We start from the raw sequence: 57,671 nt of genomic DNA on the forward strand, positions 1-57,671 counted from the left end.
GCGGACGGAGTGCAGGGGGGCGAGGGGGGCGCGGGGCGAGGGGCGGGGGGGACGGAGGGAGGACGGAGGACGGAACGTGTGGAGAAAGAGAACGAGAAAGATGGGGGGAGGGGATGGGGCTTGGCGAAGGCGACGCGAGGCTGTTTACCAGCGGGGTGAACCTTCGAATTTCGCGGATGCTGGTGGCGGCGGTGCTGATGTTGACGGCGGTGGGGCCATTGCGGGCGGGGAGGGCGGAGGAGCTGATCCGGATTCACGTTGAGGCGCTGGGCGGGCGGGAGCGGATTGCGGCGCTGACGGCGATTCGCGCGACCGGGACGGTCGTCGTGGGCGACAAGCGCACGCGCTTCACGATGCTTGCCGCGCGTCCGAACCGCGTGCGGATCGAGACGGAGAACGCCGGGCGGACGCTGATCCAGGTGAGTGACGGCGTGAATGCGCCCTGGGAGTTCGACACTGGCGATTGGCCGCCGCGCTACCGGGACATGGCGAAGGGAACGGCGGCGACGTTCGCCGCGGACGCGGAGTTCGACGATCCGCTGATCGCGGGGGCGGAGCGGGGCTTCACCTTTGACTACGCCGGCGAAGTGAAGGCCGAGAACAGGACTCTCCTGCGGATCCTGGTCACGCGGCGGCTGACGGAGACGTTCTCGCTGCTACTCGATCCCGACACCTTCTTCATCGTGAGCCGGCTCGAGGAGCGGACGACGCCCTCGGGTGGCAAGACGACCGTGGTGACGCATTTTGCGGACTATCGTCCGGTGAACGGCGTGCTGATGCCGCACCTGATCGCGCTCGTGATCGATGGGAAGCCGCGGCAACAGACGATGGTCGAGTCCATTCAGCCCAATCCGGAGCTGCCGGCGGACGCGTTTGCTCGGCCGGTCGGAATCAAGCTGCCGAAGCGCTGAGGTCGACCGGGTGGAGCTGGGTGGGGAAAACAAAAGGGCCGGGACGAAAGGCCCGGCCCGTGAACGAAGATCGATCTCGTGCAGGAGAACGGCCCTGACGGTCAATCCTGCTGCTGGGCGCCGGGCATGCCTGGCATCTTGCCCTGCATCATCCCCTTCATCATGCCGCCCATGTCGAATTTCTGGTAGTCGGCGGGCGGGACGAACATCGAATCGGCGACGGATTCCTTGCTGACGGCGGTGGCCTCGAGTTTGAAGGCTTCGCCGCCCTTGCGGTCCTTGGTGACGACGCGAAGCGGGAACGCGTTCTTGCCCTGGAAAACCTTTTCCCAGGCCTGCTGCTGACCGTTACCGCGACCGCCCCCGGGGGCGCCGGAGCCCGTGCCGAGGAAGAGTCCGAGCTGATCGGATATCCAGACTTCGGAGACGGAGCCCTTGGACGTCGCGATGTACTTGGTGGTGTCGTACCCGCAGATCTTCTCGTGGATGTTGGTTTTCTCGACGGTGGTGTCGCCCGTGTTGGCGATCTCATTGGACGCGGTGCCCTGGGGGATGGGCTGCACCATGTACATCTTCTGCTGCGGCATGAGGATGACGGCCTCGTGCTTGGCGGGATTGATGATCATGGCGGTGTTCATCTGCTCCATCTGCACCTCGACGCGGGCTTGGCCGCCCTTGAGGTAGTAGGTCATGGGCAGCTTCATTTCCCGGCCATTGGTCATGGTCATGGCGATCTTGCCTTCGAATCCGGCCGCGACGGCGGCGATGGGAGCCAGCAGGAGCAACGCAGCGATGAGGGGACGCAGGTTTTTCATAGGGGTGAGGGCCTATTGATCGCACGTCACGGGCGGGGAGTAAACGGGGTTTTTGTCTACCGATTATGAAACTGCCTTCGCTGCAGGCACTTCACGCGACGATGGCGCGGTCCCGCGGTTCACGGTCGTCCCGACAGCCTGGCGCCGGCGAGCGGCTAGAGCGGGCGCGTGGTGCGGCCGGACGGGAAGGCGGAAGGCGGGGACGGGCCGAACCAGCGCTGGCTTGCCAGCGGTGACGGGGCGGGGTGGATTGGCCGCATGGCACTCTTCGGTTCGGTCAAAACGGTTCGCGCGCAAACTTCGCAGACGCCTGCGTTTGCGACGGCGTGGACCTATGTGGAAGAACTGCTGCGGCCGGGTTCGGTCGCGCACAATCGGTTGTCCCGCCTGGCGCCGGGCAGTTCGGAGAAGCACGAACTCGCGCACGGGGTGATCGCGATCGAGCAGGCCTATGAGACGAAGCCGCGGCCCGAGGGCTTTTTCGAGGCACACCGCAAGTTCATCGACATCCAAGTGCTGCTGGCGGGCGACGAGCTAATGGAGGTCGTCGACGTGGCGTTTGCCAAGGAGCGCGAGGCTTACCAGGAGGCCCGGGACCTGATCGTGTACGAGGACGTGCCGACGGCGTCGCGGCTGCGGCTGCGGGGCGGCGAGGCGGCGGTGTTTTTCCCGCCCGACGTGCACATGCCCTCGCTGCGCAGCGGGACCGCGCCGGTGGTGGTGCGCAAGTCCGTCCTGAAGGTGCCGGTGGCGGGCTGAGCGGGCGGGCGCGGGCGGAGGCGGAATCGCCTCCGCCGATCGCGCGCCTCCTGCGACCCTCGCGGCAGATCCGACTCCCCCCTTGAACTACCGGCACCATTACCACGCGGGCAATTTTGCGGACGTGATGAAGCACGTCCTGCTCGTGCGCCTGTTGCGGGCGCTGCAGCAGAAGCCGAAGCCGTACCTTTATCTGGATACGCATGCCGGCCGCGGGGCGTATGACCTGCGGGCGGCGGCGATCGGCGACACGCTGGCGCGCACCCCGGAGTGGCCGGACGGCATCGGCCGGTTGTGGCATCGGGCGGGACTGCCGGAGCCGGTGGCCGACTACGTGGCGCTGGTGCGGGAGTTCGACCGGGCGCGGGGCAATCTTGAGTCGGAGGTGCGGTACTATCCCGGTTCCCCCGTGCTCGCGAGCCGCGTGCTGCGGGCCGAAGACCGGCTGGCATTGTGCGAGAAACACCCGGCGGAGTGCGACGCGCTGCGGCTGGAATTTGGGCGCCGGCGGACGGGACCGGAGGGCCCGGGAGCGGCGGTGCAGGACATGGATGGCTACACGGCGATCCGGGCGGTGCTGCCGCCGCGAGAGCGCCGGGCGTTGATTCTGGTGGATCCACCCTATGAGGCGCAGGACGAGTTTGCGCAGGTGGCGACGGCGCTGGGCGAGGGGCTGAAACGTTTCCCCAGTGGGGTGTTTGCGCTGTGGTATCCGCTCACGGAGCGGGCGCGCGTGCGGGATTTTCTCTCGGCCATCGTGGCGGGCCGGCCGCCGGCGACGCTCGTCGCGGAGCTGGCGATCGCGGGCGACGAGGCGGCGCGGAAGCTCAAAGGCTGCGGTCTGGTGATCGTCAACCCGCCCTGGCGTTTCGAGGCCGAGGCGCGCGGCACCCTCGGTTTTCTTGCCGACGTCCTGGCCCAGGAGCCGGGCGCGGCCGGGCGCGTGGACTGGCTCGTGCCGGAGCAATAAAAAGGCGCGAACCGGGAAGGTTCGCGCCGCGAGCGGATCAGGGGCTCAACGGCCGGTCTGGAGTCCGCGCCGCACTTCCTCCGCGACGGTGCGCGGGTCGAACTTCAGCGACGACAGAACCAGCGGCGGTGCCTTGAACACGGGCCGATTCCACGTCACGTCCGACTGCGACGCCACGCGCACCATGGCCGGAGGCTCGGGCAGGCGTTGGGGGTGGTAATCGGGCAGGGCGTGCATGACTGAAGATCGAAGACCCAGGTCGGACTGGATTGTGCCGTCGAAAATCCGGAAATTCTCGGCGCGCGGCCGGTCAGCGCCGCTTGCTGATGCGAGGACGGAGTCCGGCGGTGAACGGCAGCTCCGAATTGAACTGGAGCGGCGTGGGCAGCGAGGGCGCGCGAAACACAGGCGAGCCCCACTGGACGTCACTGCGCGTCACGACGTGGACGCTTTCGGCTATCTGCGGGGAGGGACCGACGACGAGACGGAGCCAATGCTGGGGAAACTTCATGGGGAATGGGGAATAACAAGGATTGAATCGGCACACCCGTGGAACGGGTTGAGGGGAAAGGTTAAGGCGGGCGGGGAAAGCTGGCGGAAAGACCGCGGAGGCCGCGGACGCTGGAGCGCGGAATGTTCGACAGGCGGGCGACGCGCGGGTGCCGTGCTGACGCACAAACGTCACGCGCGATTCTCCGAGGGCCGCGGGGCGATGGCGGGCGGGGCCAGAAGGCGCCGCCGACCACGCGTTCCGCGGCCGTCGGAGGAAAGCTAGGCGACGCGGGCGAGTCCGATACGGGCGAAGGCCTGCTTCGGCAGCGTCACGGTGAGGACGCCGTTGCTGACCTCGGCCTGCATCGCGGTGTAGTCGAAACCATGGCCGAGCCGGAGCTTCAGCCGGTAGTCGCGCTGGACGCTCTCCAGATGCAGGGCCTGCCAGTTGACGCGGACGACCTGCGGCTTGCGCGCCGTGATCGTCAGGTCGGCGCCGGAGCCTTCGATGTCGATGCCCGCGGCAGTCACGCCTGGCAGATACACGACGAGCTTCAACGCGTCGGCCTGCTCGTCGCAGTCATAGTGCGGCTGGCGGAACGTCTCGGAGGACGCCGGAGTCGCAGTACGCTTGCGGCTGCTGGAAACGAACGGGTGGATGATCGTGTGCATGGGAGGAAATGAATGGAAGCATTCCTCGGGGGCTTGGGGCCGCCGGGCTCTTGGAGAACCAAAATGCTTCCGAGTGGAAGTTTTAGTTCTGGTGGCCCGCGACGGTGTTTTTATTCCAAGCGGAAATAACGACCGGTCGCATCGTGACACAGCGCTGCTGGACGCGGGCCTTCGTAAACGAAGTGCCAGCGGACAGGCTGTGGCGATGATGGAGGGACGCGGTCATTAAGAAGAGACGTTGGCGAAGCTGCAGATTGCAGGAGGCGTGCCAAGCACGATTTTTTCCGCAGCGTGTCAGCAGACCCTGTGAAAGGGGCGGTACAGTCGGAGTGGCGGGAGTTGGGCGGGGGGAGTGGAGAGACGGAGGGAACGGAGCTGGAACGGAGGGATGGAGACGGGGAGGCGGAGGACAGATGGAGACTGAGACGGGGGGAGAACGAGAAAGATTGCCAGGCCCTCAATCCCTCAATCCCTCAATCCCTCAATCCCTCAATCCCTCAATCCCTCAATCCCTCAATCCCTCAATCCCTCAATCCCTCAATCCCTCAATCCCTCGAGAGTAAGAGGAAGAGGAAGAGAAAGAGTGAGACCGGGACCCGGGGGTTGCGCCGGGGCTGGGGAGGTGATGAGGTCCACGGGCAATGACCGCGTTCGCCGACTCCGTTACCACTGTGGAAGAGATCAAGCAGCACGTGCTCGCGTTTGCGCGGGAGCGTGAATGGCTGCAGTTCCACACGCCGAAGAACCTCAGCATGGCGCTGGCCGCCGAGGCCGGGGAGTTGATGGAGCACTTCCTTTGGACGACCCCCGAGCAGTCGCAGGCGGTCGCGCAGGACCCGCTGAAACGCGGCAAGATCGCCGACGAACTTGCCGACGTGGTGATCTACGCCATCGAGTTTGCGAACGCGACGGGCATGGACCTCTCGGCGGCCATCGAGGCCAAGATGATCGCCAACGGGAAGAAGTACCCGGTCGAGAAGGCGCGCGGACGCGCCGACAAGTACACGGAACTCTGAGGCGCGTTCGCTCGCGGCAGTCCTTCCGCCCCAGTCGCGCCGGTGGTGATGGTTAGTTGTTCTCGCAACAGCAGCCGCAGTCACCCCCGCAGGACGGCGCGGGCGGCGCCGCGTGCTGCGTGATGACGCCGTAGCCGCCGGAGATGAGCCGCCGCACCGATTCCCCGGTGGCGGGATCCTTCGTCAAAGGCGCGTCGTGCATCGACTGCTGCAACTCGAACTGGCGCGGCTTGCGACCGGGCTTTTGCGGGATGGTTTCGTAGATGTACGTGGGCATGAGGAAAGCGCCGGAAGCTAAGCGGTGACGCTTCCGGATCAAGCGGATCAAGCGCGTGCTGCCCCGTGGCGGCGCCGGCTCAGAACGTGTCGCCCTTCCAACCCCACATCCCGCGCTTCACGTCGATGAACTTGACGTAGATGCGGTCGCACGGGACGCCGAGGTGTCCCTCGATCATCTGGCACAGCGCCTCCGACAGGTCCTTGGTGCGCTGCGCAGGCAGCCCGATGCTCTTCAACTCGAGGAACGCGAGCGGATCGTCGCTGCCGGCAAAGAGCATGGGGGTGTCGGCCTGCAGCGCGACCATCACGAAGCTCTCCGGTTTGCCGAGCAGCTCCGCGATCAACTGGGAGGCGTTCTTGAGGACAGCGCGTTCGGCTTTCTTGGACAGGGGAAGGTTGGTCTGGATTTTGAGGTACGGCATGGCAGTCCTGGGTTGACGGCTGGGGAGGCGTGATGAACCGAATGGTAGTTTCGCCGCCGAACGACGTTCCCGCAACTGCTCGAAATGAAAAGCGCCCAAGTCGTCAGAAACTACTATGTGCTGCCTTGCTGCCTGCTCCTGCTGAATCTCTGCATCGAGCTGGTGAGCTATAAGGCGAAGATGATCTATGACGTGATGCTCCGCACCGCGGCGATCATGGGCATGGTGTTGTTTGGGGGCGCGATCGTGGGGTTTCTGGTGGCGCCGGCGATCACGTCGGCGGTGGTGGCGCTGCAACGGAACAGCCGGGCGCGGTTTGGCGCGCTGGGCGAGGCGTTCTTCCTGCTGGTGCTCGGCTTGATCGTATTCTGGCTGTACTATCGCGTCTACATCGTCGGGCCGGAGTCGGTGCTGCCTCGCAGTTGGCACAATCCGGCTTGAGGCGGGCGGTCAGGCCTTTGGGCGAAAGGCGGGCATGCTTGGCGCGGTCTCAAGGCGGGGCCCGCCGATCAGGTCGATGCAGTAGGGAATCGCGGGAAAGACGGCCTCGAGGTTCTCGCGGATCGCCTTGGGACGGCCGGGCAGGTTGACGATCAGGCACCGGCCGCGGATGCCGGCGGTCTGCCGCGAAAGGATCGCGGTGGGCACGTAGCGCAGCGAGGTGGCCCGCATAAGTTCGCCAAACCCCGGCAGCATCTTCTGGCAGACGGCGGCGGTCGCCTCGGGCGTGACGTCGCGCGGGGCCGGGCCGGTGCCGCCCGTGGTGACGATGAGGCAGCAGCCGGCGACGTCGGCCATGCGCTGGAGCTCGGCCTCGATCACGGGCTGCTCGTCGGGCACGACCTGATAATCGACCTCGAACGGTGAGGTGAGCCATTCGCGCAGGAGGGCGACGCAGGCCTGGCCGGGGATGTCGGCGTAGACGCCGGCGCTGGCGCGGTCGGAAACGTTGATGACGCCGAGACTGATCATGGAAGGGGGCGGGAGACGAGCGGGGTTAGTTCGCGGGAGAATTGTTCGCGGAGGGCGGCGGGGGAGACACCCTGTTCGCGCAGCGTGCGGAGCGCGAGCGCATCGTGGCGTTTGGCCAGCCTGTGACCCGCGGCGTCGAGGACGAGGGGAGTGTGGAAGAACGCGGGCGCGGGCAGGCCCAGGGCGCGAAACAGCAGGAGCTGGCGAAAGGTGCTGCGGATGAGGTCTTCGCCCCGCACGACCTCAGTGACGCCGAACTCGCCGTCGTCGACCGTCGTGGCGAGCTGATAACTCGGGGTGTCGTCGCGGCGCCAGACGATGAAATCGCCAAAGTCGCGTCCGGCGATCGCCCGCTGTTCGCCGGCGGCGCCGTCGGTGAAGCGCAGTGGCTCGCCATCGGGGACGCGGAAGCGCCAGTTCACGCCGGGGGTGTCCAGCGGAGGGAGCGGAGTGTCGACGCGCGGGCGGAACTCGCGGGGGTAGACGGGCTCGTCGTCGACTCCGCCCTCGTGGGGAGCGCCGGCGGCCTCGAGGACATCGCGGCGGGAGCGGGTGCAGGCGAAGAGGGCCCCGGCGGCGTGCAGTTGGCGCAACGCGGCGCGGTACCGGTCGAAACGCGTACTCTGGGCGAGCATCGCGCCATCCCAGTCGAGCCCGAGCCAGCGAAGGTCCTCTTGCATGGCGCTGACGAACTCGGAGCGGCAGCGGGCGCGGTCGAGGTCGTCGTTGCGCAGGAGCAACCGGCCGCCGGCCGCGCGAGCGCGCTCGGCGGCCACCCAGAATGTGCGAGCGTGCCCGAGGTGGAGGAGCCCGGTGGGGGATGGCGCGAGCCGGCCGATGTAGGGAGTGGACAAGGAAGAGACTTGGTTGGGCGCCGGCCGGGTGAGCGGCGGGCGCGGGCGGGGCGGGCGCGGGGTGAGCCGGCGGCTCCGGTGCCAGCGGCTGGCAAAGCCGGAGCGCGGGTCGGCCCCGCGGGTGACCTCGAGGACGTTGAGCTGAGAGCGTGGCGGGCGGAGCGGCAAGCGCTTCCTCGGGCGGGCGGGGACGGGTGAGTTGGTGGTTGAGCGGCGAGGCGGCGGAGCCCAGTTTGGGCGCTTCGTCTCCGTGCTGAACTTGAACACGCCTCTTCCCGCCAAGCCCGCCGTCTCCTCCTCCCGTTTTCTCTGTGTTTACTGTGCGTCCAGCGACCGGCTGGACCCAAAGTATTACGCGGCGGCGGCCGAACTCGGACGCGAGATGGTCCTGCGCGGCTGGGGGCTGGTTTACGGCGGCGGCAAGACCGGGGTGATGGGGGCGGTGGCGCGCGCGGTGAAGCAGTCCGGCGGCAAGGTGGTGGGGGTGATCCCGGAGTTCATGAAGGCGCGGGAGCTGGCCTACAGTGATGCGGACGAGATCGTGACCGTGGTCACGATGCGGGAGCGCAAGCTGCTGATGGAAACGCGGGCCGATGCGTTTGTGACCCTGCCCGGCGGCTGGGGCACGCTCGAGGAAATCATGGAGATTCTCACGCTCCGGCAGTTGGACGTCGTGCGGAAGCCATGTGTGATCTTCAACCAGGACGGGTTCTATGATGACCTCCTGCGGATGTTCGACCGCATGCTGACGGAGCGTTTCTACAAGACTTCGAACCAGGACCTGTACCGCGTCGCGGGCAGCGTGCCGGACGTGTTCACGCACCTCGAGGCCGGCGTAGGACCATTGCGCGAGTCGAAGTGGTTTGAGACGCGCTGAGGCCAGACGTCAGACGTCCGATGTCAGACGTCAGATGTCAGAGGTCTGGGGTGCAGACGTCGGATGTCAGATGTCACCTCTGAGCTCTGACATCCGACATCTGACATCTATCATCTGACCCCTAGCGGCCGCCGGAGTGGTAGCGGTAGCCGGTCTTGGGGATGACCTCGATCCAGTCGCGGACGTTGAGGTCGATGCGCTCGAGGGATTGGCCGAGCTTGCCGAGGAGGACGCGCATGTTGCTCGTGTCGCCGGCGAAACGGCGGCCGAGAAGCTCGGAGTACATCGCGTGGTAGCTGACCACGTCGTCATGGCGCTCCGAAAGCAGCTCGGCGAAGGCGAGTTCGCGCGGCGTGAGCGTCGTCTTGCGGCCGTCGCACTCGATGGTGCGGGTCGAAGGCCGGACGACCGCGCTGGCGAACGGGAAGGTGCGTGTGACGGCGCGGGGCAGCTCGGCCTGGCGATCGGTGCCGGGCGCGGCGCGGTAACGATCGAGGTACTCAACGAGGACGTCGGCCCGGGCGGGATCGCGGTGCACGCAGTCCGCCCCGAGTGCGACCTGGCGGGCCTCCTGGGCGGACGAAGTCCCGGCGGCGAGGAGCACGATGGTCTTGGTCGAGGGCAGGAGGCCGGCGGATTTCAGGGCGGCGAAGACGTCGTCGGAATAGCCATCCTCGAGCCGGTTGCGCACGAGCACGACCCGAGGCAGGGTGTGGCCAAGCAGGGCGCGAAAGGCGCGGACCGACTCACACTCGAGGTGCGGCCAGGAACGGCTCTCGCACAAGGAGCTCAGGGCGAGGCGTTCGGCGGGGTTGCTCGAGACGATCGCGATCACGCGGGGCGGTTAAGTGGGAAGGACCAGAACCAGCTGAAAGACCTCGCCGCTGGATTCGACGGCGATGCCGAGCAAGCCCTTGGCCTTCTGCATGCCGAGCACGAGCCCGCGCGCGGTGATCGCGGGGAGAGGGGTGCTCGCGCCCTTGAGCCAGGCCTCGGCCACGGCGCGGTTCAACGGCGCGGCGCCACAGGTGACCGTGATCGTGACGCCGGCGTGGCTGGTGAGCGCGTTGCGGCGATTGATCCAAAGGTGTTGCCGGTAGCGGGAGTCCCTGGACGCATTTTCGAGGCGGGCCACATGCTCAGTGGTCACACGGACGGTGGTTTCGGGCGCCGTGGTGTAGAGGGCGAGGCCGATCGCGGGCACCATCATGAGCAGAAAATCGATGCCCGAGATCTCGCGCACGATCACCTCGTCGCTCGCGGGCGTGACGTCGACCGTTTTGTGCATCTCCTCGGCATGGCTCATCCGGGTGGCAATGTTGATGGCGTGCCGGAGCCCGGGATTCACCACGGCGGGCGAGGTGTCGCGATTGCCGTAGGCGGAGTCGAAGAAGCTCTCCGTCACGAGGATGGCGGCATCGGCGGTTTTGCGTGCTTCCTCGAGGCTGCGCAGGAGATGGCCGAGCGAGGGATCGGACTTGGCGCGCTGGTTGAGCAGGGTGGAGCTGCTCAGCAGGTGGGCGTGGATCGTGGTGAGGAGGCCGGCAGTCTGGAGCAGGGCGTCGCGGGCGCTCTCGGAGGCGACGAGCTCGACCTCGCGTTCGAGCTGGGCCGACTGGAGGTCCTGCACCATCTCTTTCGAGTGCTGAGCCAGGGCACGCTGGTGGCGCCGGTTGCGGGTTTGCTCAATCCAGCCCGGAATGCGGTCCTCGAAGCCATCGCGGTCGGGCAGGGGCTTGCCGATGAAGTCGAAAACCTGGAGCGGAATGGCGCGCCGGAGGTTCTCGTCGGTGTCGAAGGCGCTGAGAAAGATGAAGCCGAGCTCGGGGTCGGTCTTTTGCGCCTCCTCGACAAAGGTCAGCCCGTCCATTTCCGGCATGTGGATGTCGGCGATGCACAAGTCGAAACGCTCGCGCTCGATGCGATCGAGGGCTTCGCGGGCGCTGAAGCAGAACGCCAGGTCGTAGTCGGACCCGATGCGCAGGCGCAGCGACGCGTGGATCTGGCGTTCGTCATCGACCACCAGGATTCGAGGCATGAGCAGGTCGGCAGACACCCGGTTCATCACCTGGTGTGATGCCGGATCGCCGCGCCGGGCGTCAAGGGTCTGCCTGGCCGCCTCCCGGCGGGTGGGGAAGCAGGGCGGCAAGCGCGCGGCGGCGCTTCTCCTCCTCCTTTTCGCGCACGCGGACCTCCGCAGCGACGGCGAAGACGGTATCCTTGCCGATCACGCACCCGCGCCGGCCGGGAACGCAGTCCGTGTGGAGACGAAGGCAGTACTCGTCGTCGGGCCGGAAATGCGGGCAGGAGAAACTCATCGGGCGGGTGAGGCTCCGATCAAGCGCCGGCGGTGCGGGTGGTCAACGTCGCGGGATGGCGGAATGGGGCGGGGCTTGATCCGGGACAAGGGGGAGTCGGGGGGCGTTTTGGGGAAAAGAGCTTGATGAAATCCCTTTTCAACTTGGTCGCAGGTCGTTAGCTGCTCGCGCCATGAATCGGACGGATCGACTCGTAGCGATGGTGATGCACCTCCAGGGGCGGCGGGTGGTGCGCGCGGAGGAGCTGGCGCGGCGCTTCGAGATCAGCCTCCGGACGGTTTACCGGGACATTTCGGCGCTGGCGGAGGCGGGCGTGCCGATCCTGGGCGAGGCGGGGGTGGGGTACAGCTTGGTGCGCGGCTACAATTTGCCGCCGGTGATGCTGACGGCGGACGAGGCGGCGGCGCTGGCGGTGGGGGCGCAGATGGTGCGGCAGTTTGGCGACGCATCCGTGGCGGAGCCGATGGCCTCGGCGATTGATAAACTGCGGGCGATCCTGCCGCGGGAACGTCAGGAGCAGGTAGACAGGCTGGGCCGGCAGACCGTGATCCGGAACCCCACCTGCCGGCCGGCGGCGGAGCCGCAGACCCAACCCTGGCTGCTGGCGGTGCAGCACGGCGTGGCGCAGCGCCGGGTGTTGCGGTTGCGGTACCGCTCCAGCGCGGTGGGGGAGGAGACGCAGCGCGACGTCGAGCCACTGGGCGTGGTTTTCTATGGCGGAGCCTGGTACCTGGTGGCGTGGTGCCGGTTGCGGGGAGATTTCCGGCACTTTCGGGTGGATCGCGTGCAGGGGTTGGAACTGTTGCCGGAGACCTTCGCGGCGCGGCCGGATTTTTCGCTCACGCGGCACCTGCGCGAGCAGGACAAGCGGGATGAGTCGGAATCGGCGCGCGTGTGGTTCTCCGATCGCGCGATCAAGCGGGCACGCAACGAGAGCCAGGCGACACTGATCGAGGAACGTCGGCGCGACGACGGGGCGGAGTACACGATGTTCACCTTTTCCCTCGAGTGGCTGGCGCGCTGGCTCCTCGGTTTCGGCGCGGACGCGGAAGCCATTGCCCCGATGGAGTTGCGGGAACAGGTCCGCCGGCAGGCCGAGGCGATCGCGGAGCGGCACAGCGACGCCCTGGTGGCGGGCTGAGGCTCCTGACACAAGGTTGTCAGTGCCCGGTGGTAGGATCGCGGTCCTACCATGATCTCGATCAAAGAATTCGCATTCACCGGGTATCCGGTGACGGACATGACCCGCGCACGCGCGTTTTACGAAGGACTCCTGGGGTTGAAGCCGGCCTCGGTGTTTGAGCACGACGGGCGGCATTGGATCGAGTACGAGGCCGCGGGCGGCACGCTGGCCATCACCAACATGGCGGAGCAATGGAAGCCCTCGAGCCAAGGGCCGTCGATTGCGCTGGAGGTCGTGGATTTCGGCGATGCGGTCGCGCAACTGAAGGCGGCGCAGGTGCGGTTCACCTTGGAACCTGTGAGCACCGGTGTGTGCTCGATGGCGGTCGTACTCGATCCGGATGGCAACTGTGTGACGGTGCACAAACGCAACGCTCCGTGAACGCTCCCGTTCCCACGCCCGAAGCAACGGCCCCGTCCGGCCATCGCCAGCCACGCCATAGCCGCAACCCGCGCGAGCGTGAGCGGGCGATCGGCCCGGGGAGCCATGAGCTGCGGGGGCTCTACCTGCGCGGACTTTTCAGCGTCCTGAAAGTCGACCCGGCGGCGCCGGGGTCGCGCCCGCGGTCCTGAACCTCAAACCAAACGTCACATGTACACCGCCAATCGTCTCTTCTATGTCGAATTCTACGCCCGGGATCCGGAGCGCACCAAAGCCTTCTTCGGGGACGTCCTCGGCTGGACGTTCAAGGCGTACGGTCCCGATTACACGGAGTTTTCCGACGGCGCCATGACCGGCGGAATCGTGCGCGGGGATCGTCGCAGTCGGATCGCCGACGGCGGCGTGCTGCTGGTGACGTACACGCCGGAGCTGGAGCGGATGCGCGACCTCGTGGTGAAGCACGGCGGGACGATCACGCAGGACATCTTCGCGTTTCCCGGCGGTCGGCGGTTTCACTACGCCGAGCCGAGTGGCAACGAGCTTTCGATCTGCGCGCTGGACGAGTGAACGGCGCCGCAGGTCGGTTGACGCGGGTGGCGGCGGGCCCTTGATTGCCCGGCGATGCGATACGCACTTCCTCCGCTGGGCATCGCCGTGACGACGCTGCTGCTCTGCTCCTGCGTGGGGCCGACTGGCACGCCGCCTGACACCCGGAAGGTGTACACGGCGGCCGATGCGCGGCCCGATTTCTCCGATCGGCGCACGGCGCTGGTGCCTGATGCCATCCCGCCCGGGGTGCATGTTCGCTATGCCAAGACGGACCAGGTAATCCGCTGTGCGCGCCGGCTCGCCGAGAGCTTGGTCGACGACGAGCTGGATATCTACGCGGATACCGTGCTGGTGCAGCCGGGCGCGTGGCGCGTGGTCCAGGGGCTGCGGCCGATCGGGGACGCGGAGTCCCGGGAATTGAAACTGCTGACGCCGGGCGTTTCCCTCGAGGAGATGACCGAGAGCGCGCTGATTGGCCGGGTGCTCCGCAGCGAGGCGGACAAGACGGCGCTGGCGCAGAGCATCGAGTCGCTCTTGCGGGAGGCGGGACCGTACCAGGTGCGGACGCTCACGGCGGCGGAGATGACGAAGTGGTGGCAGTACACCGGGGCGGAGATCGCCGAGCCGGTGTTTGTCGTCGCCTCGCACTCGGGAACGTACGCGTTCGTCTTCGCCTTCGACGCAGACGATCGGATCCACGTCGTGGACGAGCTCCGCGCGCTGCCTGACCTCGACTGATCTGGCGGGCTGCGGCGACGACGCGGGCCTGCCGAGGACCGGTGGCGTCGGTGCGAGACGGCTTCCTCACGTCCCGCGGCAACCCGCCCGGAGAGGTGGGCGCCACGGGCGCGGAAACAGGATGGACGAGCGTCGGCGGGACACCCGCGGTGCCCGCCGCGTAGCTCAGGGCACGAGGGCGGGATCGAGACCGATCGTGCCGACGAGCTGGTCGAGGTAGCTCGGCGACCGGGCGTTCGCGAGGGACAGCTTGGTGGAGCTGAGACGCTCGCGGACGAGGAGGCCGTCGGCTACATCGGCGTAGTTCTCGTGGCCGAGGAACTTTTCCAGGTACTGGGCCTGCACCTCGTACTGGCGAACGTCCCGCCGCTGCTGCGCCTTGAGTCGGTCGGCGTACCACTCGCTGGCGAGCATCGCTTCGCGGGTGAATAGCTGGCGGAACTTCGGGTCGCTCGGCCCCATATTCTCGTAATGGCCGTCACGCATCACGTGGAGGAGTGCGTACAACGGCGGGATGGCCTGCTCAATTGAGCCATCGCTGAAGTACGAGCATGCGGCGGTGCGCATCGCCTGGATGATGTTCTCCATGCCCTCGGCGAAGACAGCGGCGCCCTGCAGTTCGGGGCGGAGCAACTCCTCGTCGAACAGCGTGCTCGGGTTGCTGAGCACGCGGCCGCAGAACGTCTGGACGAAGCGCGCGGTGATGCGCCAGCCGAGGCGGCTGGCCAGCACGGGATGACCCTTGTGCTCCCAGTCGGTGCAGCGCTCGAGATAGTCGTTTTCGATGAGGAACTTGGGCGTGCGCTCCTCGGGCGACATGCGCGCCCAGATTTCCGGCACCAGGAGGCTGATGTCGTGATCGATGCGGCACTTCGGGCCGATCCAGCCGGCGGCCGACGAGAACACCGCGAGGTCGGTCAGCAGGGCCGACACGAGCGCCGCGTTGAGATCGTGGATCGGGGGCAGGGCGTTGAACGGTCCCTTGGTCAGCGCGCCTTCCGAGCCGGCGCCAGTGGTGGATGGCGACTTGCCGGTGAGGCTGGCGATGTAGTCCATGAACGCCTCGGGGAACTCCTGATAGTGGAGCGGACCGAAGACGCAGAGCGGCTTCACGCCGGGCTCCGGCGGGTTCAGCCGGCGGCCCGACAGCACGGCGGCCACGGGGAAGAGCGCAGGAGCGCTGGTCGGCACGCGCCGGTAGAGCCGAGCCCCCACTTGCGCGAGGTAGGTGGTGCGCGGGTCCTCAAGATCGGGACGCTTCTGCAGGTAACGCGGGTTCTTCGAGGGTTTGCCGTCGATGATGCGCGGGTGCGCGGGCGAGGCCAGGAAGGCCGGGCGGTCGGCCGCGAGGAATTCGCGGAAGATCCGCTGGACGGGCGCAGTGAACGCACCGAAGCCGATGGCGTCGTCGACGACCGCGCGGGCGGCGTCGTGCGTCAGCGGCTCGTAGTTCGACATGAAGTTCCCCGGCTGGGAGAAGTCCCGTTCGGTGCGTTTGTCGTAGCCGCGATGGATGGCGTCATCGGGCCGCTGGAACAGCGAAAACTCGCAATTGTGCACGAACTTCAGCGAGCCGCCGGGAGGCGCCCATTCCGGGAGCCCGGTGAGCGTCCGCGCGGGCACGACGACCGAGGCGGTGATGTCGTCCTCGGCCTGGATCTTGACCGCGGGGAAGAAGTCCTTGCGCAGACTGAACGTGCGCCAGCCGCCGTCGGGAGTGAAACCCACGCGCAGGTAGTGTGTGAGCACCTTCTGGCGGTGGTATTTGATCTCGTTGCCGGGTCGGCCGTTGATCGTATCGACGCTGAAATGCCGGCGCCAGTCCTCGCCCCACTCGGGCTTGTAGTAGCGCTTGATGAGGAGAACCAGGTCGCGGATGTAGTGCGGGATCGTGTCGAGCCACGCGTTGTACTCGTCGGTGTAATCGGGGCTGCGACTGAGCAGCTTCACCACGGAGCCCAGCGAACGCTCGAGGCTGAGGAGCGGCCGGCCGTGCGGGGTGTTCTGGCTCGGATCGCGGAAGCGCATGCCGTACTCGCGCTTCAGGATCTGGTCGATCAGGTCGAAATCGGCGGTGAGGTTGCTGACGAAGTTCGGCCCGATGAATGTCGCGTCGGCGATCGACTTGGAGATCTCGGACTTGCCGCCGCCCGAGACGGTGCAGGGCTTGTGGCACAAGATGCCTTCGGAAGTGGTGCCGCGCAGCCGCCAGCGGCGACCGTCGTCGGGGTTCACCATCTCAACCTTGTAGCCGGAGGGCAGGACGTAGGTGTGCTGCGGCAGCAGCTTGATCGTGTGCGTGCCGGGGCCGTCGCGCCAAGTGATGGTCTGCTCGCGTAACTGGAAATAGGCATCCTGGGGCACGTAGCAGATATCCCGGTACGTGCGATCCACCGCCCAGCCGCCCGGCTTCACCTCGATGCGGTCGCCGAGCTGCGAATACACTTCGGTGAACGAATGGTCGACGCCCGCGAGGCTCTTGCTCAGCCGGAAGTCGTCGCCGAGGTCGTAGCTGGGGAACACGATGGCGCCGCCCGCGTGCTCCTCTTCGCAACGGCCGAGGAGGTTGGCCGCGAAGCTGATCTGGGTCTTAACCTCCTTCTTGCAGTACCCGAAGTAGTTGTCGGCGATTAGCGTGATCATCACGCCGCTCGTGTCGCGGGCGCTGAGCTTGAAGGCGACGCCGTCGTTGTAGAGCTCGTCCGGATTCTGCCAGCACATCTTGTCGCGGCGCTGGCGCTCGGTGGCGTCGGCCCACTTGGGCAGGCCGACTTCGCGCTTGGTGAGCGTGGTCAGGTGCGGGGCGAGGATGACGCAGCCGGTGTGGCCGGTCCAGTGCTCGGGATCGAGGGCGGCGTCGTTCTCCGGCAGGTGTGGGTCGCCGCCGTTACCGAAGATGCGTTCCACGAAGTCGAGGTTGGCGATCAGCGAGCCGGGCGCGAAGAACCGGGTCTCCATCGAGCGCTGCGGCGTGAAGCCGGGGACTTCTGGGCACACCACGGGCCGCAGGTGCAGGGAGACGAAGCACTCCGCCGGGCGCGGCGCGTTGGCGGTGAAGGGCAGGCGCATCAGGTCGCTCGGCGGCGTGAGCGCGGCGCGCAGGAGCCGGCCAAACACGTGCACGGGGACCGCCTTCTTGTCGTCCGGGATCGGCAGGCCGAGCTGGGCGATGTGGAAGGTGCCCTGGGTCGTGCGGCGATCGCTCTTTGGGTTGTGCAGCACGCCCTGGCGCAGCCGGTACGACGACAGGATGTCGCTCTGGTGCTTGTCGGAATCCGGCGGGAGCGACAGCACGCGGGCGAGGCCAGGGCGGTCGAGGACGAGCGTCATCGCCGGCAGGCGCGGCACGTCGCAGTGCGCCTCCAGCTGGTCGTAGAGGAAGTTCTGCAGGCGCTGGTCGATGGGGCAGAGGTGCCGGGCGAGCGCGCGGTCCTTCTCCCGGCTCAGCGCCAGGAAATGGTCCACCAGCGGGGCGAGACCCTCGGCCGACGCATTGGGCAGCGCGGGCTGGCCGATCTCACGCAGCTTCAAGTTGAGGTAGGCGATCAACTGTTCGTCGTTGTCGACCGAACCGGTGCTGGGCTTCTGGGACGGAGCGGAGGGCATGATATGGGTCACGTGATCGGAGCAGAACGGAGACATGCTAACCAAGCCGCGGCAAACCGTCTTTTGCACCGGGGATTGCCGGGTACTACGCATATGTTGCAAGCCGCCGTTCACGGCGTATTTACGTAAACTCAAGCGAGCAGTCACCCGCCCCTGGCAGGTTGGCCCCAAATGAGGGCTTTTTGCCGGGCCGAGCCGGGCGGCGCGCGAGGCCGCGGGGGCGCACATCGCCGCGCTCGTCAGTGCGTCGCCGGCGCCGGGCCGGCTGGACCGACGGCGGAGGGCAGAGTGGCGAACTTGAACGCGAGCTTGGGGCTCAGACAGCGACGTGCGAGGGCGGCGATCTCGGCCCGCGTGATCGCGGCGATGTCGGCGGTGCGGTTGCGCGCCGCGCTTAGGCGGAGCGGACGCTGCTGCGGGTCGCTCAGGACGGTGGCGCCCCAGTAGGCGTTGGTCCGAAGGTCGTCGGCCATCGCCCGGAGGTACGGCAGGCGGGTGCGCTCGAATTCGTCCGCGGTCGGACCCTTGCGGGCGAGACTCGCCGTCTCCTGTTCCAGGAGGCGCAGCACGGCGTTCATCTTGGCCGGCGCAATCTCGGCGTAGAACACGAAGAAGTTGGCGTTGGAGAACCCCAGGATACGGTCAAAGCTCACGGACGGCGCGTAGGTGGCGCCGAGTTCGTCCCGCAGGCGCACGCGCAGCCGCTCGGCGAGGAGCGCCGCGAGAAAATGGCAGCGCCGCTCCTCCTCGACGCTCGCGACCACGGGCATCGGCCAGTACCAGGCCACCGCCACCTGCTTCAGTTCGGGGCTGATGGGGTAGGTCCGAATGCCGTCGGGCACCGGCGCCAAGGAGAGCGGCACATCGGCGGTGCGGGTGGTGACGTCTGGCCGGTTGGGCAGGGCGCCGAGGGTGAGGCTCACCGCCTGCCGCGCATCCTCCCAGCTCACGTCGCCCACGATGCTCAGCTCGACGGGGCCGGAGGTGAGCTGCGGTTCGAGCCACGCGCGCAGTTCGCCCACGTCGGTGCCTGAAGTCTCCTCGAACGTGGGGGTGCTGAAGCGCGGATCGCCGCTGAAGATCTCGCGCATTGCGGCGATGGCGAAGGGCCCGCCCGGGGAGGCGGCGAGTGATCCGTAGACTGTGCCGATCTGGGTCTGCACCTGCCGTTGGATGTTCGGACTGAAGGCCGCGTCGGTCATGTAGGCGGCGATGACGCGCAACGTGAGCTCCAGCTCGCGGCGCGCGCAGCGGGCGGTGAACACACAGGCGTCGGGCTGCACGTGGAAGCTCACCTGCAAGGCGTGGCTGCGCAGAATCCGGGCCAGCTCCTGCTCCGTGTGCCGGCCGAGACCGCCGGCGGCGAAGCCAAGGTCCGCCTGGAGCGCGAGCGCGGGCCGCGAAAGGAGTTGGGACTGCTTGCCGTCGCCCACCCGCACGCGCACCTCGACCGTGTCGGCATCGAAGGCCGTGGTCTTGAAGTTGAGGCGAACGCCGTTGGCGAACGCGGCCAGGCGCACATCGAGGTCGGCCAGGTGCTCGTCGCGCACCAATCTGCCGGCGGGGCCGAAGTCGCGGTAGGCAAATTCCGGAATGGCTCCCTCGGTGGGCGGAAGCACCGGCTGCTCACGGCTGGCGTTCATGGCAGCGGCCACCTCCTGGTCCGTGACCGTGAACTCGGAGTTGGCCGACACGAACACGGAGGCCCCGCCCTGGAGCCATACTGCGCGGAGTGCGCGCAGGCAGTCTTCCGCCTGGACGGCTTTGAGCGCGGGTGCGAGATCGCGCTGGCGTTCCGCCGGCGTGGTGAAAACCGCGCCGTTTAGCAGGGTGCCGAGGAGTTGCTGGCAGAGCCACGGCGACGGTCGGGTGGGTGCGGAGCGGACGTGTTCCTCCAGGCCGGTGATGAACATCGCGCGTGCCTCCTCCATCTCGGCGGTGGTGAAGCCATACGCCACCGCCCGCCGGTGCTCCTGTTCGAGTTCGCAGGCCACCTGGCGCCACTCGGCCATGCGGCCGCCGGCGGAAACGCACGCCACCTCCCAGTCGCGGAGCCCCTCCGACACGTAGGCCGAGGGCACGGCGAGCGCGACCTTGCCGGTGCTGGCGAATTGGCGCAGGCGCAGCTGGAGCATCGCCATCCCCAGGTCGCGATGCAGCTTCGCCACACGGCGCGAGTGGGTGTCGGGCCCGGGCGGCCGCGGCAAGGGCTTCTCGAGGCAGAGCGCCATCCCGACGGTGCCCGGATCGCGGTGCACGCCCACGTTCTTAATCCAGGCAAGGTCGTTGGGGCCCGGTTCGGGCCGCGCCGCCGCGCGGGCGCGCAAGGAGCCAAACTCGGCGGCGATCAGGTCGCGCAGCTGCGCGGCGTCGATGGCGCCGACGGCGATCACCGCCATGCGTTCGGGGCGGTACCAGGCATCGTAGAACGCGACGAACTGCTCGCGCGTGAAGGTGCGAATTTGGCGGGCATCGCCGATGACCTTGCGCTTCACCTCGCGCGAATTCGGCCACAGCAGCCGGGTGTTGAAAAAGGACGCGCGATCGTCCGGCGTGTCGCGCAACGCCATCTCCGCGAGCACCACCCCGCGCTCCTGCTCGATCTGCGCCTGGTCGAAGGTCACGCCGTCGGCGTATTCCCGGAAGGCGTGCAGGCCAGCGCGGATCGTCGCCTCCCGGGCATCGGGAAGTTCGAGGTGGTAGATCGTGTAGTCGAACGTCGTGAAGGCGGTGCTGTCGGGCCCCAGCGCGATCCCGAGCCGCTGCAGCGCCGCCGTCATTTTCCCGTTGGGGTAATCGCGGGTGCCGCGGAAGGCCATATGTTCGACGAAGTGCGCGAGCCCGCGTTCGTCGTCGTTTTCCTGGCGCGACCCGACGCCCACGACGAAACGCAGCGAAATCTGGTCCTTGGGCTCGGCGTTGGGCAGCAGCAGGTAGCGGACGCCGTTCGGCAGGACGCCATCGATGAGGAGCGGATCAGGGGGCAGGTCGCTCTGCACCGGGCGCCATGGCGAAACGGGCGCGCTCGGCTCCGCGCCGGAAACCGGGAAAACGAAGAGGACGAGGACCAGGGCGAGGAGGGTCGCGGCGCGAGACGGCATGCGGAAGAAGGCTGAAAGCTGAACGCTGAAGGCCGAAAGCGGAAAGCTGAAACCGGCGGGGGCGGAAAGGGCGGAGTCAGGAGGCTGGGCCGGCGCGTCGGCGCGTTCTAGCCATCCCGTCCTCCGGCGGTTCACGACGGCTTGCCGGTCTTGGCCGGTCTTTGGTTGGCGTGATATCGGAAAATCCGCGGAGGCGTGCGCAGGGCGTTTTCCCGTCTGTTCGGCATCGATCGATGGGGGCGACAAACCGCGTCGACGATCCACCGGCGCCGCGCGCCACCGATGCCGCGGTCCGCGGTCCATGACCCCGGCCACCTGCTTCGACCGAGGTCCATTCCCGCATGAACGCTCCGCCTTCCTCCATTGTAACTCCCGTCCTCGAGGACGAGCGCTGCCCCACCGGCGTCGCCGGGCTCGACGAAATCCTGCACGGAGGACTTCCGCGCAACTGCTTCTACCTGGTTCAGGGCGACCCTGGCTCGGGCAAAACCACCCTGGCGTTGCAGTTCCTGCTGGAAGGGGTGCGGCGCGGTGAAGCGGGCTTCTACATCACCCTCTCCGAAACGAAGCGGGAGCTGACGAAGGTCGCGGCGTCGCACGGCTGGTCGCTCGAGGGTGTGCCGCTGCTGGAGATGTCCGCCATCGAGGGCCTGTTGCGCGCCGATGCGCAGACCACGGTGTTTGGGCCCTCGGAAGTCGAGTTGGGCCAGGTGTCGGCGCTGCTGCTGGGCGAGCTGCACCGGCTGAAGCCGGTGCGCGTGGTCTTCGATTCGCTCTCGGAATTCCGCCTGATCGCGGAGACGCCGCTGCGCTACCGCCGGCAACTGCTGACGCTGAAGCAGGAGTTTGCGGCCGCCGGCAGCACCGTGTTGCTGCTGGACGACAAGATGGAAACGGAAGGCATCGGGGCCGACCCGCACGTCCTGAGCCTGACCCACGGCGTGATCGACATGGAGCAGTTGTCGCCGGACTACGGCGCATCGCGGCGGCGCCTGCGCGTGCGGAAGCTGCGGGGCGTGAAGTTCCGCGAGGGCTACCACGACTACACGATCGCGCGGGGCGGGGTACGGGTCTTCCCCCGGCTTTCTCCGGCGGAGTTTCGCATTGATCACCGGCCGGAACCGCTCTCGAGCGGCATTCCGGAACTCGACGCCATGCTGGGAGGGGGGCTCGATCGCGGCACCACCACGCTGGTGCTCGGTGCAGCGGGGACCGGCAAGTCGACGGCGGCGATGCAGTACGTGGTGACGCGAGCGGAGGCGGGTGAGCGCGGGCTGATCTTCACCTTTGATGAGACGCGCGGCGTGCTGCTGAACCGCGCGCGCGCGCTGGGGCTCAACTTCGCCGAACAGCTGGAGCAGGGACGCATCGACGTCCAGCAGGTGGATCCCGCCGAGCTTTCACCCGGCGAGTTCGCGATGCGGGTGCGGGAGGGCGTCGAGGCCGGGGCGCAGGTGGTCGTGATCGACAGCCTGAACGGCTACCTCAACGCGATGCCGGGCGAGCGCTTCCTGAACAACCAGCTCCACGAGCTGTGTTCGTACCTGAACCAGAAGCAGGTGCTGACGATCCTGATCCTGGCGCAGCAGGGTCTGGTGGCGGCGGCGGACACGCCGGTGGACGTCAGCTACCTGGCGGACACGGTGTTGACGCTGCGCTATTTCGAGGTCGCGGGGAGCGTGAAGCAGGCGATCGCGGTGGTGAAAAAACGCAGCGGCCGGCACGAGAAAACGATCCGCGAATTCAAGCTCGAGTCCGGGCGCGGGGTGCGGGTTGGCGCGCCCTTGACTGAATTCCAGGGTATCCTGGGCGGCGTGCCGGTCTTCCGCGGCTCGCCGGAGCTGATCCTGCCGCGGCCTGATGAGCGAAACGAACCTTGAGAGCCGGGTCATCGTCTTCGCGCCGGTGGCGAACGACGCGAACGCGATGGCGGGAATGCTCCGCCAGAATGGCGTGAGCGCGGTCATCGCGGGCAGCGCCCCGCAATGTCGCACGCTGATGGAAGGCGGCGCGGGCGCGCTGCTCCTGACGGAGGAGGCGCTGCGGGAGTTGCGGGCGGAGCGCACGATGGAGCTCCTGCGGCGGCAGCCACCCTGGTCCGAACTGCCGCTGCTGATCCTCACCTCCGGCCGCGCGGCGCGATTGGCGGACCTGCTGGAGTCCACGGCGGCGGCGGCCGGCAGCATCACCCTGCTGCAACGGCCGGTCGCCTCGGCGCTGCTGCTACGCTCCGTGCGCGTGGCGTTGAGCGCGCGGGCGCGGCAATACCAGGTGAGGCAGCTGCTGGCCGACCAGGCGGCGCGGCAGCAGGAACTCGAGACGGCGAAGACGACGCTCGAGCGGGAACTGCAGCGGCGACGCGAGGCCGAGGCCGCGCTGGGAAAATGGGCGGAGCAGGACAGCGAACCGGAGCGATTCCCGAGGTGGGTTCGCTATGCCGGCGCCGCCGCGGCCCTGATCTTTGCGGTGGCGGTGCGGCAGGCGTTTCAGGCGGAGGTGCAGAACCGGCTCCCGTTCGTGACCCTCTTCGGGACGGTCGCGATCACGGTCTGGTTTGCCGGCTTCTGGCCCGCCGTCGGCGTTGCGCTGCTCGGGTACGTGGGGTGCGCATGGCTGTTCGTGCCGCATGCGGAGCTGCTGACCGCGACGGACGTCTACGCGTTCGTGCTCTATGCGGTCGGCATCGCGCTGATCCTGGCGATCGGGTTGGCGATGCGGCGCGCGCACGCGCAGGCGCGGGCGAACGCCCGCATGGCGATCGAGCGCCAGCGGCACGCGGAACGCGCGCTCGCGGAGCGCGATCGCGCCGAGGCGCGGGCTCGGGAGCTCGACGAGCGGCTGCGCGTCGCGGTGAAAAATTCGCGCTTCGTGCTGGCCCAGTGTGACGCCGACCTGCGCTACCGCTGGATTCACAACCCGCACCCGGATTTTCCGCAGGCCATCGGCCGCCGGGATGACGAACTGGATCGCGGCCGCGGCGCGCTCGAGTTGATGGCGCTCAAGCGCCGGGTCCTTGACTTCGGCCAGGGCGCAACGGGCGACATCACGATCGAGGGGCCGACCGAGGCGCGCAGCTATGCGGTGGTGGCCGAACCCTTGCGCGACGCCGCAGGGCGGGTGGTGGGCGTCACCACGGCGGCGCTCGACGTGACGGACCGCAAACGCGCGGAGGACGCGCTGCGCGAGAGCGAAGCGCGGGCCCGGGCGCAGGCGGTGGAGCTCGAGGCGGTCTATGAGAGTTCGCCGCTTGGCCTGTCGGTGCTGGATACGGACCTGCGTTTTCGGCGCATCAATCGGCGTCTCGCGGAGCTGAACGGCCGCTCGGTGGCGGAGCACATCGGACGCCGCGTCGAGGAGATCGTGCCCGGCGTGGCGGAGCAGGCGGCGGCCGCGTTGCGGCAGGTCCTGGCGACAGGGCAGGCGGTCCGGGTGGAGCTGCGGGGGGCGACGCCCAGTGTGCCCGGCGAGGAGCGGATCTGGGACGAGCATTGGGCGCCGCTGCGCAACGACAAGGGAGAGATCGTGGGCTGCGTGGTCGTGGTGGAGGAGGTGACCGCACGCCGCCGGTATGAGGAGGCGGTGCGGGAGAGCGAGGAGCGGTTTCGGGCGATGGCGGACAACGTGCCGCAACTGGTCTGGATGGCGCGGCCCGATGGCCGGGTCTTCTGGTTCAACCGCCGCTGGTACGAGTTCACCGGCGCTACACCCGAGGAGATGGGCCGGGAGGAGCAGCTGGATGCATTGATGCACCCGCAGCACCGCGACCGGGTGCGGCATGGCTTCATGGCCGCGGTGGCGCAGGATCGTCCCTGGGAGGAAACGCATCCGATCCTGGGCAAGGATGGCCGTTACCGCTGGTTCCTGTCGCGCGCCGTGCCGATCAAGGACGCGGACGGCAGGACGACCCTGTGGTTTGGCACGAACACGGAGATCACCGTGCTGCGCGAAACGCAGGACGCGTTGCGCGAGGCGCAGCGCCAGGTGCGGCAGTACGCGGCGGGACTGGAGCAGACGGTGGCGGAACGCACGGCCCGGCTGCAGGAGACGGTGCAGGAGCTCGAGGCCTTCTCGTACAGCATTGCGCACGACATGCGCGCGCCGCTGCGTTCGATGATCGGGTACGCGGACATCCTGAACGAGGAGCATGGCGGCAACCTGGACGACACTGCGCGCGACTATCTGCGGCGAATCACAGTGTCCGCCCGGCGGCTCGACCGCTTGATCCAGGACGTGCTGAACTACAGCCGGATTGTCCGCGAGGAACTGCCGCTGGAGCCGGTGGACGCCGGGCAGCTCGTGCGCGAGGTGGTGGAGGGCTATCCGAACCTCGCCGCGGCGCGCGCTGCCATTGCCATTGATCCCGGGCTGCCGGCGGTGCTGGGCAACCGGGCGGCGCTCGGGCAGGTGTATTCGAACCTCCTCGACAACGCGCTGAAGTTCGTGCCCCCGGGCGTCACCCCGGCGGTGCGGGTGTACGCGGAACCGGGCGCGGCGCCGCGGGCCGACGGGCGGGGCGAGTGGGTGCGGCTGTGCGTCGAGGGCAACGGGATCGGCGTCGACCCGAAGGTGCGGGCAAGGATGTTCCAGATGTTCCAGCGGTTCACGCGCGCCGGGCTCTACGAAGGCAACGGCATGGGGCTGGCGATCGCGCGCAAGGCGGTGGACCGGATGGGCGGGGTGATTGGCGTCGAGCCCGCGGCGGAGCGCGGCACCCGGTTCTGGTTCATTCTGCCGATGGCGCCGGCGACGCCAGCGGCAGAATGGGAGTGAGGGAATGAGTGAAAGGGAATGAGGGTGAGAGTGAAAGTAAGGGTGAAAATGGAAGGACGACTGCCGCCCGGTGAAAGTGGTCCTCTGACTTCTGAAATCAGATTTCTGGCTTCTGGCCTCAGGCCTCCGGCTTCTGACCATTCTGCATTCTCCATTAGCCGCGCGCGCGTCGCGCGCGGTGTGAGGCGCGGCGCGCGGCTTGCCAGGAACCAACTGAATCGGATGATCGCGGGCCATGCTTTCACCCCGTGCGCTCCTTGCGATCGCAGTGCTGACGTGGTGCGGCGCCAGCCAGGCGGGCGCTGCGGAGACCGCGGGTGCGGCGCCGCCGAACTTCGCGCTGACGGCGGGAACGTTGCCGAACGGGCTGCGCTATGTGGTGTTGCCGCACCGGCCGCCGACGGGAGGCATCGCGCTGCGGCTGCTGGTGCGCGCGGGTTCGCTGGATGAACGGGACGGCGAGCGGGGCTATGCGCATTTCGTCGAACACATGGCGTTCAACGGCACGAAGCACTTCCCGCCCGGCCGGCTGGTTGCGTTCTTCCAGCGGCTGGGCGCAGGGTTTGGCGCGGACGTGAACGCGGAGACTTCCTTTCGCGGGACGACCTATCGCATCGACCTGCCGCCGGCGCACGTCGCGCAGCTGGCGGAGGCGCTGCAGGTGTTTCGGGACTTTGCGGACGGCGTCGAGTTCGCACCGAAGGAGGTGCAGCGGGAGAAGAGCGTGATCCAGAGCGAGCTCGTGGCACGCAACAATGGCGGCTGGCGCGACGAGGTGGCGCGCATCGGCCATGTCTTCGGTGGAACGCTGGCGCCGCAGCGGATGCCGGCCGGAAGCCCGGAGCTGGTGGCTTCCGCCGATGCCGCGGGACTGAAGGCGTATTATGAGCGCTGTTACCGGCCCGAGCGGATGACGCTGGTGGTCGTGGGCGACGTCGGTCCGGAGCCGGTGGCCGCGCTCATGCGGGAGACCTTTGGCACCCTCGTGCGGGCGGGAGCGGCCAACGTGCCGATCGAGCCCGAGTTGCCGCGGCAAAGCGGAATGCAGGCGCACGTCATCCCGAGTGGCGTGGCCACGGCGGCGGTCGTGACGGTGTCGGCGCTGGCGCAGCCCGGCGCCGATACGCTGGAGCGGCGGGAAGCCTCAATGGCGCGGGAGGCGGTGTTGCGCATGCTGCAGCGCCGCCTCGCGGACCGGCAGCGGCTGGAACGGGATCGCGTCGGCGTGGCGACGGCCGGGGAGGACACGGAGATCAGTGGCGCCTTCGAGTGTTGGCGGCTCGAGGCGCATGCGAAGGCGGAGTTCTGGACCACCGCGGTGACGCTCCTCGAGACCGAGTTGCGGCGGGCGTGCGTGCGCGGCTTCAGCGCGGAGGAATTGCGAGAGGCGACGGGCGCGATGGTGGCGTCGCGCCGCGAAATGATGTCGCTGCTGTCGAGCTTTCCCACCGGTGGTTTTGCCAATCTCCTCGTCGCGCGAGAGCTGGCGCGGATGGACTGGCGGCATCCCAGCCAGGGCATGCGCGAGACCGACGTGTTTGTCGCGCGGTTCACTCTCGACGAGGCGAACGCGACCCTGCGCGCGATGTTTGCGGAACCCCGCCTGCGGCTCGCGTTGCGCACGCGGCTGGCGCCGCCGGGAGGCAGCGAAGAGTTGATGGCGGCCTGGCGGACCAGTGCGGCGAAGCCACTCGCCGAGGAGCAGGCGGCGGGAGCGGCGGCGCTGACGTTTGGCTACGACGATTTTGGCGCGCCCGGGGCGGTGACGAGCCGGCGGCGGGATGAGGAGCTGGGCGTCGAGCAGGTGACGCTGGGCAACGGCGTGCGCCTGAACCTGCGGGCGAGCCGCAGCGAACCCGGGCACTTCCGGCTGGTCGCGCGGCTCGGGCGGGGATTCCTGGACGTGCCGGCCGAGCGGCCGGGGCTGCCGGTGGTCGCCTCGGTGCTCCTGGCGCAGGCGGATCTCGGCCGGAATACCCGGCAGGAAATCAGCCGCCTGTTTGCACTGCACAGTCTCTCGGCTTCCCATCGCTGCGAAGGGGTGCTGAACGAGGTGACGCTGCGGCTGTCGGGCCCGACGGCCGAACTGCCATTCGCGCTGCGGTACGTCACGGCGTTCCTGAGCGATGTGAAGCTGGAGGAGGCGCGGCTGCCGGACGCGTTCGCGTATTACAGCTCGGCCCATGGCCACCTCTTCAAGTCGGCCGCGGACTGGGCGAGCGTGCAGCTGATATTCCGGCTGATGAACGGCGACCGCCGGCTCCAGCGACCGCCCGCGGCCGACGTGATGAAGTATTCCTTTGCCGACGTGGCGGGCTGGGCGCGGGAGCACGTCCTTGAAGGCCCGGTCGAGGTGGGCATCGCGGGCGACTTTGCGGAGGCGGAGGCCGTGGCGGCCGTGGCGGGGACGCTCGGGACGCTGCCGACGCGCCGGCCGGCCGCGGCACCGACCGCGGCCGAGCGGCTGCGGTTTCCGCGGCGGCAGTACCAAGAGGTCCGGCGTGAGGCGCTGACGCAGCAGGCGGGCGCGGTGAGCCTGGGCTGGCCCGTGAAGGCGGCGGAGGATCCGCGGACGGTCCAGGCGTTGCGGATTGGCACGCAGGTGCTCGTGGACCGGCTCCGGCAGAAGTTGCGCGAGGATCGCGGCGAGACCTATGCGCCCTCCGGAGGCGTGGCGCGGTTCACGCTCCAGCGCGACATGATCTTCGCCCGCGTGGACGTCACGGCGTCGCCGGAGAAGACAAAGGACATGGCGCAGCGGGTGTTTCGGATCGCGGACGACCTGGCGTGGGGTGGCGTCACCGAGGACGAGTTTGAGCGGGCGCGGGAGCCGCTGCGGGCGGCCGACGAGCAGCGCTGGCAGAGCAATGCCTGGTGGGTCGAGGCCGTGCTGATGTACGCGCAGTCCGTGCCGGCGGAGCTGGACGATCTGCGGGTGTTGCGGACGGCATCGGCGAAGGTCACGCGCGAGGAGGTGAACCGCGTGATCGCGAAGGTTTTTCACCCCGACAACGCCCACTACTGCGGAGTCGTGCCGCTGGCGCCGGCTGCGCCGCCAACGACGGCGGCAGCGAAGTGAGGGTGAAAGTGAGAGTGAAAGTGAAGGTGGCCAGCGGACCGACCTCTCACGCGGGAACGGCACCGTTCCAGCACTCGCACGCAAATCCGCTCTGAGCCCATCGCCGCCGCTGCACCCGAAACTGACAAAGTGACCGTTGCTGCCCCCCCTCTCGGATGGGGGCAGGGCGTCACTTTGTCAGGTGGTGTTCAGCGCCGGCGCGTGGCGCTGAAGGGCGGGGCTACTCGGGCTTCGGCGCGCCGGGCTGGGCCGCCGGTTTCGCGGCGTCGGGCTTGGGCGCGGTGGCTGTGGCGGCGGGAGCAGGCTCGTCGGGCTGGCGGTGGGGGACGACGATCACGCGGCTGGCGTGCTCGGGGGCCAGGTAGGTTTTCGCCAGCGCATCGATGTCGGACTTGGTGATGGACTCGATGTCGGAGTAACGCGTGCGGCACCAGTCGAGCTGCTGCGGCCGCTCCTGGGCGCGGGCGAGGACGGAGCCTAGCCAGTACTGGTTGGTGCGGGCGGATTCGCGGAGTTGGGTGAGAACCGGCAGCTTGGCGCGGGCGAGTTCGTCGTCGGTCGTGCCCTTGGTGAAGAGGTCGGCGCCCACCGCGATGACGGTGTCGGCGATCAACTGGGCCCGCGGCGGGTCGATGGTGACGTTGGCCGTCATGTAGCCGTAGCCGGGATAGATGTCGCTCGGGTTGTTGCCGGCCCCGGGGCTGTAGGCGTCGCCCAGTTCCTCGCGCACTTTCACGCGGAGCCGGTCGGAGAGGACCAGGCCGAGCAGGGAAAGCCGGCGGGTGCGGTGAATCTCGAGCCCATCGGTGGTGGGCCAGTAGATGGCGACGACGCCTTTCGGGATCTCGGTCGGGACGGAGTAACTGCGGGCGAAGGGCTCGTCGGGGTATTTCACCTTGCGGCGGTCCTCGAGCGCGGCGCGCGGTTCGCGTGGCGGCAGGGCACCGAAAGTCTGGGCGACGGCGGCGATGGTGGCCTCGACGTCGAGGTCACCGACAATCGCGATCTCGGTGTAGCCGTGGGCGAGTTCCGGGGTGACCCAGGCTTTCACCTCGTTGAGGTTGCGCTTGAGCATCTCCTCGCGCGGCGGGAGGCCGAAGCGGGTGTCGCCGCTGGCGAGGATTCGGCTGACCTCGAGCGTGAACGGCCCGCGCGGCGTGTGCTCCAGGCTCAGGTAGAGTTCCTCGATCGCCTTGCGCGCCTGGCGGGCGGCTTCGGGGCGGAAGCCCGGGTCGACGATGCGGGCGGCCATGAGCTGCAACTGGAGCAGGAGGTCCTGCTGGTTGGTGTTGCCGGAGGAAACAAACGCGTCGCCGGCGACGCCGAAGCTGGCGCCGACGGTACGGCCCGCGAGGATGCGGCGGAGTTCGTCGACGCTGTGCTTGCCGAGACCACCCTCGACAAACGTCTGGTTGGCATAGCCGGCAAGGCCGGGCTTGTCGGCAGGCTCGGTGAGCTGCCCGTTGCCGATGCGGACGTTGAGGCGGATGCGGTTGGCCTCGAAGTCGGTCTTCTTGAGATTGAGGCGGACGCCGTTGGCGAAGGTGACGAGCGTGACGTCGAGATCGTCGATGTGCTCACGCTGGGCGACTTTGCCGGCGGGGCCAAAATCGGTGTAGCCCCACTTGGCGTCGGCGAGAACCTCGGGCGGCGCGACTTTCGTGGCGGCGGATTTTTCAAATGCGGCGCGGATGGCGGCGGAGGCATCGCCTTCGATGCGAGCGTTGCCCGTGACCATCACGAGCCGGTGAGGCGCGCTCCATGCGGCCCGCAGGGCGGCGAGGCACTCGGCGGGCGTGACGCGCTCGAGGGCCGGACCGTAGAGGGCCTGGTCGTCGGCGGGCGTGGTGAACACCTCGTCGTCAACGAGCGAGCTGGTGAGCTCGGCGGCGAGGGAGTCGGACCGGCGGGTGGGGGCGGTCTTCACGGCCTGCTCAAGGCTGTTGCGGAAGTTGGCGACGACCTCCTTCAACTCGGCGGGCTGGAAGCCGTGTTCGAGGGCGCGGCGCAGTTCCTGGTCGGCGACGGCGAGGGCGTCGGCCCACTGGTCGGCGCGGCAGGTGAGCGTCATCGCCGACTCGCGGAAGAAGTCGAATTCCTCGCTGACACTCGTGCTGCCGCTGGTGAACGGAGCGCCCTCCTTCTTGGCGAGAATGGAGAGCCGGCGGTTGATCATGTAGTTCGCGAGCGTGCGCGGCAGGTACTTGAGGCGCACGGCGGCGGTGTCGGGTTCGGCGGCGTAGCGCTGGATGGTGCCGATCGAGACGGAGGTCTCGGGGGCTTCGGCTTCCGGATGGTGGAAGACGTGCACGCCGGATTGGTCGGCGAGGGTGAGCTTGCCCAGGTCCGGCGCAGGCCGGGCTTCCGCGCGTAGTTTCAGCGGGGAAAACGTTTCGGTGATCAGCTTCTCGACGGCGGCGACGTCGACGTCACCGACCACGACGACCGACATGAGGTCCGGGCGGTACCAGGTGTTGTAGAAATCGAGAAACTCGTTGCGGCCGGCCTTGGTGATGACCTCGACCTCGCCGATCGGCCAGCGTTGCGGGAAGCGCGAGCCATCGAGCAGGAAGCCGAGTTGGGCGACGATGGTGCGGTAGCCGACGGAGTCGCGCGTGCGTTTCTCGCTGAGGATGATGCCGCGCTCCTTGTCGATTTCATCGGCCAGCAGGAGCAGTCCGCCCGCGTAGTCGGAGAACACGCGGAAGCCCTCGGCGAGGGTGGCGGGCTTGGTGTCGGGCAACTCGAGCATGTAGATCGTGCGGTCGAAGCCCGTGCTCGCATTGGTGTCGTCGCCAAAGTTCATCCCCATGCGCTGGAAGAACTCGATGAGCGTGCCCGGCGCGTAGTGTTCGCTGCCGTTGAACGAAAGGTGCTCCAGGAAGTGTGCGACGCCGCGCTGGTTTTCGTTCTCATTCAGCGCGCCGGCCTTGATGAGGAGCCGCATGGACGCCCGGTTCCGGGGCTCGTGGTTGGGACGGATGACGTAGCGCAGTCCGTTGGGCAAGGTGCCGAAGTGCGCGGCCGGATCGGGCTTCAGGTCGCTGGCCGCCTGCGGGAAAGGCAACGCGGCCTGCGCGAACGTGACGAAGGCGAGGAAGGGTAACAGGAGGGCGAGACGTCGCATAGAGAAGCGCCAAGAAGGCATAAATCGGGGGAAATGAAAACCATCGGGCGGAGATTGGGATCCTTCGGACCACCGACGGTCGGCGAGGCGGGATGAGCGGTCTTTGGTTTTCCGCCTTTTGTTTTTCGCCGGCGGCGAAAAACAAAAGAAGTGGTTGGGGTAGAGGAGGACGGAGGGCGGGACAGTATCTGGACATTATTCCGTAAGTTGCAGGAATGCGGAATTTTATAATTGCAGCCGTCGTGCGCTCGGTATCGCGGACACCTCGATTCTCGTTCGCGTGAAGAGGGGTGGACAGAAGCGCGGCGCGAGAGCGGAGCTTGGGTGTTACGTTCACGCCGAAGCCCCGCTCTGTGGTCCGGCGCGTTTCACCCTCACTCTCACTTTCACTTCCGAAGGTCACTCTCACTTCTCCCGGGCTGCGGAGCAGACCGAGAGAGCGGGCTTTCCAACCAGGGGCCTTTTGCTTTTCACTCATCGCTTCCCTTTTCCCATGCTCTGGCTCTATCGCGTTCTGTTCGTACCTGCGTTGCTGCTGATGGCGCCGCGGTATCTCTGGCGCATGCGCAAGCGGGGTGGCTATGGCGCGAGGTTTGGCGACCGCTTCGGGGCGTTGCCGCCCTTGCCGCCACGGACTGCCGGGGTGCGCCGGATCTGGCTGCAGGCGGTGAGCGTGGGCGAGGTGCTGGCCATCGGGCCGTTGCTGGAGAAGCTGCACGCGCACGGGCTCGAGGTTTACCTCACGACGACGACCAGCACGGGTTTCCGCCTCGCCAACGAGCGTTACCGGGCGCTGACCGTCGGTATTGGCTATTTCCCAATCGACTGGTGGCCGTTCTCGCGCCGCGCCTGGCAGCGGATCGCTCCCGACCTGGCGATCATTGCGGAAGGCGAGCGGTGGCCGGAGCACCTGCGGCAAGCGGCGAAGCGCGGCGTACCGGTGCTCTGCATCAACGCGCGCATGTCGGACCGGAGCTTCCGACGCCTGCGGCGGTTCCCGGGCGCGGCCAAGCTGATGTTCGACGGCGTGACGCGCCTGCTGCCGTGCTCGACGCACGACGAGGGGCGGTTCCGTGAACTGGGCGTGCCGGCGGCGAAGCTGTTCACGACGGGCAACATCAAGCTGGACCTAGTGATCCCGCCGCTGACCCCGGAGCAGCGCGGGCAACTGCGCCAGGAACTCGGGCTGGCTGATGCCGGCTTTGTGCTGCTGGGATCGTCGACCTGGCCGCGCGAGGAGGAGGCGCTGGTCGAGGCGTTGCAGGCGCTGCGGGCCGAGGGCGTAACCTGCTCGCTCCTGCTCGTCCCGCGGCACGCGGAACGCCGGGAGGAAATCGAGCGGCTGCTGGGCCGCACGGGTTTGCGCGCGCATTTCCGTTCGCGCGGGGCGTCGGCCGGGCCCGTCGACGTGGCGGTCGGCGACACGACCGGCGAACTGCGCAAACTCACCCAACTTGCTGATCTGGTGTTCGTCGGGAAGAGCCTGGCGCCGCATACGGAAGGGCAGACTCCGGTCGAGGCGGCGGCGCTCGGGAAGCCGATTCTCCTCGGGCCAGGCATGGCCAACTTCAGAGTGATTTCGCAGGAACTGCTCGCCGGCGGCGCGGCGCGTCAGGTGGCGGATCCCGCCGCGCTGACCCGGGAATGCCTTGCCCTGGCGCGCGACGTGGCCGAGCGAGCGTCTCTGGCGCAGGCGGCCACCGCCTGGCATCGCGCCAACGCCGGTGCCGTCGATCGCACCTGGCAGATCATTCGGGAAACGCTTGGCGCATAGGGCTCTGACCACCGCCCCGGCGGCGAGGGTGGCGGGGTCGTAGGTCTCGTCATGTGCTTGCGGTAAGGAACGGGAGCGGCGGGGGAGGCGTAGAAGACGTCCTTGCTGGTCGTGGCGTTAGTGCTTCCGAACCAAAGAGATCTCAGGTTTGGCAAAATTTGGCCGAAATAGGGGTTGCACCAACCCCTTCGGTTTCTACGGTCGGCCTTTTATTTGTGATGCAGTCGCACGGACCCAAGCGCGTCTACACTCCGCAATCGCTCGAGTTCTGGTTCAACAAGCTGGAGAACGACTGGTCCGAGAGCTTTACCCAGGAACAACTCGATCACGGACGTGAGATCTATCGCGACGGACAAGTTCGCGAGCTGGAACTTACTGACAAAGATGCGATTGTGCATCGCCGGATCGATAAGCGCGACGAGTACGCGGTGATCGAGTGGAACGGCGAGCGGATGACGGTTCGGTCATCGACGGCTGACGAAAAGCTGGCCCGGGCCTTGGCCGTGGCGGGTTTGCACGAGATCGAGGAACTGGTGGCGGACGAGATCTCCCCGTTGCCGGAGGAGCTTCAGCAGGTGGTCCGCAACGGCAATGCCTTGCCTCCGGCAGGCAACGGCGCTGTGCCCGCACCCGTCCTACCCGCGAGTGGCGCGACCGCTGCAGCATCGGGCAAGGCTCCTCCTGCGCCGGCGGCTCCGGTGGCAACGCCCAAGCCTGCGACGAATGCGAACGGCATCGGGCTGGGGGCGGCGCGAACCGCGGCCGTGGCGGCAGCAGCTCCATCCGGGACGACGCCAGTGACGAGTGGGACGGGGCAGACGCCGACGACGGCAACCGCGGCGAGCAATGGGAATGGCGGGACGGCCGCAGCCGCGGCGGCAAATGGCGCGGGGAGAACCTTGCTCCTAGTGTTCAAGGTGAAGGCGGCGGGACTGACTTTTCAGGCGACCTGGTTGGATGCGGACAAGAAGACGAAGCATCCGGCGCTCGGGCCCGATGCGCACGCGAACGGCAACGGCCACGTGTCCACCGGCGAGCGCGCCAAGCTGATCGGTTTGGCGGCGTACGCGCGCAAGGCGCACTTCCAGTATCACCAGGAGACCGGCGTGTACGTGATGGAGTCGCTCGTCGAGATCCCGAATTTTCTCAAGACGGTGCTGCCGGCCTGGAAAAAGCTCTTCGCCGTCGAGCTCGACGAGAAGTCGGCCAACCTGCTCAAGGGCACCCGCACGATCGACATTGAAGCCGTGGCCGAGCGCGCCGGCGCGCCCGGGGCGGCGGCGACCAACGGACGCGCGGGCGCGGGTGGGGCGGCGCTGAACCTGCGCTGGATCTTCCGCGCGGGCGAGCGCCTGCTCACCGACACCGAGGTGCACGCGCTGCTGAAACATGGCGGCCAGCCGGTCATTCTGCCCAACATCGGCATCGTGGCGCTCGCGCCCGAAAAGTGGGACAGCTACAGCACCTGGCAGAAGAACGTGACCGAGGCGCAGGGCCGCGGCGCGACCGAAGGCGGCCCGATCCCGCCGTACCTGATTTTCTCCCTGTTCAACGACGCGCGGATGAAGCTGACGCTGTCACCCGAGATCGAGTCGTGGCGGCAGGCGGTCCTGGCGACGTCCACGACCTCGCCCCAGGTGCCCGAGCTCCTGCGGCCGTACCAGCGCCGCGGCGTCGAATGGCTGCATCACCTCTGCGATGTGGGCTGCCACGGCCTGCTCGCCGACGAAATGGGCCTCGGCAAGACGCTGCAGGTGCTGTCGCTGCTCGCGGTGCGGCCGGTGGCCGACAAGCCGACGTTGATCGTCTGCCCGGCGAGCGTCGTCCCGGTGTGGCGCGAGGAGATTGCCAAGTTTTTCCCGCAGCTCGTCGTCGACGTGCTCAAGACGGGGCACGACTTCACGCACCGCAAGGACCCGGTGGTGTGGCTCGCGAGCTACACGCAGCTCCGGAAGCATCGCGCGCTGCTCGAGAACGTGGAGTTCGGCTACGCGGTGCTCGACGAGGGCCAGTTCATCAAGAACCCCGACGCGAAGATCACGCAGACCTGTTTCGCGGTGCGCGCCGTGCACCGGATCGTGCTCACGGGTACGCCGCTGGAGAACCGGCAACTGGATCTCTGGAGCATCTTCCGGTTCCTCCTGCCCGGGCTCCTGGGCTCCCGCTCCGCCTTCGAGGCGGCGCTCAACACCGACCGCGAAGGCACTCTGACCCGCCTGCGGGCGCAGCTGGCGCCGTTCATCCTCCGCCGCACCAAGGGCGAGGTGGCGCAGGAGTTGCCGCAGAAGGTCGAGATGGAGCTGATTTGTCCGCTGACCGACGTGCAGCGGGCGGAGTACGCGCGCATCTGTTCCGAAGGCCTGGAACGGTTGGGCGACGACGTCGGCGCGGCGATTCGCGAGAAGTCGTTCGGCTTCCTCGCGCTGCTCACGCGCCTGCGGCAGACCTGCTGCGATCCCGACATGCTGCCCTGGCTGAAGGCGCCGCTGAGCGACTCGGGCAAGATCAACCTGCTCGTGGAGAAGCTCACCGAGATCGTGAGCAGCGGCCACAAGGTCGTCATTTTCTCGCAGTTCGTGATGCTGCTCGAGCGCGTGCGCGATGCGCTCTCGAAGCACTTCCCGGATCTGCCGCGGTTCGAGCTCACCGGCATGACGCTGGACCGGCAGAAGCCGGTGCAATCGTTCCAGAACGCGAGCGGGGCGGCGGTGATGCTGGTCTCGCTGAAAGCGGCCGGCACGGGCATCACGCTCCACGCCGCGGACTACGTTTTCCTGCTGGATCCCTGGTGGAACCCAGCGGTGGAGGCGCAGGCGGTGGACCGCGTGCACCGTATCGGCCAAACCAACACGGTCTTCGTGTACCGCATGGTCACGGCCGGCACGATCGAGGAGCGCATCGAGGCGCTGAAGGCTTCCAAGAAGGACCTCTTCGACAAGCTGATCGGCGGCCTCGGCGGCGACTTCGACCTTAGCCAGCACTTCAGCTCGCTGCGCAGCCTCGTGGCCCTGACCACGCCGACCGACGCGGACGAGCCGCAGGAGCCGTACACGGTCGACTGATATGCAACCGGCGAAACGCGTTCGCCGGTTGCATGACAACGGGCTGGCGCCCGTTGGTTACGAGCCGCCAAGCAAGGCGGAGTAGACGGGCGTGAACTCGCGGGCGCCGTTTACTGCGCCGACAGGCGTGGAGGATCCCAGAATGGATGGCTAGCGTCCGCCGCCGCCACCGTTGCCGATCAGCGGAACCGACACGCCGAGATTGGGTTTCCGGCCGGTGGCGACATCGCCCCAGATGCGGGTGCCGCAGCCGGTGAGCAGCAGGAGCAGCGCGGCGAGGAGCGGGAGCAGCCGCCGCAGACATCGATGGGTGGTCATGGCGCTTGGGTGCGTTCTCCCACGGGAGGGAAAGCGTGCTCGGGCTCGCCAGCCGTATGACGCGAACGGCAACCCGTGGGTGAACGCAACGGGTCAGGACGCGGGCGCGGGCGGAATGTTACATGAGCCCACGCCGCGGGCTCACTGCGGTTGCGCTGAGCCCAGCTTCGGCGCCGCGTCGCGGGTGGGGAAACCCTGCAGGGCGGCGGGTTTCAGCAGGAGGGCGTAGATCAGGTACGCCGGTACGATCATGAGGGCCGCGTAGGCCGGGCCGATCACGTTCCTCAGTCCGCCGACGCACGAGAGTCCGGTGAGCAGGAAAAACGCGATGACGGAGGAGTTGGTCGCGAGATTCAGGGCGTGCTGCTGCGTCGGATGCCGCAAGTGGACCATGGCGGCGTGGATCATCACGCCGGCAATCAGAAGTTCGACGAGGACGACCGCGGTGGCGATGACGAGCAACAGTCCGTCCTGATCGGGGCGGAGGCTGCTGACGCAGGTGAAGCACAGGACGACCATGGCGGCGCCGGCGAGAAGGTTCAAAACGGCGAGCCAGCGAAAAACGCGGGAGGGGTTCATGAGGGGGTGCTGGAGGGGAGCTTTCTCTTTCTCTTACTCCTACTCTTACTCTTTCTCCCGAAATCGCGCGGCCCAACGGCCGCGCGATTTCGGAAAAAAGGCTGGAGCAGTCAGAGGGACGGTAGATGGCTCGCGGCGGGGTGGACGAGAGCGAGAGCGAGTGGAGGGGCGAACGGGCGAGACAGACGGGGCGGATGGGGTGACGGAGACAGACGGAGAAAGAGAAAGAGAACGAGAAAGATAAAGAGGGGCTGGGAGCTCCTGCGTGGGCCGAGTTACGGGCCGAAGATCCCCCACTTGAACCACTGGTCGAGGGCCAGGAGCCAGAGAGCGGCGACGTAGAGCCAGACAACGACCAAGGCGGCTTGGGCGATTCTTCGGCGGCGCGGATCGCTGGACTCGAGCCACGAAGAGGCGGCGGTTTCGGCCGTGGCGGCAAAAGCGGCGGCGGCAGGCGCGGGGGCCGCGGTGGGAGTAGGGGTGGGCTTCGGCTCGGACTTCGACTGCGGCGAGGTCTTCTTCGCGCTCATGGATTCTGGCAGCGTGGGAAAAATCTGCTCCGCTGCAAGCACGCGGCGGCCTGGGAACGTCGGCTCGCGTGGATACGCGCCAGGCTCCGGCGGGCGGGACCCCGGGGACTGAACCGGCTTTTCAACGTCAAGTTCTCGAAACTCGGCCTTGTTTCGGAACCCGGCGCGGCTACGGTCAGGGGGAACGTGAATCTGTCGACCGTCTTGATCCCGGGGCCCGAGGTGGTGCTGACATGACGACCGCGACGACCGACAGCGGCAAAAACCTGCCGCATACGTTGATCATCCGGCGGCTGATGCGGCTGCTCCGATTCCGCGTCTGGATTCAGGAGCACCTGCAACCGACGGAATGGCAGGTCACCCTCATCTGGGCCGCCGTGGCGGGCTTCCTCGGTTCGCTGGCCGCCATCCTTTTCGCGGTCCTGACCGAGAACATCTACGACTGGTTCGGCAATCGGCGGCTGGGCATCGTGGGTTCGATCCAGCAACTCCCCTGGTGGGGGTGTCTGCTCGTGCCGGCGGCGGGCGGCGCGCTCGCCGGGCTGGTGCTGACGTTTGGGCAGCGGCTGACGCGCAAGCAGAGTTCGACGGACTACATGGAGGCGATCGTGATCGGCACCGGCCGGATCCCGATTCGGGCGAGCCTCGTGAAGAGCGTTGCCGCGTTGTTCTCCATCGGTTCGGGCGGGTCGATCGGTCGTGAAGGTCCGATGGTGCAGATGGCGGCGGTGCTGGCGTCGCTGGTCGGCCGCTGGCGCAAGTTCTCGCCGCCGCAACAGCGGCTCCTCGTCGCCTGCGGCGCTTCGGCGGGTATCGCGTCCGCGTACAACGCGCCGATCGCGGGGTCCTTCTTCGTGGCGGAAATCATCCTCGGCACGATCGCGATGGAGAGCCTGGGGCCCCTGGTCATTTCCGCCGTGGTCGCCACGCTCACGATCCGCGTCATCACGGCGGCGCACGTGCTCTACAAGGTGCCGGCGTTCCAGCTGAATTCGCCGCTCGAAATGATCCCGTACGTCGCGCTGGGTCTGATCGTGGGCGCGCTCGCGCCGGTGTTTCTCGTTTCGCTGAAGCACGCCGAAAAGTTCTTCGTCTCGCTGAAGCTGCCGCTGGTCCTGCGGCTGGCCCTCGGCGGCCTCGTCGTGGGCGCGATTGCGATCAATGTCCCGGAAGTCTGCGGCAACGGCTACCAGGTGATCGTCGAGATCCTGAACGGTCGGCTGATCTGGACCGCGATCCTGGGCATCTTCGCCTGCAAGTGGCTCGCCACGATGGCTTCGTTTGGCTCCGGTGCACCGGGCGGTGTGTTCACGCCCTCGCTGTTCATGGGCGCGGGCGCCGGCCTGCTGTTCGGCACGGCCGTGCATCAAGTGTGGCCGGCCGCCGCCGAGAATCCGCAGGCGTTCGCCCTCGTCGGCATGGGCGCGTTCCTCTCGGCCGCCAGCCACGCCCCGGTCATGGCGGTGATCATGTTGTTCGAGATGACGCTCAGCTATGACATCATCCTGCCGCTGATGCTGTGCTGTGTGATCGCCTACTTCACGGCCAAGGGCGTGCAGGGCTCGTCGCTCTACAGCGAGGTCCTGAAGCGGAAGGCGGCCGCCGTGCCGGATCCGACCCTCGGCGAGGCGCGCGTCGCCGACATGATGCGGCCCAACCCGCCAATCGTCGCGCCCAACGCCCGGTTCGCCGAGATCGCCCGCATGTTCCTCAACGTGCGCGTCAACAATCTCTACGTCGTCGACGAGACCGGCCGGTTCATCGGCGCCGTGTCGCTCCACGACATCAAGCCGTACCTCGGTGAGCCCGATCTCGCCGAACTCGTGATCGCCCGCGACATCCTGAGGGATGATTTCCCGCATGTGGCGCCCGACCAGTTGCTGCCGGAGGCCCTCGCCGCCTTCCTCGGCATCCAGGCCGAACGCGTGCCCGTGGTCGAAAAGGACGGAACCCTGCGTGGCAGCCTGTCCAAGAGCGACCTGCTGCTAGCCCTGGTCGAACGGCAAAAGAGGCCTGCGCAGGCGGCGTAGCCTGTGGCCAGAGGGCAGATGTCGGAAGCCGGAAGCCGGAAGCCGGAGGCCAGAAGCCCGAGGCCGGAAGCCAGAGGCCGGAGGCCGGAAGCCAGAGGCCGGAGGGCGGAGGCCAGAAGACGGAGGCCCGAGGCCAGAAGCCGGGGCACGGAAGCCAGAAGCAGCCTGACGCCAGAAGCCGGATGTCGGACGTCAGACGTCGGATGCCGGACCCGCCACGACGGCTCCCAGTGCGCGGAGCTAAGGGGTGGCACGTAGGGCTACGAAGTAATGCTTACGCGCCTGCGGAAGCGATGTCCCTCCGCTGGTTCCGAGTGAAAAGCGGCCGCAATGAAATGCTGCAGAGGGGGCTATCCTGAAATTTAGCGAACCGGGCAGAGGATTTTTGGCGGACGCTAAGGTCGGGCGAACCCGTGACGATAAGAGAGGTGCTCAGTCAGAAGTTCATAGCTCGACAGGGCAGCTTGTGTGGTAGCAAGCGAACCGGCGCCCGGTGCGATTATCGCGCCGGGCGCTTTCGTTTAGAAATCGCTGAAGCGATTTCTAGCTGGGTACTTGTGTGGGCCAGATGTCTCCAAATGCGGACCTCCGCCCGCCTGAGCCGGCTCCGAGACCCTGGCTTCTGACTTCCGACGAGGGTAGGATGTCCTGAACCTCCGAAGGATAGCATCTCCTGAACCGACCTCCGGCTTGTCTCTGGCCTCGGGCTTCCGGCTTCAGGCTTCTGGCTTCCGACCTCCGACCTCCGGCCTCCGGCTTCAGGCTTCGGGCCTCCGACCTCCGGCTTCCGGCCTCCGGCCTCCGGCTTCAGGCTTCTGGCTTCCGACTTCCGGCCTCCGACATCAGGCTTCACCGAATCGTAACCGGAACGCCACGGTGTTGGGATCGACGTGTGGTTCACTGGCGGCGAAGCACCGTGAACATCGCGCTCGTCACCGAAACGTTCCCGCCGGAGGTCAATGGCGTGGCCATGACTTTTGGCGTGCTGGCGCGCGAGCTCGCCCGCCGCGGCCATGGCGTCACGGTCTACCGGCCCCGGCGGCCCGACCTGAAGCCGCCGCGCCCGGAGGACGGCTATGCGGAGGTGGCGCTGCCGGGCATGCCGATCCCCGGCTATCCCCAGCTCCGGCTGGGGTTTCCGGCGCGTCGCCGGCTGTGCCGCCGCTGGGCGGCGGATCCGCCGGATCTGGTCCACGTGGTGACGGAGGGCCCGCTCGGGGCCTCGGCGGTGAGCGCCGCGCGCGAGCTGGGCGTGCCGGTCACTTCGAGCTTTCACACCAACTTTCACCGGTACACCGGCAGCTACGGCTTCGGGCTCTTGCACGGGCCGGTGCTGGCCTGGCTCCGCCGGGTGCACAACCGCACCCGCCGCACCTTCGCGCCAACGCCCGCGCTCGCGGCGGAGTTGCGCCGCGAGGGTTTTCGCGACGTCGCGGTGCTGTCGCGGGGCGTCGACACCTGGGACTTCCATCCGGCGCGACGCTCGCCGGAGTTGCGGCTCGAGTGGGGCGTCGAGGCCGACACGCCCGTGGTGCTGCACGTCGGCCGGATGGCGGCGGAGAAGAACTACGACCTGCTCTTTCGCGCGTATGCGGCGATGCGCGCGGCCAACCCGCGGCTGCGTTTCGTGCTCGCGGGCGAGGGGCCGCTCAAGGCCCGGCTCGAGCGCGAACACCCCGAGTGCATCTTCGCGGGCTTCTTTTCGCGCCGCGAAATCGGCCGGTACTACGCGTCCGCCGATATCTACATTCACGCGAGCCGCACCGAGACGTTTGGCAATGTCCTCACCGAGGCGCTGGCCAGCGGGCTGGCGGTGGCCGGTTTCGATTACGCGGCGGCGCAGCAGTTCATCACCAATGGCGAGAACGGCCTCGTCGTGCCGCTGGAGCGGCCTGACGCCCTGATCGACGCGGCGGTGCTGCTGGCCACCGACGATCTGTTGCGTACGCAACTGCGCCGTCGGGCGCGCGCCGCGGTCGAGCCGCAGTCCTGGAAGCGCGTGGTGGCTCGCTTCGAAGCCGACCTTGCGGAGGCGGCGGGCCTCGCGCGGTCGGTCGCGCCGGCTGTTTCCGTTGCCCCATGACCCCACGAATTCTCTACCTCACGGCCGGCTTCGGTGAAGGCCACAACGCGGCGGCGCGGGCGCTGGCTGACGCGACCGCCGAGCGTTTTGGCTCCGGCAGCGCGCCCATCCTGGACGCGTTTGCGGTGGCGCGGCCCCGGCTCAACCAGCACAGCCGGCGGTTCTACCTCCGACTCATCAACCAGGCGCCGCGCGCCTGGAGCGCGTTTTACCGCTGGCTCGATCGCTCGCCGCGCGCCGACCGGTACGTCACGCTGCTCCGGCGCGAACTCGACGTGCTGGCGGAGCGCATCCGCCGGGAGCGGCCGGTCGCACTCTGCAGCACGTATCCGGTGTATGGTTTCATGGTGGCCGAACTCCGACGCCGTGGCCTCGCGCTGCCGCCGCTGTTCACGGTCGTCACCGACTCGATCACCATCAACGGACTGTGGTGGCGCGCGCCAAGCGCCGGCTGGTTCGTGCCGAATGCGGACTCGGCCGTCGTGCTGGCCCGGGCGGGCGTCGGGCCGGTGCACACGCTCGGCTTCCCGGTGTCGCCCGTCTTTGCCGACGACGGCGCGCGCCTCCTGCGGCCAGACCCCGGTCCCGGCGTGCCACCGCGCATCCTCTACCTCGTGCACTCGGGCAACCGCGACGCCTTCGCCACCGCGCGCCGGCTGCTCGCCGAGCCGGGCTGGGACGTCACCTGCGCCGTCGGACGCGACGAGGGCTTGCGCACGGCGCTGATGCGGCTGGCGGATGATCGCGTGCGTTCGACGCCGATCCTCGGGTGGACGCCCGAGGTGCCGCGGCTGCTGATGACGCACCACGTGGTGGTGAGCAAGGCGGGTGGCGCCACGACCCAGGAGGCGCTTGCGGCGGGTTGCCCGATGATCGTGAACCAGGTCGTGCCCGGGCAGGAGGAGGGCAACTCCGAGTTGCTGCGCCGGCACGGGATCGGGGCGTTGGCCACGACGCCCGACGCGGTCCACGCGGCGATTGCGCGGGCCTTTGCCGAGGGCGCGCGTGAGTGGCGTGGCTGGCGCGCGGCCGTCGACCGGCTGGCGCGCCCCGATGCGGCCCGCGCGATCGTAAACGCCATGCTCCTTGAAACCGCGCCGCCCGTGCGCAGCCGGCCCGAGCGCGTCGCCGCCCCGCTTTCATGAGGACACGTTTCATCGTCAACCTGCACTCGGGCAAGAACCGCGGCCGCACCGGGCTGCCGGACACCATTCGCGGCTTCATCCGGCGCCACGCCCTCGACGGCGACGTGGCGATCACCGCCCACCGCGGCCACGCCACCGAGCTCGCGAGCGAGGCGGTCAGCCTGGGGTATGACCTCGTGGTGGCGGTCGGCGGCGACGGCACGATGAACGAAGTTGCGCAGGCCCTTGTGGGCACGCGTACGATCCTCGGCGTGGTGCCCTGCGGCTCCGGCAACGGCCTCGCGCTGCACCTCGGGCTCCCGCGATCGATCTCTGATGCCCTCTGGTTGATCGGCTCCGGCAGCGCCCGGGCGGCCGCGATCGACACCGGGCTGGCGGATGACCACCCGTTCTTCAACGCGGCCGGGGTGGGGTTCGATGCGGAGATCAGCCAGCGCTTCAACGGGCTCAGGCGCCGCGGGCTGCCGGCCTACCTCCGCGTGGGCTGGAACGCGTTGCGGGACCGCGCGGCTGAGCGCTGCACCGTCATCGCGGAGTCCCGCCGCGAGCCGATCGATGCGCTCCTGATCACCGTCGCGAACTCCGACCAGTACGGGAACAACGCCCGCATCGCGCCCGGCGCCCTGGTCGACGACGGCGTGCTCAACCTCGTGGCTGTCCGCCGCACGGGCATCCTCGAACTCGCCTCGCTCCTGCCGCGGCTCTTCCTCGGCACCATCGACCGCAGCCCGCACGTCCGGCACCTCCGCTCCTCCTGGTTCGTAATCGAGCGCGGCGGTCCCGGCGTGCTCCACACCGACGGTGAGACGCACCCCACCGGCCAGACCGTCACGTTCTGCGTAAAACCCCGCAGCCTGCGCGTGCTCGTGCCGGCCGACTCGCCCCTGCCGCCCGCGCCCGCGGAGCCGGCCTGCCCCAACTTTGCCCTGCAATACCCATGAAACTCTCAGTGCGGACCGTCATCTTGTCCGACGTCCACCTCGGCACGCCGGACGCGAAGGTCGCGGAGGTGAATCATTTCCTGCGTCACACCCGCTGCGCGAAACTGATCCTGAACGGCGACATCATCGACGGCTGGCAGCTGCGGCGGGGCGGGCACTGGACGAATGGCCACACGCGCTTCGTGCGACTGGTGCTGAAGAAGATCGAGAAGCAGGGGACGGAGGTCGTGTACCTGCGCGGCAACCACGACGACGTGCTGACCTCGCTGCTGCCGCTGGATTTTGCGGGGTTGCGCATCGTGGAGGAGCACGTGCACGAAGGAGCGGCGGGACGCTTCCTTGTGCTGCACGGGGACGTGTTCGACACCGTGACGAAGAACTTCGTTTTCCTCGCGCACCTGGGCGACTGGGGCTACCGCGCGCTGCTGCAGCTGAACCGGATCTACAACCGCTGGCGGGCGTGGCGCGGGCTCGAGTACTGGTCGCTGAGCCGCGCGATCAAGGCGCGGGTCAAGGAGGCGGTGAATCACGTGTCACGGTTCGAGACGCACATCGCGGAGTTGGCGCGACAGCGCGGCTGCGTTGGCGTGATGTGCGGCCACATCCACACCCCTGCCGACAAGATGATCGGCGAGGTGCGGTATTTGAACTCCGGCGACTGGGTCGAGTCGCTCACGGCCATCGTTGAGCATTGGAATGGCCGTTACGAACTGGTGACGTTCGCCGAGTTTGTCCGGAGTTGGCCGATGCCGGACGAGGGTGAGACTGAGCCTGCCGAACCGGCTGCCGTCGCGGCAATGGAGTAGCGGTGCCGGGGGGCTGCCCGGAAGTCTTTCTCTTACTCTTCCTCTTTCTCTCAATCCGTGAGCGCCGCGCGGGATGCGCGGCGCGAGAACGAGAACGAGAACGAGAACGAGAACGAGAACGAGAACGAGAACGAGAACGAGAACGAGAACCTTCCTGCTTCAGTTTTCGCGGAGCGAAAACTGCTCAATCCCTCGAGAGGAAGAGAAAGAGAAAGAGGAAGAGTAAGAGAAAGAGGGGGAAGGCCCCTGGGGGGCGCGGGGGAGCTGAGGGGGACTGTTGCGGAGACGTCACCCCGGCGCCACGCGGCTGTAACACACGTGGGTGATAGTACGACCGACCGGTTGGGGGGCTGCCACCCACCGGCTAACAACCACCACTGCCAAGCATGCCTACCCTCCGTTTCAAATGCCTCGCGCTCCTCACGGTGCTTGCCCTCACCGGCACGGCCGTCGCCCAGGACAGCGGACCGTTGATCGATCTGCTGGTCCGCAAGGGAATCGTCACCGACCAGGAGGCGGAAGAACTCCGCACCGAACTGGTCCGCGACTTCACCAACAACACCTCCGCCGGGAAGCTCAACCTGAGCTCCGCCCTCACCGAGGCCAAGCTCTCGGGCGACGTGCGCATCCGGCACCAGTACGAGATGCAGGCGCCGGCCGTCGCGACCGGCGCGCCCACGGTGAAGAACGAGCGCACCCGCGAGCGCTTCCGCTTCCGGTTCAACGGCGACTTCGCGCTCCAGCGCGGCTGGACGACCGGCTTTGCCCTCGAGACCGGCCAGGCGGCCGACTCCGGCAACCAGACCTTCGGCGGCGCCAATGACGACTACTCGCTCTACCTGGCGCGCGCCTACATCGGCTGGGCGCCGACGCGCAATTTTTCCCTCGTGCTCGGCAAGCAGAAGAACCCGATCTACGCCACCGACCTGCGCTGGGACGGCGATATCAACCCGCAGGGAGCCAGCGAGGTGTACCGCCTTTATTATGGCGCCAAGGACACCCTCGAGTTCCGCGCCCTGCAGAACATCATGGAGGACCGCAACGAGCGCGTGGCCGGCCCCGGCGGCCGTGACGCCTGGCTCTTCGAGCAGCAGGCCGTGTACACCCACTGGTTCGGCCGCGACAGCATCGGCAACGTCGTGAACAGCGTGGTGCTCGCCCCGGGCTTCGCCACCTACAACGCGTCCGGCATCGACACCGCCACCAACGAGACCCCCTTCAACGGCACGACTCGCTGGCTACGGCTGGCAACCTTCGCCGGCGAGGTGAACTGGATGAACGTCGCAGGCGAGGGCACCAGCGTGAAGCTGTACTGGGATTCCTCTTACAACTTCGAGTCCGAGAACCGCGTGGCCAAGGCCTACGGGCTCAGCCTCAGCCGCTGGAAGGATGATCCCTTCGCCTGGCTCGTCGGCATCGGCTACGCCAAGGGCAGCGGCAAGACCATGGGCGACTACAGCGCCCGCATTGACTACCGCGAGATCGGCCTCGGCGCCGCGGACCCCAATACCAGCGATTCCGACTTCGCCTTCGGCAAGCTCAGCCAGCGCGGGTTCAAGGGCACCGTCGGTTACAACCTGACCGACTTCGCCACCCTCAACGCCACCTATTTCCACACCACCGCGATCCAGGACAACCTGACCCACGCGCTGGCCAACCTCGACCGCTCGCAGCTCCTCCAGCTGGACCTCGTCCTGAAGTTCTGAGCCGGCAGTCCCGCGCTCCAACCCAACCACAACTCCTTCTTTATCTATGAAAAAGACGCTTCTCCTCCTGACTGCATTGCTCGCTGTCGCCGGGTCCGCCCGGGCCGACAACAAGCTCGTCATCAAAGGCTCGGACACCCTCGGCGCGAAGCTCGTGCCGCAGCTGGCCGAAGCCTACAAGGCCGCCAATCCGGGCGTGTCGTTTGAAATCGCCGCCGAAGGCTCCACCACGGGCATCGCGGCGATCATCGACGGCACTGCCAACATCGGGATGGCCAGCCGCCGCGCCAAGGCCACCGAAGTCTCGGCGGCGCAGGCCAAGGGCGTGACCATGAAGCCGACCATCGTCGCCTACGACGGCATCGGCGTCGTGGTGAACGCCAACAACCCGGTTACGAAGCTCACGCGGCGTCAGGTGGAGCAGATTTTCGCCGGTGACATCACCGACTGGTCCGCGGTCGGCGGCACCCCGGGCCGGATCTCGCTCTACACCCGCAACACGTCGTCCGGCACGTATTCGGACTTCAAGCAGCTCGCGATGAGCAACCGCGACTACGCCTCCTCCTCGCAGAAGATGGCGGGCAACGAGCAAATTGCGGCCGAGGTGGCGCGGAACCCGTCGGGCATCGGCTACGTGGGCCTCGCCTACATTCACGATCCAGGCATCAAGGTCGTCGCGATCGACGGGGCCGAGCCGACCCACGACTCCGTGCTGGCGCGCAAGTACCCGTTCGCGCGCCCCACGTTCTTCTACACCAACGGCGCGCCGACGGGTGAGGCCGCGAAGTTCATCGAGTTCGTGCACAGCGATGCGGGACGGGAAATCATGGAAAAGGTCGGGTTTGTCGCCCCGGCCAAGAGCTGAGCCCGCCCCTCCGGAAATCCTGTCACCGTAATGTAACAGTGCGCCGCTTGCAGCCCAGGCGGCGCACTGCCGTTTTTGCCCTGACGCATGAATGAGATCTCCACCGCTCCCGCTCCGGCGCCGAATCTGGCGCCCCGCCGGCGGCGTCGGCGGTTCCTCGGGCTGAGCGCGGACGACGCCATCAAGGCCTTCTTCGGCGGCAACGCCTTCGTGTCGGTCGTGGTGCTCACGCTGATCACGATCTTCCTCGTGCGGGAGGGCATCGGGTTTTTTGGACAGAACCACCAGAACCTGCAGGTCTATCGCCGCGCGGGGCTGGAGTATGTGGACATCATGCGCGCGCAGCTGGAGGACCACACTGCGTTGACGCGCTATCTCTCCGATCTGCGGGTGCGGGAGTTCCAGGCGTTGACCGAAGGGGAGAAGCTGACGCCGGAACAGGCGAACGCACGGCTGGAGGCCTTCGATACCTTTGCGAACCAGTTCTCGGACACCGTGGTGCCGTTGCGCGGAATCGTCTCCGACCTCACGGAGCAGGCGACGGCATTGAAGGAGAAGTTCGTCGTGGCGGGTGACCGCGCCGAGGAGCGCGAGCAGCTGCTGGCGGAGGGCAAGAGCGAGGCCGCGGCGGCGGTGAAGGTCGACAAGGTGGACTTTGCCCACGAGCTGCAGCCGATCCTCGGGACGCTGCCGATGTATCGGGACAGCAACCGGGAGTTCGCCCAGGCGGTGACGGCGGCGGTGGCAAATCCGCCGACGCTGCCGCAGCCTGAACTGCAGGCGCGGATGACGCGGTTCCAGGAGCTGGCCCGCGAGTACGTGGCGGGCTTCCCTGCCATCGAGGCGCGCCTCGCGGCGTGGGACTACCGCAAGCAGGTGCCGGGCTGGCAGGCGTTCACGGCGTTCGTCTTCGGTCGCCAATGGCTTACCGCGAGTTTCTGGCAGGATTGGTATGGCGTGCTGCCGCTGTTCGTCGGCTCGCTGATGGTCTCGTTCGTGGCGCTGCTCATCGCGGTGCCGCTCGGGATCGGCGCGGCCATCTACGTGAACCAGATGGCGTCGCCGTGGGAGCAGCGGCTGATCAAGCCCGTGATCGAGTTCATCTCGGCGATCCCCTCGGTCGTGCTCGGCTTCTTCGGCATCGCGATTCTCGGTCAGGCGCTGCGCACGCTGTCGCAGCAGCCGTGGCTCTCCTGGGTGCCCGGTTTCCCGTACAGCGAGCGGCTCAACATCCTGACCGCGGGTTGCCTGCTGGCGCTGATCGCGGTGCCGACGATCTTCACGCTCGCGGAGGATGCGCTGAACAACGTGCCCCGCGCCTTCAAGGAGGCGTCCTTCGCCCTCGGCGCGTCACGGCTCCAGACCATCATGCGGATCATCGTGCCGGCCGGGCTCTCCGGGCTGGTCTCGGCGGTGCTGCTCGGTTTCGGCCGCGTGATCGGCGAGACGATGGTGGTGCTGCTGTGCGCGGGTAACCGGATCGAGATTCCCGACTTCACTGCGGGCCTGGCGGTGGTCACGCAGCCGGTCCACACGATGACCGGGATCATCGCACAGGAGATGGGCGAGGTCGTGCGCGGGAGCATTCATTACCGCGCGCTCTTCGTCGTCGGCCTCGTGCTCTTCCTGCTCTCCCTCCTGATCAACTTTGCGGCGCAGAAAGTGGTGCGCCGTTACCGCATCTCGATCGGCTGACCATGAGTGAACGTTCGCATGTCTTTCGTCGGCAAACCGGGGCCGCGCACCTCAAGGAACGGCTCTTCGGCTGGCTGTTGCGCGGCGTCACTTACCTCGTGCTGCTGTGCGGGGTGGGCGTGTTCGCGACGATCGTGGTGAAGGGCGCGCCGACGGTCTTCCGGAGCACACCGCCGTTCATCAACGTCGCCTTTCTGACCCAGGCGCCGGAGTCGCTCTACGTCTTTGAGTTCGAGGGGAAGAAGTACGAGCAGGGCGACCGGGAGCACCGGGCTTTCGTGACGCAGCATCCGGCGGCGGCGAAGGTGCGCACCGAGAGTTACGTGTACTCGGCGGGCGGCATCTTCCCGAACATCGTCGGCACGATCCTCCTCGTGCTGGGCTCGATGGCCATCGCTCTGACCCTCGGCGTCGCCGCGGCGATCTACCTCAGCGAGTACGCGAAGGACGGACGCTTCATCCGGTTCGTGCGGCTGGCGATTCTGAACCTCGCCGGCGTGCCCTCGATCGTGTTCGGCCTCTTCGGCTTCGGCATGTTCGTGGTGTTCTTCGGCTGGAACGTCTCGCTCCTGGCCGGCTGGTTCACCCTCGCGTTCATGGTCCTGCCGGTGGTGATCACGGCCAGCGAGGAGTCGCTCCGCGCCGTGCCGCGCGGCTTCCGCGAGGGCTCGCTCGCGCTGGGCGCCACCAAGTGGCAGACGATCCGTGGCAACGTGCTGCCCTACGCGCTGCCCGGCATCCTGACCTCCTCGATCCTCGGCATCGCCCGCGTCGCCGGCGAGACCGCGCCGATCATGTTCACCGCCGCGTATGTCGTCCGCGACAAGCTCCCCTGGGACGTCGCCAAGGTGACCGACTTCTTCTTTCAGGGCGTGATGGCGCTGCCGTACCACATCTACGTCGTCAGTTCGAAGATCCCGCAGAACGAGTACACCGCCCGGGTGCAGTACGGCACGGCCTTTGTCTTCCTGGTGCTCGTCGCGGTGATCGCCGCCGCCTCGATCCTTTTCCGCAACCGGCTGCGCAAACGCTACCAATGGTAACCGCCACCTTTTCCACGATGGACACCTCGACCGCCACCTCCCTGCTGCCGCCGCCGAGCCAGAGTGTGCCGCACCGCGACGTCGGTGTGCGCCACCGCGAGCCGGACCGGCCGTTGATCGAGATCGAGGACCTGGACTTCTACTACGGTGCGACGCAGGCGCTGCACCAGATCCGGCTGGGGATCGAGGACCACAAGGTCACCGCGTTCATCGGGCCCTCGGGCTGCGGCAAGTCGACGCTCCTCCGCTGCCTCAACCGGATGAACGACCTGATCGACGGCACGCGGATCGGCCAGGGCCGGATCAAGATTCACGGCGTGGACATCAACCAGCCGGACGTGGACGTCATCGAACTGCGGAAGCGGGTGGGCATGGTGTTCCAGAAGTCGAATCCCTTCCCAAAGTCGATTTACGAGAACGTGATTTACGGGCTCCGCCTGCAAGGCGTGCGCGACCGCGGCCGGCTCGACGAGATCGTGGAGAAGTCGCTGCGCGGCGCCGCGCTCTGGGACGAGGTGAAGGACCGCCTGCATTCGAGCGGGCTGGGCCTCTCCGGCGGCCAGCAGCAGCGGCTGTGCATCGCGCGGGCGATCGCGGTGGAACCCGAGGTGATCCTGATGGACGAGCCCTGTTCGGCGCTGGATCCCGTGGCGACGGCGAAGATCGAGGAACTGATCCAGGAGCTGCGGCGGGACTACGCGATCGTGATCGTGACCCATAACATGCAGCAGGCGGCGCGCTGCTCGGACCGCACCGCCTTCTTCTATCTGGGCCGCCTGGTGGAATATGCAGAGACCCGGACTATCTTCACCAACCCAGCCAACCCGCAGACCGAGGCGTACGTCTCCGGCCGGTTTGGCTGACCCCAGCCGGACGAGTCACCCGAAAATGACGCACTACACGGAAGAGCTGAACAAGCTCAAGGAGAGCCTCCTGGCGATGGCCAGCCACGCCGAGTCGGCCGTGGCGCGCTCGATGCGTGCCCTGTCCGAACGCGACGACGCGATGGCACGCCAGGTGGAGGAGGACGACGCCATTCTCGACCAGTTCGAGATCGAGATCGACGACACTGCCGTGCACCTGCTCGCGAAGGCGCCCCTGGCGACGGACCTGCGCTTGATCACGGTCGGGATGAAGGTGTCGCAGAACCTCGAGCGGGTGGGCGACGAGGCGGTCACTATTGCCCGCCGCGCCGTGGAGCTGGCGACCGAGCCGCAGCTGAAGCCGTACGTGGACCTGCCGCGGATGGCGACGATGTCGCTGGAGATGCTGCGTGACGCGATCACCGCCTTCATCCACCGGAAGCCCGACATCGCCCGCACGGTGATTCCGCGGGACCACGACGTCGACGAACTCAACCGGCAGATCCACCGCGAGCTGGCGAGTTTCATGGTGGAGGATCCGGCCACGATCACCCGCAGCCTGAAGCTGATGACGATTTCCAAGAGCCTGGAGCGGATCGCCGACCACGCCACGAACATCGCGGAGGAAGTGGTCTTCCTCTACGAGGCGAAGGACATCCGCCACGCCGCCAGCAAGGTATAGCAGGCTTTACCCCGGGGGGCGCCGCCGGCCAGTATGGTTCCCGCACCGCTCCCCGTTTCCCCCATCGCGCCTTACATGAAACCGAAGATACTCGTGGTCGACGACGAGCCCGACGCGCTCGAGGTCCTGGGCTTCAAACTGAAGGAGGCGGGCTACGCGCCCATCTTCGCCAAGGATGGCAGCCGCGCGATCACCGCGGCGCGCGATGAGCATCCCGACCTGATCGTGCTCGATCTCATGCTGCCCGAGGTCGACGGACTCGAAGTCTGCAAGGTGCTGCGGCGCGACAACACCACCGCCGGGATTCCGATCGTGATGCTGACCGCGCGCGCGGCGGAGATGGACCGCGTGATCGGGCTCGAGCTCGGGGCCGACGACTACGTCACGAAACCCTTCAGCCCGCGCGAGCTGGTCCTGCGCATCAAGAAGCTCCTGGCGCGGGCGCCGGCGGCCGATACGGCGGCGGCGTTGATCCGGTTCGGCGATCTCGCGATCGATGTGCCGCGGCACGAGGTGCGGTGGCGGGACGAGCCGATCGCGCTGACCGCGACGGAGTTCAAGCTGCTGCAAGTGCTCGCCCAGCGACGCGGCCGCGTGCAGACGCGCGACCGGCTGTTGCAGGATGTGTGGGGTTACGAGAACCCGATCGACAGTCGGACGGTGGACACGCACATGCGCCGCCTGCGCGAGAAACTCGGCGACGCTGCCCAGTACCTGGAGACGATCCGCGGTGTCGGCTACCGCTTCATCGCGACCGAGTGATCGGAAATTGCGCCACGATTTCCGAAAAGGCGGGCAGGTGGTTGGGCCGCAAAAAAGCGCAGAAGACGCAAAAGGAACCACGGAGTCCCAGGCAAGGCCTCACATGAGGAAAGGGAGGCAACCGAGCGTGGTTCGGAAGCTCGATCGTACTCTGTTTCCTCCCTTGTCTCCTGTGAGGAGTTCGAAACTCAGTTCAACAAACCCAAGGCCGTTCAACAGGAGGTCGCTGAGCGCGCAGAGATCGATCCGGAGGAGGGCTGATCTCCCGCTCGAGCCCTCTGCGAGCTCAGCGACCTCCTGTGAGGCTGCCTTTGTTTCTACGGTCGGCTATCGTGGCTTTGGGTGTCTCTTCGTGGCCAACCCTGCCTTTCTCCGGCTCGGCCTCTGCGAACTCTGCTGCCTCTTGTTCACCCATCCTTCGCTCGGTCGCCCCTTTTCGTGGCTCTTCGTGCCTCTTCGTGGCCATCCCCGCCTCGGTCCACGCCTTCTTACTCCGGCTCTTCGCGCCTTTTTCCGTTACCCGGCCGGCGTTAACTGCTACCTGAGCTTCCGCTTTACCTCGTGCTGACCCTCAACCTCATCCTCCTGATCGCGCTGGGCGCCTGCTACCTCGTGGCGCGCCGGCGGCAGCGTCGGTTGGTGGAGTCCGAGCAGCGGCGCGTGCGGGAGCTGGCGGCGCAAAAGGAGGCGTTCGAAGCGACGGAGCGAACCGAGCGCGCGCGGGTGGAGGCCGTCCTCGACGCCATGATCGAGGGCCTGGTGGTGCTCGATTCCGAGCGGCACATCGTCCTCGCGAACCGCGCGGCCGAGCTGATGTTCGGCTTCTCGCGCATGATGGCGGGCGGGATGTTGCTGGAGGCGATCCGTCACCACGAAGTGGACACCCTGGCGCGCCGCGCGCTCGCGGAGCCGAAGCCCATTGAGCACGAAGTCCGCATCGAGCGGCCCGAAGCGCGCATCCTCCAGATCAGCGCCGTGGCGCTGCACGACCGCACCGGCGCGACCACGGGCGCGGTGCTGGTCTTTCACGACGTCACCCGGCTGCGGCGGCTGGAATCGGTGCGGCAGGATTTCGTTGCCAACGTGAGCCACGAACTGCGCACGCCGCTCTCGATGATCAAGAGTGCGGCGGAGACGCTGATGGACGGCGGCCGCGACGATCCGGCGATCACCGGGCGTTTCCTGGAGATCATCGACCGGCATGCGAGCCGGTTGACCGTGCTGCTCGACGACCTGCTGCTGCTCTCGCGGCTGGATTCCGGGCGCGTCGGCCTCGACCTCCGGCTGGTGAACGTGCGGACCGCGGTGCAGGAGTCGGTCGACGACGCGCAGATCCTGGCGCAGGCGCGGAGCGTCACGCTGGCGAATCGCGTCGCCGGCGAACTGGTCGTGCAGGCGGATCCCGTGCGGTTGCGGCAGGTGCTCGGCAACCTCGTGGAGAACGCGATCAAGTACGGGCGCAACGGCGGCGCCGTGGAGGTCACGGGCCGGCGCGTGAGCTCGGCGATGGTCGAGATCGCGGTGCGCGATGACGGCCCGGGCATCCCGGTGGACGCGCAGCCGCGGATTTTCGAGCGGTTCTTCCGCGTGGACAAAGGCCGCTCGCGCGAACAGGGCGGCACCGGCCTCGGGCTCGCGATCGTGAAGAACGTCGTCCAGGCCCACGGCGGCGACGTGCGCGTCGAGAGCACGCCCGGCAAAGGCTCGACGTTTTTTGTCACGCTGCCGGCGACGGAGGTCGCGGGACAGACCAACGGTGTCGTCAAGCGTGGGGCAACCACGTAACGCCTCGGCGCCACGCGCGGGCGGTTTGGACGGTTTGGTCCGGGCCCGCGGCGCGATCATGGCGGTAACAAAGTCGGGGCGCCGGCGACCGAGCGTTGAGTCGGCCCCGCGGTGAGGCAGCGCGCCGCGCTTACTGCGCGATCCCGGTGGCGCGGAGCAGGTGGACCAGTCCGTAGCCGAGGAGGCCGGTGACGGGGAGCGTCAGCACCCACGCCCAGACGATGCGGCCGACGAGGCCCCATTTCACGGCGCTGAAGCGCTTGGTGGCGCCGACGCCCATGATGGAGCTGGAGATGACGTGGGTCGTCGAAACGGGGACGCCGATGCCAGAGGCGGTGTGAATGACGAGGGCGGCAGTGGTTTCGGCGGCGAAGCCGTGGACCGGCTGCAGCTTCACCATCTTGTGCCCCATGGTGCGGATGATGCGCCAGCCGCCGGCGGAGGTGCCGGCCGCGAGCGTGAACGCGCAGATGAACACGACCCACTTCGGAATCTCGAAGGCCGGGGTGTGAAGGAAATGCGCCCACGCCGGCAGGTCGTTGAACACGCCGGCGGTTGTGCCGGTGAAAAGGGCGAGGGTGACGATGCCCATGGTCTTCTGGGCGTCGTTCATGCCGTGGCTGATGCCCATGAAGGCGGCGCTGCCGAGCTGGGCCTTGCCGAAGATCATGCCGACGATGCGCGGCGTGGCTTTGCGCAGCGCCATCGTGAGGAGGAGCATCAGGAGGCCGCCGAAGACGAAGCCCAGGACGGGCGACGTGATCATCGGCAGGACGACCTTGGGCCAGAGTCCGATGTGGTGGCCGGAAGCGTCGATCGCCGACCATTTGAGCACGGCCCAGTTGTCGTGGGCGGTGGCGACGGCGGAGCCGCAGAGGCCGCCGATCAGCGCGTGGCTGGAGCTGGAGGGCAGGGCGAGCCACCAGGTCAGCAGGCCCCAGATGATCGCCGCGATGAGCGCGGTGAACACGGTCGCCATGGTGACGACCCCGGTGTCGACCAGGCCCTTGCCGATGGTCGTTGCGACCGCGGTGCCCATGAAGGCGCCGATGAGGTCGCAGGTCGCGGCCAGGGTGATGGCCTGGCGCGGCGTGAGGACTTTGGTCGAGACAACGGTGGCGATCGCGTTGGCCGCGTCGTGGAAGCCGTTGATGTACTCGAAGACGAGGGCCGCGAGGAGAACCAGCAGGAAGAAAATCATCGATTCAGGCCGGACCGGCGCGTCAGGTCGCCCGCGACGCGGAGCGTCGGAGCGAGGGGAACGGGCATCGGAGCATCGGGCGGATCACGAGTGTTTGAGGACGATCTGGACCACGACGTTGCCGGCGTTGCGGCAGCGGTCGACGGCCTGTTCGACCATCTCGTAAAGCTCCTGCAGGATGACGAGTTCCTTGGCGTCGTAGGGCCCGTTGTAGAGGTCCTTGAGGAGGCCGAGCATGACCTTGTCGGCCTCGCCTTCGGCAAATTGGAGGCGGGCGTTGGCCTCGCGGATCTTTTCGATGTGGGTGCCGCCACGGAGTTGCTTGACCATGAACTCCACGGCCTCGGCGGCCTGCATCATGAGTTCGGCCTGGCGGTGCAGCGCGGCGTGCGGCAGCCGGCCCGGGTAGATGGAGATGCGCTCCACGATCTTCTCCACCTGCTTGGGAATCCGGTAGAGGGAAAACGACAGCGCCTCGATGTCCTCGCGCTCGAGCGGGGTCACGAACGTCCGGCTGAGCTCCTCCGTCACCGTGTGGCGGATGCGCTTTTCGTTGCGGCGGGCCTGCACGAAGTCGTCCAGCGGTGCGCGTGAGCCATCGCTCACGGAGGCGATGCGTTTCAGATACGCGGAAAACAGATCCACGCTGACTTTCGCCTCGTGCGCACCCGACTCGAGCAGGTCAAAGAACTTGTCGTCTTTCCCCAGTAGCTTCTTGAGCGAGAACATAGGTCGGCGGCATTTTGAGAACGAAACCGCGCGCGCGGCGAAACAAAATTCCGGCTGGGGCGGCGCTGGCGCCGGATATTAGCGGGAAAACACGGGCATATCGGGTCGCGCGGGGCGCTGGCGCTGCGAGTGACTTGAATTCAGCCCTTTGCCGGGCGGCGGCGCCGGCGCGTGGCGTGAAGGCGGGGCGCCGCGGCGCGCTCAGCGGCCCATCCCGAGCGTGTGGCTCAGGTGCACGAGGCCGTAACCGAGCAGGCCGGTGATCGGCAGCGTGAGCACCCACGCCCAGATGATGCGTTCGACGACGCCCCATTTCACGGCGCTGAGCCGCTTGGTGGCGCCGACGCCCATGATGGAGGTGGAGATGACGTGGGTCGTGGAAACGGGGATACCGAGGGTGGCGGTGCCGTGCAGGATCAGGGCGGCGGTGGTCTCGGCGGCGAAGCCGTGCACGGGCTGCATCTTCACCATCTTGTGTCCCATGGTGCGGATGATGCGCCAGCCGCCGGCCGCGGTCCCGGCCGCCATGGTGAGCGCGCAGACGATGACGACCCAGTGCGGGATGTCCTTGAACTCCTGGATGCGCAGGAAGCCGGCCCAGTTGGGCAGATCCTTGAATGCGCCGGTGGAGGTGCCGGTGAAGAGCGCGAGCGTGATGATGCCCATGGTCTTCTGGGCGTCGTTGGAGCCGTGGCTGAAGCCCATGAAACCGGCGCTGAGGAGCTGGGCCTTGCCGAAGACGAGGCCGACGACGCGCGGGGTGACCTTGCGCAGCACGATGATGAGGAGCCACATCAGCAGCGCGCCACCGAGGAAGCCTACCAACGGCGAGGTGAACATCGGGAGGACCACCTTGGGCCAGAGGCCGACGGCCGCGCCCTTGGCGTTGGTCGTCGACCAGATGAGGACGCTCCAGTTGCCCCCGGCGGTGGCGAGGGCCGCGCCGCACAGGCCGCCGATCAGCGCGTGGCTGGAGCTGGACGGCAGGCCGAGCCACCAGGTGAAGATGTTCCAAACGATCGCGCCCATCAGCGCGCAGAACAGTGTGGTCATCGTGACCACCGTGGCGTCCACGAGTCCGCTGCTGATGGTCTTGGCGACCGCGGTACCCATCCACGCGCCGACGAGATTCCAGAACGCGGCCCAGAGGACGGCCTGGCGCGGCGTGAGGACCTTGGTCG

48 protein-coding genes (1 of these 48 running past the window's edge) are annotated in these 57,671 nt (G+C 67.6%); 28 read left to right on the top strand and 20 right to left on the bottom strand.

All coding sequences use genetic code 11. From position 1 onward, the window contains the following. The first annotated feature begins 155 nt into the window (after positions 1-155). On the top strand, positions 156-911 hold the full coding sequence (locus DB354_RS00580) for a hypothetical protein (protein ID WP_146180048.1): 756 nt from the start codon (positions 156-158) through the stop codon (positions 909-911). Between the two features lie 101 nt (positions 912-1,012). On the opposite strand, the gene DB354_RS00585 is transcribed toward DB354_RS00580, so the two are convergent. Next, the gene (locus DB354_RS00585) at positions 1,013-1,726 is read right to left on the bottom strand and encodes a DUF4412 domain-containing protein (RefSeq protein ID WP_107833490.1); all 714 of its coding nucleotides are present in this window, start codon (positions 1,724-1,726) and stop codon (positions 1,013-1,015) included. A 258-nt stretch (positions 1,727-1,984) separates the two neighbouring features. Between DB354_RS00585 and DB354_RS00590 the strand changes: the two genes are divergently transcribed. Together DB354_RS00590 and rlmJ are read left to right on the top strand one after the other, a co-directional pair. Then, complete coding sequence (locus DB354_RS00590; protein WP_107833491.1) at positions 1,985-2,485, top strand: YhcH/YjgK/YiaL family protein; 501 nt, start codon at positions 1,985-1,987, stop codon at positions 2,483-2,485. An 82-nt stretch (positions 2,486-2,567) separates the two neighbouring features. After that, entirely contained in the window at positions 2,568-3,455 is an 888-nt protein-coding gene (gene rlmJ / locus DB354_RS00595; protein ID WP_107833492.1) for a 23S rRNA (adenine(2030)-N(6))-methyltransferase RlmJ, read from the top strand. Between the two features lie 45 nt (positions 3,456-3,500). Here rlmJ and DB354_RS00600 read toward each other — a convergent pair whose 3' ends face one another. From DB354_RS00600 to DB354_RS00610, 3 genes are all read right to left on the bottom strand, one after another. Then, positions 3,501-3,692: a hypothetical protein gene (locus tag DB354_RS00600; protein ID WP_107833493.1), complete on the bottom strand. Its 192-nt coding sequence runs from the start codon at positions 3,690-3,692 to the stop codon at positions 3,501-3,503. 73 nt (positions 3,693-3,765) lie between these two features. Then, positions 3,766-3,966, bottom strand: a complete 201-nt coding sequence (locus DB354_RS00605; RefSeq protein ID WP_107833494.1) for a hypothetical protein — start codon at positions 3,964-3,966, stop codon at positions 3,766-3,768. A 260-nt stretch (positions 3,967-4,226) separates the two neighbouring features. Further along, the gene (locus DB354_RS00610) at positions 4,227-4,619 is read right to left on the bottom strand and encodes an Hsp20/alpha crystallin family protein (RefSeq protein WP_107833495.1); all 393 of its coding nucleotides are present in this window, start codon (positions 4,617-4,619) and stop codon (positions 4,227-4,229) included. A 641-nt stretch (positions 4,620-5,260) separates the two neighbouring features. Between DB354_RS00610 and DB354_RS00615 the strand changes: the two genes are divergently transcribed. Next, positions 5,261-5,635, top strand: a complete 375-nt coding sequence (locus DB354_RS00615) for a nucleotide pyrophosphohydrolase (RefSeq protein WP_107833496.1) — start codon at positions 5,261-5,263, stop codon at positions 5,633-5,635. A gap of 52 nt (positions 5,636-5,687) precedes the next feature. On the opposite strand, the gene DB354_RS00620 is transcribed toward DB354_RS00615, so the two are convergent. Continuing rightward, the gene (locus DB354_RS00620; RefSeq protein WP_107833497.1) at positions 5,688-5,912 is read right to left on the bottom strand and encodes a zinc ribbon domain-containing protein; all 225 of its coding nucleotides are present in this window, start codon (positions 5,910-5,912) and stop codon (positions 5,688-5,690) included. 79 nt (positions 5,913-5,991) lie between these two features. Further along, positions 5,992-6,336, bottom strand: a complete 345-nt coding sequence (locus DB354_RS00625) for a phenylpyruvate tautomerase MIF-related protein (RefSeq protein ID WP_107833498.1) — start codon at positions 6,334-6,336, stop codon at positions 5,992-5,994. 84 nt (positions 6,337-6,420) lie between these two features. Between DB354_RS00625 and DB354_RS00630 the strand changes: the two genes are divergently transcribed. Beyond that, positions 6,421-6,777: a hypothetical protein gene (locus DB354_RS00630; RefSeq protein WP_107833499.1), complete on the top strand. Its 357-nt coding sequence runs from the start codon at positions 6,421-6,423 to the stop codon at positions 6,775-6,777. 9 nt (positions 6,778-6,786) lie between these two features. On the opposite strand, the gene mog is transcribed toward DB354_RS00630, so the two are convergent. Then, positions 6,787-7,308 (bottom strand): molybdopterin adenylyltransferase, encoded by a 522-nt coding sequence (gene mog, locus DB354_RS00635; RefSeq protein WP_107833500.1) that lies wholly within the window; start codon positions 7,306-7,308, stop codon positions 6,787-6,789. After that, positions 7,305-8,162, bottom strand: coding sequence for a tRNA glutamyl-Q(34) synthetase GluQRS (gene gluQRS, locus DB354_RS00640; RefSeq protein WP_107833533.1), 858 nt, complete (start codon positions 8,160-8,162; stop codon positions 7,305-7,307). The genes mog and gluQRS overlap by 4 nt, the downstream gene beginning before the upstream one ends. Positions 8,163-8,421: 259 nt before the next feature. On the opposite strand from gluQRS, the gene DB354_RS00645 reads away from it, so the two are divergent. Further along, positions 8,422-9,039 carry a TIGR00730 family Rossman fold protein gene (locus tag DB354_RS00645; protein ID WP_107833534.1) on the top strand — a complete coding sequence of 206 codons (618 nt, stop codon included), beginning with the start codon at positions 8,422-8,424 and terminating at the stop codon, positions 9,037-9,039. 121 nt (positions 9,040-9,160) lie between these two features. On the opposite strand, the gene DB354_RS00650 is transcribed toward DB354_RS00645, so the two are convergent. The 3 genes from DB354_RS00650 to DB354_RS22440 form a co-directional block, all read right to left on the bottom strand. Then, positions 9,161-9,874 carry a winged helix-turn-helix domain-containing protein gene (locus tag DB354_RS00650; RefSeq protein ID WP_107833501.1) on the bottom strand — a complete coding sequence of 238 codons (714 nt, stop codon included), beginning with the start codon at positions 9,872-9,874 and terminating at the stop codon, positions 9,161-9,163. Positions 9,875-9,883: 9 nt separating this feature from the next. Next, complete coding sequence (locus DB354_RS00655; RefSeq protein WP_158277300.1) at positions 9,884-11,077, bottom strand: response regulator; 1,194 nt, start codon at positions 11,075-11,077, stop codon at positions 9,884-9,886. A gap of 61 nt (positions 11,078-11,138) precedes the next feature. Continuing rightward, positions 11,139-11,357 (bottom strand): hypothetical protein, encoded by a 219-nt coding sequence (locus DB354_RS22440; protein WP_199226760.1) that lies wholly within the window; start codon positions 11,355-11,357, stop codon positions 11,139-11,141. Between the two features lie 172 nt (positions 11,358-11,529). On the opposite strand from DB354_RS22440, the gene DB354_RS00660 reads away from it, so the two are divergent. From DB354_RS00660 to DB354_RS00675, 4 genes are all read left to right on the top strand, one after another. Then, positions 11,530-12,498 carry a YafY family protein gene (locus DB354_RS00660; RefSeq protein ID WP_107833503.1) on the top strand — a complete coding sequence of 323 codons (969 nt, stop codon included), beginning with the start codon at positions 11,530-11,532 and terminating at the stop codon, positions 12,496-12,498. Between the two features lie 51 nt (positions 12,499-12,549). Then, positions 12,550-12,921 carry a VOC family protein gene (locus DB354_RS00665; protein ID WP_107833504.1) on the top strand — a complete coding sequence of 124 codons (372 nt, stop codon included), beginning with the start codon at positions 12,550-12,552 and terminating at the stop codon, positions 12,919-12,921. Positions 12,922-13,131: 210 nt separating this feature from the next. Continuing rightward, complete coding sequence (locus DB354_RS00670) at positions 13,132-13,488, top strand: VOC family protein (RefSeq protein WP_107833505.1); 357 nt, start codon at positions 13,132-13,134, stop codon at positions 13,486-13,488. A 54-nt stretch (positions 13,489-13,542) separates the two neighbouring features. Beyond that, complete coding sequence (locus tag DB354_RS00675; RefSeq protein WP_107833506.1) at positions 13,543-14,208, top strand: hypothetical protein; 666 nt, start codon at positions 13,543-13,545, stop codon at positions 14,206-14,208. A gap of 165 nt (positions 14,209-14,373) precedes the next feature. Here DB354_RS00675 and DB354_RS00680 read toward each other — a convergent pair whose 3' ends face one another. Beyond that, positions 14,374-17,814 (bottom strand): hypothetical protein, encoded by a 3,441-nt coding sequence (locus DB354_RS00680; protein ID WP_107833535.1) that lies wholly within the window; start codon positions 17,812-17,814, stop codon positions 14,374-14,376. A 239-nt stretch (positions 17,815-18,053) separates the two neighbouring features. Next, positions 18,054-20,915, bottom strand: a complete 2,862-nt coding sequence (locus DB354_RS00685; RefSeq protein WP_107833507.1) for an insulinase family protein — start codon at positions 20,913-20,915, stop codon at positions 18,054-18,056. 341 nt (positions 20,916-21,256) lie between these two features. On the opposite strand from DB354_RS00685, the gene DB354_RS00690 reads away from it, so the two are divergent. The 3 genes from DB354_RS00690 (at position 21,257) to DB354_RS22870 (ending at position 28,764) form a co-directional block, all read left to right on the top strand. Next, a complete protein-coding gene (locus DB354_RS00690) occupies positions 21,257-22,795 on the top strand; it encodes an ATPase domain-containing protein (protein WP_107833508.1) in 1,539 nt (512 codons plus the stop codon). Next, positions 22,776-25,685: a PAS domain-containing protein gene (locus tag DB354_RS00695; RefSeq protein WP_107833509.1), complete on the top strand. Its 2,910-nt coding sequence runs from the start codon at positions 22,776-22,778 to the stop codon at positions 25,683-25,685. Before DB354_RS00690 ends, DB354_RS00695 begins: the two co-directional genes overlap by 20 nt. A 235-nt stretch (positions 25,686-25,920) precedes the next feature. After that, complete coding sequence (locus DB354_RS22870; protein ID WP_107833510.1) at positions 25,921-28,764, top strand: insulinase family protein; 2,844 nt, start codon at positions 25,921-25,923, stop codon at positions 28,762-28,764. 220 nt (positions 28,765-28,984) lie between these two features. On the opposite strand, the gene DB354_RS00705 is transcribed toward DB354_RS22870, so the two are convergent. After that, a complete protein-coding gene (locus tag DB354_RS00705; protein WP_107833511.1) occupies positions 28,985-31,891 on the bottom strand; it encodes a M16 family metallopeptidase in 2,907 nt (968 codons plus the stop codon). A 493-nt stretch (positions 31,892-32,384) separates the two neighbouring features. Between DB354_RS00705 and DB354_RS00710 the strand changes: the two genes are divergently transcribed. Beyond that, positions 32,385-33,665, top strand: a complete 1,281-nt coding sequence (locus DB354_RS00710; protein ID WP_107833512.1) for a glycosyltransferase N-terminal domain-containing protein — start codon at positions 32,385-32,387, stop codon at positions 33,663-33,665. Positions 33,666-33,883: 218 nt separating this feature from the next. Then, complete coding sequence (locus DB354_RS00715; protein ID WP_107833513.1) at positions 33,884-36,727, top strand: DEAD/DEAH box helicase; 2,844 nt, start codon at positions 33,884-33,886, stop codon at positions 36,725-36,727. A 150-nt stretch (positions 36,728-36,877) separates the two neighbouring features. On the opposite strand, the gene DB354_RS22160 is transcribed toward DB354_RS00715, so the two are convergent. The 3 genes from DB354_RS22160 to DB354_RS00725 all read right to left on the bottom strand — a co-directional run bounded on the left by DB354_RS22160 (position 36,878) and on the right by DB354_RS00725 (position 38,154). After that, positions 36,878-37,045 carry a hypothetical protein gene (locus tag DB354_RS22160; protein ID WP_158277301.1) on the bottom strand — a complete coding sequence of 56 codons (168 nt, stop codon included), beginning with the start codon at positions 37,043-37,045 and terminating at the stop codon, positions 36,878-36,880. 141 nt (positions 37,046-37,186) lie between these two features. Beyond that, the gene (locus DB354_RS00720) at positions 37,187-37,624 is read right to left on the bottom strand and encodes a hypothetical protein (protein WP_107833514.1); all 438 of its coding nucleotides are present in this window, start codon (positions 37,622-37,624) and stop codon (positions 37,187-37,189) included. Positions 37,625-37,899: 275 nt separating this feature from the next. Next, positions 37,900-38,154, bottom strand: coding sequence for a hypothetical protein (locus DB354_RS00725; protein ID WP_107833515.1), 255 nt, complete (start codon positions 38,152-38,154; stop codon positions 37,900-37,902). 233 nt (positions 38,155-38,387) lie between these two features. Here DB354_RS00725 and DB354_RS00730 point away from each other — a divergent pair, with 233 nt between their 5' ends. From DB354_RS00730 to DB354_RS00790, 13 genes are all read left to right on the top strand, one after another. Next, entirely contained in the window at positions 38,388-40,184 is a 1,797-nt protein-coding gene (locus tag DB354_RS00730) for a ClcB-like voltage-gated chloride channel protein (protein ID WP_107833516.1), read from the top strand. Positions 40,185-41,100: 916 nt separating this feature from the next. Next, positions 41,101-42,267 (top strand): glycosyltransferase family 1 protein, encoded by a 1,167-nt coding sequence (locus DB354_RS00735; RefSeq protein ID WP_107833517.1) that lies wholly within the window; start codon positions 41,101-41,103, stop codon positions 42,265-42,267. Beyond that, positions 42,264-43,412, top strand: coding sequence for a galactosyldiacylglycerol synthase (locus tag DB354_RS00740; protein ID WP_107833518.1), 1,149 nt, complete (start codon positions 42,264-42,266; stop codon positions 43,410-43,412). The genes DB354_RS00735 and DB354_RS00740 overlap by 4 nt, the downstream gene beginning before the upstream one ends. Next, complete coding sequence (locus DB354_RS00745) at positions 43,409-44,353, top strand: diacylglycerol kinase family protein (protein ID WP_233256510.1); 945 nt, start codon at positions 43,409-43,411, stop codon at positions 44,351-44,353. Before DB354_RS00740 ends, DB354_RS00745 begins: the two co-directional genes overlap by 4 nt. Continuing rightward, positions 44,350-45,159 carry a UDP-2,3-diacylglucosamine diphosphatase gene (locus DB354_RS00750; protein ID WP_107833536.1) on the top strand — a complete coding sequence of 270 codons (810 nt, stop codon included), beginning with the start codon at positions 44,350-44,352 and terminating at the stop codon, positions 45,157-45,159. The genes DB354_RS00745 and DB354_RS00750 overlap by 4 nt, the downstream gene beginning before the upstream one ends. Before the next feature lie 386 nt (positions 45,160-45,545). Next, on the top strand, positions 45,546-46,865 hold the full coding sequence (locus tag DB354_RS00755) for a putative porin (RefSeq protein WP_107833519.1): 1,320 nt from the start codon (positions 45,546-45,548) through the stop codon (positions 46,863-46,865). Positions 46,866-46,911: 46 nt separating this feature from the next. Further along, a complete protein-coding gene (locus DB354_RS00760) occupies positions 46,912-47,730 on the top strand; it encodes a phosphate ABC transporter substrate-binding protein (RefSeq protein ID WP_107833520.1) in 819 nt (272 codons plus the stop codon). An 87-nt stretch (positions 47,731-47,817) separates the two neighbouring features. After that, positions 47,818-49,425 carry a phosphate ABC transporter permease subunit PstC gene (pstC, locus tag DB354_RS00765; RefSeq protein WP_107833521.1) on the top strand — a complete coding sequence of 536 codons (1,608 nt, stop codon included), beginning with the start codon at positions 47,818-47,820 and terminating at the stop codon, positions 49,423-49,425. Positions 49,426-49,427: 2 nt separating this feature from the next. Next, positions 49,428-50,468 carry a phosphate ABC transporter permease PstA gene (gene pstA, locus DB354_RS00770; RefSeq protein ID WP_107833522.1) on the top strand — a complete coding sequence of 347 codons (1,041 nt, stop codon included), beginning with the start codon at positions 49,428-49,430 and terminating at the stop codon, positions 50,466-50,468. After that, positions 50,462-51,331: a phosphate ABC transporter ATP-binding protein PstB gene (gene pstB, locus DB354_RS00775; protein WP_233256511.1), complete on the top strand. Its 870-nt coding sequence runs from the start codon at positions 50,462-50,464 to the stop codon at positions 51,329-51,331. Before pstA ends, pstB begins: the two co-directional genes overlap by 7 nt. Positions 51,332-51,356: 25 nt before the next feature. After that, positions 51,357-52,013 carry a phosphate signaling complex protein PhoU gene (gene phoU, locus DB354_RS00780; protein WP_107833523.1) on the top strand — a complete coding sequence of 219 codons (657 nt, stop codon included), beginning with the start codon at positions 51,357-51,359 and terminating at the stop codon, positions 52,011-52,013. Between the two features lie 75 nt (positions 52,014-52,088). Beyond that, a complete protein-coding gene (locus DB354_RS00785; RefSeq protein WP_107833524.1) occupies positions 52,089-52,775 on the top strand; it encodes a response regulator transcription factor in 687 nt (228 codons plus the stop codon). Between the two features lie 561 nt (positions 52,776-53,336). After that, positions 53,337-54,560 carry an ATP-binding protein gene (locus tag DB354_RS00790; protein ID WP_107833525.1) on the top strand — a complete coding sequence of 408 codons (1,224 nt, stop codon included), beginning with the start codon at positions 53,337-53,339 and terminating at the stop codon, positions 54,558-54,560. A 130-nt stretch (positions 54,561-54,690) separates the two neighbouring features. On the opposite strand, the gene DB354_RS00795 is transcribed toward DB354_RS00790, so the two are convergent. The 3 genes from DB354_RS00795 to DB354_RS00805 all read right to left on the bottom strand — a co-directional run. Continuing rightward, entirely contained in the window at positions 54,691-55,761 is a 1,071-nt protein-coding gene (locus tag DB354_RS00795; protein ID WP_107833526.1) for an inorganic phosphate transporter, read from the bottom strand. An 84-nt stretch (positions 55,762-55,845) separates the two neighbouring features. Further along, positions 55,846-56,490 carry a DUF47 family protein gene (locus tag DB354_RS00800; RefSeq protein WP_107833527.1) on the bottom strand — a complete coding sequence of 215 codons (645 nt, stop codon included), beginning with the start codon at positions 56,488-56,490 and terminating at the stop codon, positions 55,846-55,848. A gap of 201 nt (positions 56,491-56,691) precedes the next feature. Continuing rightward, positions 56,692-57,671: the 3' portion of an inorganic phosphate transporter gene (locus DB354_RS00805; protein WP_107833528.1), read on the bottom strand. 94 nt of this gene lie beyond the right edge of the window; 980 of the gene's 1,074 nt are visible here — the last part of the coding sequence; its start codon lies off the right edge, out of view; the stop codon is at positions 56,692-56,694.

It is taken from the genome of Opitutus sp. ER46 (genome assembly GCF_003054705.1).
Classification (GTDB): domain Bacteria; phylum Verrucomicrobiota; class Verrucomicrobiia; order Opitutales; family Opitutaceae; genus ER46.

Bases quoted from the DNA above. Each gene is read 5' to 3' on its own strand.
- DB354_RS00585 (WP_107833490.1), bottom strand. From the start codon at position 1,726: ATGAAAAACCTGCGTCCCCTCATCGCTGCGTTGCTCCTGCTGGCTCCC.
- DB354_RS00590 (WP_107833491.1), top strand. From the start codon at position 1,985: ATGGCACTCTTCGGTTCGGTCAAAACGGTTCGCGCGCAAACTTCGCAG.
- DB354_RS00600 (WP_107833493.1), bottom strand. From the start codon at position 3,692: ATGCACGCCCTGCCCGATTACCACCCCCAACGCCTGCCCGAGCCTCCG.
- DB354_RS00605 (WP_107833494.1), bottom strand. From the start codon at position 3,966: ATGAAGTTTCCCCAGCATTGGCTCCGTCTCGTCGTCGGTCCCTCCCCG.
- DB354_RS00610 (WP_107833495.1), bottom strand. From the start codon at position 4,619: ATGCACACGATCATCCACCCGTTCGTTTCCAGCAGCCGCAAGCGTACT.
- DB354_RS00615 (WP_107833496.1), top strand. From the start codon at position 5,261: ATGACCGCGTTCGCCGACTCCGTTACCACTGTGGAAGAGATCAAGCAG.
- DB354_RS00620 (WP_107833497.1), bottom strand. From the start codon at position 5,912: ATGCCCACGTACATCTACGAAACCATCCCGCAAAAGCCCGGTCGCAAG.
- DB354_RS00625 (WP_107833498.1), bottom strand. From the start codon at position 6,336: ATGCCGTACCTCAAAATCCAGACCAACCTTCCCCTGTCCAAGAAAGCC.
- DB354_RS00630 (WP_107833499.1), top strand. From the start codon at position 6,421: ATGAAAAGCGCCCAAGTCGTCAGAAACTACTATGTGCTGCCTTGCTGC.
- mog (WP_107833500.1), bottom strand. From the start codon at position 7,308: ATGATCAGTCTCGGCGTCATCAACGTTTCCGACCGCGCCAGCGCCGGC.
- DB354_RS00655 (WP_158277300.1), bottom strand. From the start codon at position 11,077: ATGCCTCGAATCCTGGTGGTCGATGACGAACGCCAGATCCACGCGTCG.
- DB354_RS22440 (WP_199226760.1), bottom strand. From the start codon at position 11,357: ATGAGTTTCTCCTGCCCGCATTTCCGGCCCGACGACGAGTACTGCCTT.
- DB354_RS00660 (WP_107833503.1), top strand. From the start codon at position 11,530: ATGAATCGGACGGATCGACTCGTAGCGATGGTGATGCACCTCCAGGGG.
- DB354_RS00665 (WP_107833504.1), top strand. From the start codon at position 12,550: ATGATCTCGATCAAAGAATTCGCATTCACCGGGTATCCGGTGACGGAC.
- DB354_RS00670 (WP_107833505.1), top strand. From the start codon at position 13,132: ATGTACACCGCCAATCGTCTCTTCTATGTCGAATTCTACGCCCGGGAT.
- DB354_RS00675 (WP_107833506.1), top strand. From the start codon at position 13,543: ATGCGATACGCACTTCCTCCGCTGGGCATCGCCGTGACGACGCTGCTG.
- DB354_RS00680 (WP_107833535.1), bottom strand. From the start codon at position 17,814: ATGCCCTCCGCTCCGTCCCAGAAGCCCAGCACCGGTTCGGTCGACAAC.
- DB354_RS00685 (WP_107833507.1), bottom strand. From the start codon at position 20,915: ATGCCGTCTCGCGCCGCGACCCTCCTCGCCCTGGTCCTCGTCCTCTTC.
- DB354_RS00690 (WP_107833508.1), top strand. From the start codon at position 21,257: ATGAACGCTCCGCCTTCCTCCATTGTAACTCCCGTCCTCGAGGACGAG.
- DB354_RS00695 (WP_107833509.1), top strand. From the start codon at position 22,776: ATGAGCGAAACGAACCTTGAGAGCCGGGTCATCGTCTTCGCGCCGGTG.
- DB354_RS22870 (WP_107833510.1), top strand. From the start codon at position 25,921: ATGCTTTCACCCCGTGCGCTCCTTGCGATCGCAGTGCTGACGTGGTGC.
- DB354_RS00705 (WP_107833511.1), bottom strand. From the start codon at position 31,891: ATGCGACGTCTCGCCCTCCTGTTACCCTTCCTCGCCTTCGTCACGTTC.
- DB354_RS00710 (WP_107833512.1), top strand. From the start codon at position 32,385: ATGCTCTGGCTCTATCGCGTTCTGTTCGTACCTGCGTTGCTGCTGATG.
- DB354_RS00715 (WP_107833513.1), top strand. From the start codon at position 33,884: ATGCAGTCGCACGGACCCAAGCGCGTCTACACTCCGCAATCGCTCGAG.
- DB354_RS22160 (WP_158277301.1), bottom strand. From the start codon at position 37,045: ATGACCACCCATCGATGTCTGCGGCGGCTGCTCCCGCTCCTCGCCGCG.
- DB354_RS00720 (WP_107833514.1), bottom strand. From the start codon at position 37,624: ATGAACCCCTCCCGCGTTTTTCGCTGGCTCGCCGTTTTGAACCTTCTC.
- DB354_RS00725 (WP_107833515.1), bottom strand. From the start codon at position 38,154: ATGAGCGCGAAGAAGACCTCGCCGCAGTCGAAGTCCGAGCCGAAGCCC.
- DB354_RS00730 (WP_107833516.1), top strand. From the start codon at position 38,388: ATGACGACCGCGACGACCGACAGCGGCAAAAACCTGCCGCATACGTTG.
- DB354_RS00740 (WP_107833518.1), top strand. From the start codon at position 42,264: ATGACCCCACGAATTCTCTACCTCACGGCCGGCTTCGGTGAAGGCCAC.
- DB354_RS00745 (WP_233256510.1), top strand. From the start codon at position 43,409: ATGAGGACACGTTTCATCGTCAACCTGCACTCGGGCAAGAACCGCGGC.
- DB354_RS00750 (WP_107833536.1), top strand. From the start codon at position 44,350: ATGAAACTCTCAGTGCGGACCGTCATCTTGTCCGACGTCCACCTCGGC.
- DB354_RS00755 (WP_107833519.1), top strand. From the start codon at position 45,546: ATGCCTACCCTCCGTTTCAAATGCCTCGCGCTCCTCACGGTGCTTGCC.
- DB354_RS00760 (WP_107833520.1), top strand. From the start codon at position 46,912: ATGAAAAAGACGCTTCTCCTCCTGACTGCATTGCTCGCTGTCGCCGGG.
- pstC (WP_107833521.1), top strand. From the start codon at position 47,818: ATGAATGAGATCTCCACCGCTCCCGCTCCGGCGCCGAATCTGGCGCCC.
- pstA (WP_107833522.1), top strand. From the start codon at position 49,428: ATGAGTGAACGTTCGCATGTCTTTCGTCGGCAAACCGGGGCCGCGCAC.
- pstB (WP_233256511.1), top strand. From the start codon at position 50,462: ATGGTAACCGCCACCTTTTCCACGATGGACACCTCGACCGCCACCTCC.
- phoU (WP_107833523.1), top strand. From the start codon at position 51,357: ATGACGCACTACACGGAAGAGCTGAACAAGCTCAAGGAGAGCCTCCTG.
- DB354_RS00785 (WP_107833524.1), top strand. From the start codon at position 52,089: ATGAAACCGAAGATACTCGTGGTCGACGACGAGCCCGACGCGCTCGAG.
- DB354_RS00795 (WP_107833526.1), bottom strand. From the start codon at position 55,761: ATGATTTTCTTCCTGCTGGTTCTCCTCGCGGCCCTCGTCTTCGAGTAC.
- DB354_RS00800 (WP_107833527.1), bottom strand. From the start codon at position 56,490: ATGTTCTCGCTCAAGAAGCTACTGGGGAAAGACGACAAGTTCTTTGAC.